Source organism: Croceivirga sp. ABH4_376 (genome assembly GCF_056160685.1).
This window is the reverse complement of the sequence record NZ_JBSWXQ010000007.1, coordinates 1-57,671: the sequence shown is the minus strand read 5'-3', so window position 1 is coordinate 57,671 and position 57,671 is coordinate 1. Positions and strand designations below refer to the sequence as shown.

Here is a 57,671-nt window from a genome sequence, read left to right as displayed (position 1 = left end):
CTTGGCCCAAGCCTAGCGTATTAAAATTGTACGAAATTAAACCTGCGCAGTAATTAATTTTTGGCTTTTGCAAATAACGCCAATTTAGCCTCTAGATCATCGAACATTAGACGCACGTCTAATTGGGTATATACCCTGATAATTCTTCCATTTTCATTGGGTTCGTAATTGCCATTAGTGTTAATGGTAGGTGCCGGTACCAGTTTGTAAGTACTAGAAGAAGGGTCTGCTTCCCAAGAAGATTGTAAAGCTGTAAGCAACGTAAGTGGGTTATCACCTAAGGCATATGCTTCGCCTAATTTTTTGCCAGACTTTTCAAATAAATGTTTCATTTTGTCAACCAAAAATTCACCCATAATTCCTTTATTTCCAAATCGGTAAAGCAATTCAGCATGAGATATTAAGGTTAATCTATACGCATTACGCGGTACTTGCCAAATTGGGATGGTACTAAGGTTAAATACAATTTGTGCGGCTAGCTTATCTATACCAAGATTATACTCTGTTTTCATGGCATTAGGTGGGGGATAGGCCAAATCTGGATATTCTTCGCCGCCAATCCAAACCAAGATTATTTTATCCGCTATTTTAGGTTCTATCAGATAAGCACTTGCAAGGTTTGTTAAACCGGCTCCACAAACAATATATAATGGTAATTTAGTATCTGTACGCATAGCTTCGTCCACAATAAGTTGGGCAGCATTCGTTTTTTGTGGTGTATCCAAAGCTGCCAACCCCTTGTTACTGCCTGCTAGAACGGCATATTTATCTTCCAAACCCATAGTGTCCAATACCTGTCGTGCAAGTAGGGCAGAAAAGTCTGCGGTGCCCGGATTGTCATAAAAACCTGCGGGGTAATGCTGCGATCCAATTATACCATTAATTTCAACACTAGGACTCAATAAATGGTGTACTAATTGAAAGAGTCCGTCTGGATCTCCGCCAAAATCATTATCAATGATTACACGCACCCTGGGCATTACATTTTCATAAACTTCTGGAATAGGGTTTTGGCCAAATAGTAGTGCGGGTAAAATAAACAATATGCATATTGTTTGGTTTTGCAGTAGCTTCATCGTTGTGGTTTATAACCTAAAATACAAAAGAAACGGTCTTGTATTAAATTAAAAGATAAGCGAAACGTTTTAGGGATTTTTCGTTGAAATTATCTAGATAGATCCATGGCCATTCTCAAATAAAGTACCTTTTGGATTACTGAATAAAAACTTAAACATGAAGTTAAAACCAAAGACGGTACTTAATTTAATTGTACTATTTGTTTTAGTATTTTCCCAAACGTTGGTTATTGCCCAGGATGAGGTTAAACCTAGGATTTTCGTATTAACAGATATAGAAGCTGATCCAGATGATACGCAATCTTTGGTAAGGTTACTACTATATTCAAATCAGCTAGAAATTAGAGGGTTGGTGGCCACTACGTCTTGCTGGCATAAAAATGAGGTAAATCCAGAATCGATTAGAAAGGTGCTAGACGCTTATGATAAGGTAAGGGACAACCTTTTAAAACATGAAAAAGGTTATCCTACCAAGATGGATTTAGTGGCGAGGGTTAAAACGGGGCCTGCAAAATATGGTATGCTGGGAGTAGGTAAGAATAAAGCTAGTTCTGGCTCTCGGTTATTGGTAGAAGAACTAAAAAAGAAAGATGAAAGGCCCTTGTGGGTTTCGGTCTGGGGTGGTGTTAACGTCTTGGCGCAAGCGTTACATGATTTAAAAGCGACTACACCTGAAAATCAACTTAGAAAAATAGTAGATAAAATACGAGTTTATACCATTTCTGATCAAGACGACTCTGGTGTATGGATTCGAAAGAATTTTCCAGATTTGTTTTATGTGGTAAGTCCTGGAGACAATTATAGTTCTGCTACCTGGACCGGAATTAATGCGGTAGTAAAAAACTGGGACAATACTACTATAAGTAATACATGGCTGGCCAATAATATACAGCAAAACCATGGCCCACTGGGTGCGGTTTATCCAGATGTTAGCTGGGGTGTAGAAGGAGATACCCCAGCATTTTTAGGGCTAATACCAAATGGATTAAACCACCCTGAAAGGCCAGATTTTGGTGGCTGGGGAGGTAGGTATACCTTTTATAAACCAAAATTTGAAGGGCGTAAAAGGGGGAGTTCAGGAGTGCCTTTTGAGCCGGAAACTAGAAAAATTTGGACAGATACGGTGGATACGTATAAACCATATTTGTTTTCTAATTACGGTAGAAACGTAAAACCGGATTCTACTAAGTATAAAGGAGGTAAGGTTTCCATTTGGCGATGGCGAGACGAGATACAAAGCGATTTTGCTGCGCGCATGGATTGGACTATAAACTCCTTTGCCGAAGCAAATCACCCACCGGTGCCGGTTTTGAACCATCCTACGGAGCTTATTGTAAAATCTGGACAGGGATTTGGTTTGGATGCAAGTAAATCCTATGACCCGGACGGAGATAGCCTAAGTTATTTATGGTTTGCTTATAAAGAGGCTGGTAGTTTTGGTGGCGAATTTAAAATTGGCGAACCGGGTAATTCCCACACAGCATATGTGGTTGCACCTAAGGTTAAGCAAGAGGTGACCATTCATATCATCCTCAAATTAACAGATAAAGGAACGCCAGCTTTAACCAGGTATAAAAGAATTATAGTTACGGTTGTGCCCTAAATAAAAATTACGGAGCTAAAACAGCTTCACGGTGATTAATACCCCAAGTAACCAGTTGGTCCAATACGGTTACAATTTTATTTATATCTTTTTGGTATTGTGTTTTTAGAAATAGGACTATTTTAATAGTAAGCTAAGTCCAACTTAAGAAGTCGTGCTTTTTTTGTTGGCAATCGTAAAATACCCTTAATTATGGTTAGCTAATGTTTTTAAAGAATTAAATTAGCAAGGACCATAAAAAAGGAGATTACTATTGTTCCGAAACAGATTTATACTTAAGCTAGTTAAAACGTTATTGTTTTCTTTAATTGTTACGTTGGTTCTGGTTTTTATAGCCAATTTTTCTATTGAAAAAAATGCTGACGGTAAAACTTATGATACTATAGAAAACTTGCCTGCCAACCACGTTGGTTTGGTTTTGGGTACTTCTAAATACTTAAAAGCAGGTGGTGTAAATCCATATTTCAAATTTAGAGTAGCTGCTGCGGTTAGACTATATAAAGCAGGTAAAATAGCATACGTTTTGGTAAGTGGTGATAATGGTAGTAAATACTATAATGAACCTTCGGAATTTAAAAAAGAATTGATAAAAGGAGGCGTTCCTGAAGACAGGATTATATTAGATTATGCCGGGTTTAGAACTTTAGATTCCGTAGTTAGGGCAAAAGAGGTTTTTGGGCAAGAGCGTATAACTATAATTTCTCAGGCTTTTCATAACGAAAGAGCAATTTACTTGGCAGAGAAGAATGGTTTACAGGCAATTGGGTATAATGCAAAAGATGTAAGCGTTGCAGCCGGACTTAAAACACAGGTAAGGGAGTATTTTGCACGTACCAAGGTTTTTATTGATATCTTATTTGGTGTAAAGCCCAAATTTCTTGGTAAACAAGAAGCTATTCCTGATTCTTCCAATTCCAATTAAATTAAAAATTTCCTAATTATTCCTGTGATTTTACCATATTAATCGTAATATTGCAATATAACAATCAAACAATGGGTTTAGCCAAAACAGAGATATTTACCGAAGAGCAAAATAAGATAGCCTTATTTGCAAAAGTTTTTGGACACCCAGCTAGGGTAGCCATTTTACAACATCTATTTAAAATAAACGCTTGTGTTTGTGGCGATTTAGTAGATGAAATAGGTTTGGCACAACCTACCATATCACAACATTTAAAGGAGCTTAAAAATCTTGGGCTTATAAAAGGAAATGTTGAGGGTACCAGTGTTTGCTATTGCATAGATGAAACCAATTGGAAACATATGAAAATGTTGATGAACGAATTTTTAAATCAAGATTTACAGACAAATAGTTGTTGCTAAAAAAATTTAATCACATTAATCGTAATAATACAATAAAAGTAGAAGTATATGACACTAAAAGAAGTTAAAACGGCATTACAGGGTTTAGAAACCACTGCTTTTGAATTGCCTAACGGAAACTTGGTTCCGAGGCATTTTCATGTTACCGAAATAGGTAAAGTTAGTAAGCACTTTATTGATTGTGGCGGTACGGTAAGAACGGAAGAAATGGTGAACTTTCAATTATGGAACGCAGACGATTATGATCACAGACTGCATCCAGAAAAGTTGATTCATATTATTGAGCTTTCCGAAAAAACCTTGGGCTTGGCCGATTTAGAAGTTGAGGTGGAATTTCAGGGTACAACTATTGAAAAGTATAGCTTGGAATTCAACGGAAAACACTTTCTATTAACCAGCAAGTTCACAGATTGTTTGGCAAAAGACAATTGCGGTATTCCAGAAAGTAAACCTAAAGTTAAATTATCAGAAGTACAAGCAACGGGCGGTTGTAACCCTAATTCCGGTTGTTGTTAAATCCCTAATTAAGTGTATCGAAACCATGTTATTATTCAACACATTACAAAATTTTGTAGCGCAATTAGCTACAACTGATATTTCGCCAGAACGTAAAGAAGTATTGCAACCTTTAATTAGTTACATACAAGCTAATAAAGATGCTAACAAGCCTATTCGTTTAAATCTAATTTGTACCCACAACTCTCGTAGAAGTCATCTATCTCAAATTTGGGCCCAAACTATGGCGTACTATTATAGTGTAGCCAATGTTTATTGTTATTCTGGTGGTACCGAGGCAACAGCCATGTATCCTAAAATAGGAGAAACCCTTGTTTTTAATGGTTTTACGGTTAACAAATTATCTACGGATGATAATCCTGTATATGCTATAAAGTATGCCCAAAATGAGCCAGCGGTAATTGCATTTTCTAAAAGAATGGATCATGAGTTTAATCCAACCGCGGAGTTTGCGGCTATCATGACCTGCTCACAGGCGGATCAAGGTTGCCCTTTTGTGCCGGGAGCCGAAAAACGGATCCCCATAACCTATGAAGACCCAAAAGCTTTTGACGGAACCCCAGAACAAGATAAAATGTACAAAGAGCGTAGCAAACAAATTGCAACGGAGATGAAGTACGTATTTTCTCAAATTCAATAAAATGGTGCAGAAAAAACTAAGTTTTTTAGACAAGAATCTCACCTTATGGATTTTTGTAGCTATGGCAATTGGTGTGGGTATAGGTTATTTTGTGCCTACATTTCCATCGGTCATAAATTCCTTTAGTAAAGGAACTACAAATATTCCAATTGCAATTGGCCTAATATTAATGATGTATCCACCCCTGGCAAAGGTTAAATATGCTTTGTTGCCAAAAGTATTTAAGAACACCAAGGTTTTAACGGTATCATTAGTGCTTAATTGGATAGTTGGCCCTGTTTTAATGTTTGCGTTAGCGCTAATTTTTTTAAAGGATTACCCAGAGTACATGGTAGGGTTAATCTTAATTGGCTTAGCTAGATGTATTGCCATGGTGTTGGTCTGGAACGATCTGGCGGATGGTAGCAGCGAATATGGAGCCGGGCTAGTAGCGTTAAATAGTATTTTTCAAGTATTTGCCTATAGTTTTTACGCTTGGTTGTTCATTACAATTTTACCACCATATTTTGGTTTTAACGGGGCAATCGTGGATATTTCTATTGCTACCATTGCGGAAAGTGTAGCTATTTATTTAGGAATTCCTTTTTTAATGGGGATTCTTAGCAGGGTAATTTTGGTAAAAGCAAAAGGGGAACAATGGTATGAAGAAGCATTCTTACCTAAAATAGCCCCGTTAACCTTAATTTCCTTGTTATTTACTATAGTTATTATGTTTTCTTTAAAAGGAGAATTAATAGTGCAAATTCCAATGGATGTAGTGCTTATAGCAATACCCCTGTTAATTTATTTTACCTTAATGTTTATCATTGGTTTTTTTGTAACCAAAGGTATGGGGGCTTCCTATGATAAAACAGCTGCGGTAGCCTTTACTGCTGCTGGCAATAATTTTGAGTTGGCCATTGCGGTAGCTATTGCTGTTTTTGGCTTAAACTCTGGTCAAGCTTTTGCTGGGGTCATTGGGCCTTTGGTAGAAGTGCCAGCCTTAATTCTTTTGGTAAAAGTAGCCTATTGGTTTAGAGGTAAGTATTACAATAGCGCAGCAACCTAAAATTAATTCTTTTTTAGTAACTTAAAAACCAGAAGAAAAGCGCATACGTCCATACACATGGGCGTATTCGTGTTTTTGGACACCAACTAAAAACCAACGTTCTAATGACTCAAGAGGAGTTAAATAAGCTAAAAATTGAACTATCCGTTAAGGCCAAGAACGGATTGGATTTTATTTTATCCGCAACAGTGATATGGTGTGCCATTACAATTATTTGGACGTTAGATTTTACAAGTTATTCTAAAAGTGTTTTTACGTTAATGCTTAGTGGAATAATGCTGCCTCTTGCTTTTGGTTTTTCTAAACTAAGTAAGACCCAATGGAGAGTTCCTAATAATCCGTTACAACCATTAGGTTTGTGGTTAAACCTAGCACAACTGTTATATTTTCCATTATTGATTTTAATTCTAACCACTATTCCAGATTATTTTTTATTTGGCTATGTGGTAATAACAGGTGCCCATTTTTTCCCCTACGCTTGGTATTATCAGGAGAATGGGTATGCCATCTTGGGAGGTGTTATCTCTTTTGGTAGCTTATTTCTATCATTTTATTTAGCACCGGAAAACCAATATTGGATTGGCGTTTACATGGTTTTTTGCTTATTAATCTTGGCTTTAGGGTTGTACACTTCTTACCAAAAGCGAAAAAAGTATTGAAATTTACCGGCAGAACTATCTAAGTGGTTGATATTTAATTATTTTTATAGATAAACCACTGATTTATAAGACCATGACCTTTAATAAATTAAACTTACTTACTCTTTGGATACTTTTACTTAACTACGGTTTTTTACAAGCCCAAACCAGTTCTAACTTTGAGTTGAATACTAATGAATTGTATTATGCGGAGGTATATGACAATATCTTTAGGGGGCATTTTGAGCATGTGGAAATAGCCCCGGAAAGTTCTGAGTTTACGTCTATTTTTCATCTATACCTAAATACTTTTGGTAAACAATGCCCTTCTTATTTGCCAGAAGATAAAGTGAAAATTATGAAAAAAGTATGCGCAGAAGAGCGTGTAGAAACTAATGTTTATGGCATGGAACTATCCAGAAACTGTATACGGTGGGAGTGGGTTTGGACGGGATTGTATGCCAAGCCAGATTTATATGCAGCTAAGGTGGATTTAGAAAATAGAATGCGCGGAAAAAGTTTGGAACTCTTACATGACATGATCATGGATGACAACAAAATGGGTAACACTGTAGATATGGCGCATAAAGCAAAGGGTTTAGCCTTGGATATGGCCACATTCTTTACACAAAATGAATGCAATAGTAAAGCGGTCATCAGATTTGAAGAAAATATGAAAAGGTATGCCCTAGGGCAGAAAAGTATACGAATGAAAGAAGTTAGCAAATACACGCTAGCAAAAGAAAAGGGCGGGCCAACGGGGACACAGGATTTTGCCAAGTTGTTGGATGATTTGATTAAAGATCAAGCCAAAACCTGGATGATGAACAAATACATAGGTGGTAGCGTAACCAATGTAAAAGTGCCTGCTAAAGATGCCAATGGAAAACCTCTGGAAGTTTCTGCAAACTATAAATATAGCGGGTGGGGAAATGGAAATGGCGCTGTGCGGGTTACTTTTGTAAACGGGTTGCCTAATTGTATTTATTTTGCAGACTTTCCACAAAATTGTAAGAAGCCAAATGCCACAATTTTAGCAACATACACGCAAGGAAAATATGCCGAGTAAACTTATTCTATTTTAAAAACAGCAGCTGTTTTTAAGTTATTCGCTTTTGGGTAGGTTATTTCTAATCCTTGCTCCGTTTGCTGCCATTTAATAGTTTTTTTATAACCCAACAGGCTCACGTTTGTAATTTTTTTGTGCATTGCTTTATCAGATTTAGTACCCAGTGCTTTGATTAGGACTTTTTCATTTGCTTGCGGTATGGACATGGTAAAAGCAAACAAGGCACCTTCCTTACCCTTTGTAAATCTAATATCTTGTGGGGTAAAATTAAATTCAGCGTGTTGTTTGCCCAATTTTCCTCCAGGAAGCATTTTTAATTTTCCGTTTACAATTTCACCTTCTCCTGGAATCTTCCATGCATGACTGCCATAAACGGCTTCTCCGTTTATTTTCATCCATTTGCCTACTTCTTTAAGCATATTGGTACTTCCTTGGTCTAAAGAACCATCCGGTAGAGGAGAAATACAAACCGCTGCGTTGCCATCTCTAGCAATGGCCTCAATTATATAATGAATCATCATACCAGAATCATATGTAAAATCTGGTGCATAGTACCAATCGCCAACAGGTACCTCTGCAATCCAAGGTTCATGGTCTTTTGTTTTTTCAGGAACACCAAATTCTTCTGTAGTTACCGTGCCATTGGTTTTATTTCTAAACTTTACTACGCTAAATTTATCTAGATACCCGTGTTTTTGTAAGGATTGGTTGTAGTAGTAAGCAATTACTCGTTGCATGGCATCTGCTTTAATTCCTGTTCCCGTACCACTACCACTAAACGGTTTTTGGTCAGTACCATCGGTATAAATAAAATCGGGATCATATTTATCTATGGCATCCATCATACGTAATGCCCATTGGGTGGTGAACCATTTGGCATAGGGTATATGGTTGCTATAAATACCAGGTTTTGGAGGAGACCAAGCAGAATAGGCCGCATCGGTTACCCCTTTATATTCCCTTAAGCTTATTCCATACAATTGTCTTGGGTCTAGGCCATCCCACCAAAGTCCTTTACCATCTTCCGGTTTTAAATTACCATCATAGGGTACCCCTTTAAAAGCACCCGTTCTATCACTGCCAAAAGCAGTTTGCCACCACCACCAAGTATACTCATGCTGAAAGGTAATACCATAGCGCATATCCAATGCCTTACAAGCCTTTGCCCATTCTCCAATAAGGTCTCTTTTGGGACCCATTTTAACAGAATTCCAAGGGTGGTAATAAGAGTCCCATAAATCAAAATTATCATGGTGTACCCCTTGCAGTATTAAAAATCTAGCACCAGCATCCTTATAGATTTGGGTGAGTTTTTTAGGGTCTAGTTTTTCTGGGTTCCAATCTTTTAAAACGTCTTTATAACCATTTTTAGATGGGTGACCATGATTTTTTAAATGGTTTTTGTGGGCTAGGGTACCGTCTACATAAAGTTTACGTGCGTACCAATCGCCGCTAGCACCAGAAGCTTGTGGCCCAAAATGAACCCAAATACCAAATTTGGCATCTCTTAGCCATTTTGGTTCTCCTGGATAATTTTCTTCAATAGAACTCCAAGTTGGCTTAAACGGACCATTACCCACCGGAACCTTATTTAGTTTTAATTCTTCAAATTGGTCAATGGCCCCCATGAATACGGAGTTTTCGGTTTTAGGTGCGGTTATTTGAGGAATTGGAGGTAAAGAATCTGGTAAATATTTTGAACGTGTTTGCGCTTGGGAAAAAGCTAATGTAAAAATAATAGCCAATAGCAATATTTTGTTTGTTTTCATATCGTAAATAAAGCAATAAAAATATATGTGTCAATATAACACTTTATATTTGAAATTTACAATTGTAGGTTTATTTTGCTAACGGGATGGCCGTATTGTTTAAGTAAGTACGTATAAGTATCTGGTTCGAAAACCTTTTTGCCTTTACCAACTAAAACAATCTAGATAGGTTTACCGTTATTTGTTAGATTGAAAAGACACTTTAGTTTAAACAAACCGGATTAGTACATGGCTTTTGCAATTAAATGGTTCAATTCTGGGGTTTATGTAAACCATTATGGTAAGGTTTTTGTATCGGATATCCATAAAACGGATAACTTATTATATAGTGATGAACGTTTCAATTCTATTGCGTTCCAAATTTATGATATGACCGGGCTAACCGAAGTTTTAGAAGGCGAAAAAGAAATAAAAACTATTGTGGGTTTTGACATGGGGGCCACTTTTTGGAAAAATAAAATGAAGGTTGCAGTAGTTTCAGATAGTAATCCTATGGTAGAAGAATTGTACTATGTGTATAAAGAGGGTATGGCCCATACCTCATGGGAAATTAACTTATTTAAAACATTAGAAGAGGCCAAAAATTGGTGTGGTTTACTTCAAGAAAACTTTTTGGACCAATAGCAAATAGCATAGTATCTTGTAGGTCTATTTAAATCTAAATAGATTAAATAAACAAGACTCTAAAAAGATACCAAATGCGACCAAAACCAACCCAAACAGTATTCTTATTTAAATGGAATACAACACTAATCTTATTACTTTACTTAACAGGTCTTTTTATTACGGCTACCACATATTCACAAAAGCCTAAAGAGAATATAACCCATATAGATAAAATGCAATGGTTCAAAGATGCCAAATTAGGTATTTTTATACATTGGGGTTTATATGCAGTAAACGGTATAGATGAATCTTGGTCTTTTTATAACGGCTATATTTCGCATCAAGATTATCTTAAACAAAAAGAAGGGTTTACGGCCCGTAATTACAATCCACAGGCTTGGGCAAAATTAATAAAGGATAGTGGTGCCAAATACGCGGTAATAACGGCCAAACATCATGACGGTTTTGCGTTATGGGATTCTAAACATAGTACTTTTAATGCCAAACAAGCTTCTGCTGCTAAAAAAGATGTATTATCACCATTTGCCAACGCACTCAAAAAACAAGGTGTTAAACTGGGAATCTATTATTCTTTACCAGATTGGTCTTTTAAAGACTACACACATTTTACTAGGGATAGTATTAGGTACACAATACAATCTAACCCTAAAAGGTGGCAAAATTTTCTGGATTTATATCAAGGCCAACTTAAAGAATTGGCTACCATATACAATCCAAGCCTATGGTGGTTTGATGGGGATTGGGAACATACAGCAGAAGAATGGCAGGCTAAAAAAGTGCAACAATTGTTGCTAAATGCCAACCCCAAAACCATTATTAATAGTAGACTTAAAGGATATGGTGATTATGCCACGCCAGAACAAGGAATGCCAATTGCCAAACCAAAGGATAATTATTGGGAACTTTGTATGACAACCAACAATTCTTGGGGATATCAAAAAAATGATAATGATTATAAGACCACCCAACAACTAATAGGAATTTTTACGGACGTAATTAGTACAGGAGGTAATTTGCTTTTAGATATAGGCCCAAAAGCAGATGGAACAATACCAAAAGAGCAAGAAGCTCTTTTAAAGGAATTTGGTAGATGGACTGCAAAACACAAAGAAGCTATCTATGGAACCAAGGCGGGCATACCTAAAGAACATTTTTACGGACCTACCACTTTATCCAAAGACGAAAACATTTTGTATTTGTTTGTAAAGGGTAATCCTGGGGGTGAGGTAGTTTTACGCGGCCTAAAAAGTAAGATTAACAGAATCTGGGTAGTAGGTGAGGGCACCAAGCTTCAACATAAAGTGGTTAGCAAACAATATTGGAGCCAATATCCAGGTATAAAATATATTCAAGTTCCAGATTATGTTTTAGACGCTGAGTTTACCGTTCTGGCAGTTCTTTTAGATGGAAAAGTTGATTTGTATAGGGAAGAAGGTTCTGTAATAGAAAGTAACTAATGCTGTAAACAATTTTCTTATAAATTATGGTAAATACTTTTATTCTTAAGGGTTAAGAATCTTAGATGTTAATTAAGCGTTAAAAAAAATTCTCCGGTTTATCGAAAATTTACTCATAATTGGTTAAAATAGAGTATCTTGCCATGCTCCCCCGGCAAATTGAATTTATAAAAGACCTTAATCAATCTTTTGAACTGATTATTTAGTGACCAATGGCCGTTGTATTTAACCCCGAAACCAATGCTATAGAGATAGAAGATAAAGAACGTACCCAATATTTTCTTATCATCGGTCTAATGCTTATTAATTTATTTAACGCTACTGTAAATCTGTATAACACAAAAGACAGATTAGGAGTCCTCTCTTTTATTTGGGTTTCCTTATTACTTATATCTATAGGTGTTTTATTGTTCTACGTGTTTAAGAAAACAACGGTAAATAGTATTCCACTAGATCGTATAAAAAGGCTAAGACAACGTAGCCTACTTGGCAAAACTTGGTATAGCCTAGAATTAAAGAACGGTAAATGTAGGGATTTACAAGAACTGCATTCTAAAGTAGAGCTTTTTCAAGTAAGAAAAATGTTATTAGGTTTGGGGGTTAGTGAATAGTTTTATTGGTTAAATAAAACAATAATAATTGATTTACCGTCCTTAGCAAACAAGCATTTTCTACGTTACATTTTTATAGTTCTTTAACTTTACCATAAACCATTAACAATTCTAAAATGTTACCAGAAAAAAACCAACTACCAGTTGGTAAAGATTCATGTATAAGCTGTGGCGAAATACATAATACACCCTATTGCCCAACTTGTGGGGAAAAAAAAGAAGTTTCTAAAATAACCTTGAATAGTATAACGGAAGAGGCCATTTCATCTTTTATAGAAATGGATCGCGGCTTTCTATACAACATCAAAACCATGTTATTTTCTCCAAAAACTTTGGTTAACGACTATTTAAGAGGTAAACGTAAAGGTGTTTTTAATCCAATAACTTTTTTAGTAGTATGTATTACAATTTATTTAATCATAGAAAGTAGCATTCCCAGTATTTTTAATTTTTATGAACCAAATCCTAATGGTTACAAAGAACAATCAGCTTATAAATTTGGAGTGCAAATAGGAATATTCATCAGAAATAATTTCAAATTTATATTTGTGCTTTGTATGTTTCCATTGGCCTTAGCAACAAAAACCATTTTTTCAAAATATAATTATTGGGAAAATATAGCAATAGCGGCATTTATTCTTGGGCAAAGCATTTTAATATCTGGTTTGGTGTATTTACTAACCGGATTTGTGTTGCTGTTTAACCCTTTTCTCTATTTGTCCATTGCTTGGTATACTTATGTAATTTTTAAAACAGAGCATAACCAAAAAGACATGTGGATTCTAACCTTCACCTCTTCTTTTTTATTTGGTGTTTTGATAATTGCCGGCCTCGGTATTATAGGGATGATACTCTCGATTTTTAACTAAAAAAAAGACGAACATAACTGTTCGCCTTTTCCAATTTTGAGTTAGCATGGTTTATGGCATAACCACGGTATCTATAGCATGTATAACACCATTTGCAGCAGCAACATCTGTCATTATTATTGTAGATGTACCACCTTTGGCATCGGTCAAGATTACGTTTTCACCATCCATGGAAGCGGTAAGGGTTGCACCTTGTACGGTAGTAATGGTAAAACTTCCATTATTATCCTTAATAGCTTTTACAACATCTGCAGCTTTATAATTACCTGCTACTACATGGTAGGTAAGTATGGCTGTTAAAGTGTCTTTGTTTTCTGGCTTTAACAAATCAGAAACCGTGTTTTCTGGCAGCTTTTCAAAAGCTGCATTGGTTGGGGCAAACACCGTAAACGGTCCATCACCATTTAACGTTTCTACCAATTCTGCAGCTTTAACCGCAGCTACTAAGGCGCTAAAGTTTTCGTTACCAGCAGCTACCCCAACAATAGTAGGCGCATCTTTGCTCGTAATCACCTTTTCTGCCTCTACCTTGGCTTCAACAGTGTTGTTTTCCTTTTTTTCTTTTTCTGTACAAGCTTGTACACTTAAAACTCCTCCAAGAAGAAGCGCAGTAAATAATAACTTTTTCATTTTCATTTTTTTTATTATTCAAGATTACAACAAATAGGAATTCAAAATGTTTAATAAAAACATAAAAAATTTAAACAAAATTAATTTTAACAGTTTTGTTGGAGTAAACCTTAATTAAATATTAAATAAATGAGTTCATTTTTTTGTTTCTAAACAAGTGTTTAGTTTTGTTTGTAGATATGGCTAGAAAAAAACAATACAGTAAAGATGAGGTCACTGAAAAAGCCATGCAGCTTTTTTGGAGAAATGGTTATGAACGTACCTCTATGCAACAATTAGAAAGCGAAATGGGAATAAACAAGTTTTCTATATACGCTGCATTTGGTAGTAAGGATGGTGTTTTTTTGGCAAGTTTGGAATTATATCAGAAAAAATTAAACAAGTTGCTAGACCAATTAGCAAATGGACCGCAGACCGTTAAAGCCATAGAAAATTACTTTTATAATTTCATAACCTTTAGTAAGGATAAAAACTTTTGTAAAGGGTGTTTAATAACCAATACGGCGAACGAATTTAGGGAAGATGCTAACCAAGCTATATTAAATGAACTAAACCGTTTTGTAAATAAAGTACGTAACCTTTTTTACAACATTTTAAAAGTTGAGGAAAAAGATCTAGCGTGGACCAATGAAAAGGCAGACTATTTAATTGTAGCCATGTTTGGGTTATCATCTGCTAGTAGGGTTTTTAATGCTAAACAATTAGATACGTATATCAAAAACATCTTTAAGAATATCTAAAAAATTTTTAATTTAAACTAAACGAACGTTTAGAAATATAAATCATAAATACAAGTAAGATGCAAACAGTAGAAAAAGAAAAAACATTTACCATTTACTCCTTAGAGACCGCTCCAGAAGCCAGCAAGGATTTGTTAGACGATTCTAAACAGGCCTATGGTTACGTGCCAAATTTACATGGCGTTTTAGCGGAGTCTCCAGGATTGTTGGAGGCTTATAAAAATATCCACACCTTATTTGAAAATTCCTCTTTTAATAAAGAAGAACTAACAGTGGTGTGGCAAACAATTAATGTTGAGCACAAATGTCATTACTGTGTACCTGCCCATACCGCTATAGCAAAAGCTATGCAAGTAGATGAGGCTATAATTGAAGCGTTGCGAAATAAAACGACACTAGCAGATTCTAAGCTAGAGGTATTGCGTGATACTACCTTGGAGATTGTTAGAAATAGAGGAGAACTATCGCAAGAAGTACTAAACAACTTTTTTGAAGCCGGTTATAACCAGAGACATTTATTGGATATTATTTTGGGTGTATCCCAGAAAGTAATAAGTAACTATGTAAATCACATAGCAGAGACACCTTTGGATAAAGGTTTTCAAAAATATGATTGGAAGGCAGAATAACCTGCTAAACTTCAATCTTAAAACAAGTTAGCTTGTAATTTTGAATGAGGGGCAACTCAGTCTTGATACAACTGGGTTGCCTTATTAAAAAACAAACCATGGAAAATAAAATTGCCATACCCAAGGTGCTCTTTTTTGATGTAAACGAGACGCTGTTAGATTTAACTCCTATCAAAACCAAAATCACATCCTTATTTAATGGAGATACGGATAAGGTATCACACTGGTTTTCTTCGTTATTACATTATTCTTTAGTGGTTTCTGCAACCGGAGATTATCACCATTTTGGGAAAATTGGCGCTGTAACCTTAAAAATGCTGGCAACAGAGCAAGGAATTCCACTTGCTTTAGAAGATGCAAAGTTAATTGTAACCCAAGGTTTTAAACAGTTACCAGCTCATGAGGAGGTTACAAGTGCTTTATCTTTATTAAAAAGTAGCGGATATACGTTGGTTGCGCTATCCAATTCTGATGCGGATACGTTAGAGGGGCAATTACAATATGCACAATTAACTAATTATTTTGATGCGCAATTGAGTGTAGAAAAAATAGGCTTGTTTAAACCGCATAGTAAGGTTTATGGTTGGGCTGCCTTACAAATGGGAGTAGACCCTAAAGATACCTTATTATTAGCGGCACATGGTTGGGATGTTGCAGGTGCCATACAGGCCAATATGCGCGCTATATTTATAGCCCGTAAGGGCAAACATGAGTTTCCACTGGCACCAAAGACAGAAAAAACGGTACAAAATTTAACCGAAGCTGCAGCTTATTTAATTGAATTAAAATAAAATTTAAGTATTTCTTTATCTCCTAATTCTTCCGTTGAAATAGTTTTTTATAGAAAATACTCCACTATTCCTCTAATTTTTTACGGATTTTACTTACATTCGGTATTCTTTGTTAATACTTTGGTAGTCAAACATTAAAAACCAGACCAAATCATTAGACACTCATGCAGAATACTAAAATGAACTACTTATTGCTCTTTTTAGCAATGTTATTAAATACCTTAAGTTTTGATTTTGCTACGTTTAGTTTTAGTTCTTTTAAAACGTGGTTATTTTTAATTGCGTTTGTTCTATTGCTTTTTTGCACGTACAGATTGGTAATTGATGATACCAAAACCCGATGAAACCATTTATAAGCCTTACGGTATTGTTTGCTGTGGTGTTGTTAGCATGCAATAGAAAAGTAAATACACCAACCTATTTAAAAAAGGAAAAGGTAAGAACATATTTTAAAGGTTTTAATTCAAAAAATTATAATCTAATAAATCCGTTATTTAAAGATAGTATATCTATTACCGAAGGGGTTGAGGCTAAATTTACCACGGCTTCGTTTTATGAGCATTTTAAATGGGATTCGGTTTTTAACACCCAGTATACAATTAAAAATTTATCCGTAACAGATAGCGTAATAATAGCAAGAATTGCAGCCAAATCTGAACGTAATGCCTTTTTAGAAAATAACCCACTTAGTTGCGATTGGTCCTTTTATTTTAAGGACAGTTTAATCTATAATATAACCATTGGCGATTGCCCAGATGCTAATTGGTCTAAATGGGAACAGAAAAGAGATTCTTTGGTAGTTTGGACAGCAGCTAATTATCCGGAGTTGGACAATTTTATTAACGACTTATCTGAGAAAGGGGCACAAAAATATGTGCAGGCCATGCGTCTTTACAAGGAAGATAAAAACCAGAATTAGCGGATGTTTAATAAATCACTAGCAACATTAAATAAAAAAATAAGTGCTGCTTTTATGATACTTTATACATAAACTAACCTGTTGTGGCCAGCTTCAAAATAAGTAAAACTACTTAATATTACAGTCCATAGTTATTTAAATAAGAACTAACTTGGATAAGTAAAAGTTTATGCTATGGCCGTAAAATTCAAAGAGCAACAAAAGTTTACCCAGTGGTGGTTATGGGTATTGCTCATTGGCATAGGAATAAGAATTGCATATGGCGTATACCAACAATTGGTATTAAAAACAGATTTTGGTAATAACCCTATGTCTAATGACGGCCTTATTATTTTTGCTGTCTTATACGGATTATTGCTCTTGTTTTTTTATAGGTTAAAGCTAACGGTTACAGTATCCAATTTATATTTAACCATACGTTTTTTTCCGCTTATCAAACGTCAGATATCCATTTCAGAAATTCAAGAAGCAAAAGCCAAAAAGTATGGGTTTGTTGGGGGTTGGGGAATTAGGTATTGGACTAAATACGGCACAGTGTATAACGTTAAGGGTAATAATGGGGTAGCCCTTAAACTTAAAAATGGCGACCGCTACTTAATTGGGTCGCAACGAGCAAAAGAGTTGGAACACCAACTCTTAAAGCTGGGTGTACCAACAACATCGTAATCTAAGAACGTTCTACTTCAGATTCGCTTTTAAGTACTTTATCGCCATCTTCTTGTTCAATAAAAAGTGCCTTATCATTTTCAGAACCTTTACGGGTTACTTTGTTACCGTTAATGGTCTTAGAAACGTCTTTGGTGTATGTTTCTATAACTTTTCCGGTGGCTGTTCCATTTCCCCATTTCCATTTTACCTTGGTACCTTCTCTTATCATAATTTTTTTATTCTAAAGTAAATTATTACTTCCGGGTTGGGGTGCCCATTTGTGATAAAATAGAATGCAAAAGCTTAAATACGAGTTGGAAGGTGTCTTTAAAAAAAAACATTTAACATATCAAACACCTTAAAAATTTTGATAGTACATAAATATTCCTATTTTTGGTAAACCAAACTGGTAAACCAATTTAAGATGAATAACACTAAACTGCTGCAACATTTAGTTATTCTTCTAGTTTTGGCTGTATTTACGGCTTGTAAACAAGAAGATTCCCCAAAAAACTTAGTCCATTCCGTAGAAGAATTTAATAAAGCCGTAGCCCAAGCTAAGCCGGGCACGGTTATTACCTTAGCTAATGGAGTATGGCAAAATGCGGAATTGCTTTTAGAAGGTAATGGTACCCAAGAAAATCCTATAACTTTAACCGTAGAAGAAAAAGGCAAAGTAACGTTAGAAGGGCAATCTAATTTAAGAATGGCCGGTACCTATTTACATGTAGAAGGCTTGGTATTTAAAAATGGCTATACCCCAACTACCGAAGTAATTTCGTTTAAAAAGGATAAAAATAATCTAGCACATTATTCTAGATTAACCGAATGTGTAATTGATACTTACAATAATCCTGAACGGCATGAGCCGGATACATGGGTGGCTATTTATGGTAAGCATAATAGAATAGACCACAACCATTTACTTGGTAAGCGCAACCGTGGCGTAACCATGATCGTTAGGTTAAATACAGAAGAGAGTCAACAGAACGAAAATCAAATAGACCACAACTATTTTGGACCAAGACAAAATTTAGGTTCAAATGGAGGTGAAACTCTACGTATAGGTACTAGTCATTATTCATTAACGGATTCTAAAACCGTGGTTGCTTCTAATTATTTTGATAGGTGCAATGGCGAGCATGAAATAATATCCAATAAATCCGGAAAAAATATATACAAAGACAACGTTTTCTATGAATGTACGGGTACGCTAACCATGCGTCATGGTAGCGGAACGCAAGTACTAGGTAATGTTTTTATTGGTAACAATAAGCCAAGTACAGGTGGTATACGTGTAATAAATGGTCAACAAACCGTGAAAAACAATTATGGGGTTGGTTTAACAGGTTACCGTTTTAGAGGTGCTTTTGTTATTATGAACGGTGTTCCTAACAGTCCTATAAACAGATACCACCAAGTAGAAGATGCAACTGTAACCAATAATACGTTTATAGATTGTGATCATATTCAGTTGTGTGCGGGTAGTGATGCCGAGCGTAGTGCGGTGCCGGTAAATTCGGTAATGCAGAACAATGTTTTTTATACTACGGACAAGAAAAATCTTTTTACGGTATATGATGATATAAATGGCATTACGTTTAAAAACAATATCATAAGCCCCAATACAACACCAATAACAGAAAACGGATTTGTTCAGAAAGAATTGGAGCTTAAGGCCAATTCAAACGGATTATTAATGCCTGTTGAATTACCAGAAGGAGTTGGTGCTAGCTTAAGCGAAGATTTAGCTACTAAAGAAAATACGGGTGTTAGCTGGTATGCCAAAAATGAACTTGATGTTGCACTTAATTCTGGTAAGACCCTAACTGTTGCTCCTGGCCTAAACAGTTTGGTAGAAGCGGTAAATACTGCTAATGCCGGAGATGTTTTACAACTAGAGGCAGGAGGTGCGTATCCAAACACAAAAACCATAATAGTAGATAAACCTATAACCATTATAGGCGCTAAGGACAACAAGCCAAAGCTTTATTTTGAAAAGAAATCGCTATTACAAATAGATAATGGTGGTAGCCTTTCCTTATCCCATTTGGTGTTTAATGGAGCGGATTCTCCGGATAGAACAGGTAATTCCGTAATTACAACAAGCAAGTACAGTATGAACAAAAATTACAAGTTGTTCATAGCGGGTTGTGAATTTGTGAATCTAGATGTAAACCATTCTTATGATGCTATTAGGGTGTACAAGAATACATTTGCAGATACCATAAGTATTAAAGATTCTAGCTTTAAAAATGTAACGGGTCATATTATGGCCTTAGACCGCGAAACGGACGATATTGGTATTTACAACGCAGAATACGTTATTTTAAAGAACAATTCTTTCACGGATATAGGAGGTGCCGCTCTTCGTTTGCACAGAGGGGGTAAGGACGAAAGTACTTTTGGTCCATTTTTAGAAATGGAACACAATGTGTTGGATAATGTAGGGTATGATAAAAGAAACAAATATGAGGCTGCGGTTTCGTTATATGGAGTACAGGTTATAACTATTGCCAACAACATATTTACTAAAACTAAAGGAATTAATACGCATTTGGTAGTTGGGGAGCCAATTGTAAATGTTGTTAATAACGCCTTCTATGCATCGGACAAGTTAACCGTTACAGGAGATCAAAACTATAACGCGGCAAATTTATGGGAGTTAGCTCCTCGCTTTAAAGATAAAACCTATAGTTTGGAGTCAAATTCTCCCTTAAAAGGAAAAGGGACAGATGGTAACGATTTAGGTTTATTAAAATAAAAGGTAGCAATCCATGATTATTTTGTCCAGTTTAAAAGTTCGTCTCCTATCTTTTTTATTCATAACCGTTATATCGTTAGCTGCTCAGGAACATCCTAAATTGATACTCACCAAAGCTGGCGTAGAAAAGATTAAAAGCCAATTAGGTAAAGTGCCATTGATGGACCAAGCTATTGCAGCTGTCAAAGCTGAGGTAGATGCTGCAATAAATCAACCTATAAACTTACCAGTTCCTAAAGATTACTCAGGGGGGTATTCTCATGAAATGCACAAGTTAAATTATAGGCTTATGCAAAAAGCAGGTGTGTTGTACCAAATTCTAGAAGACGATTCTTATGCTATTTACGTACGAGACATGCTAAAGGCATATGCCTCACTTTATCCCACTTTGCCTGTGCATCCTAAAGAACGTTCCTATGCTAGGGGAAAGTTATTTTGGCAGTGCTTAAACGATTCTAATTGGTTGGTATATACCAGTCAAGCTTATGATTGTATCTATGAATTCTTAAGTAAAAAAGAGCGTAAACATTTGGAGAAACAATTGTTTAAACCTTTTGCAGATTTTATTTCTGTGGAAAATCCTCAATTTTTTAATCGTGTTCATAACCATAGTACTTGGGGTAACGTAGCCGTTGGTATGATTGCTTTAGTTATGGAAGACGAACAACTGCTACAGCGCGCATTATACGGAATTAAGGATGTAAGTTTAACCAAAGGTTTAAAAGATGATGATGGCGGTTTTATTTTGGAGCCTGGGAAAAAAGCAGGTTTTTTTGCCAATTTAGATGAGCCTTTTTCGCCAGATGGATATTATACGGAAGGGCCTTATTATCAGCGCTATGCCATGTATCCTTTTTTAGTTTTTGCTCAGGCTTTACAAAACGTAAAACCAGAATTAAAAATTTTTGAATACAAAGACGGACTTCTAGTTAAGAGTGTATATGCCCTATTGCAATTATCGGATATGGACGGAGATTTTTTTCCCATAAACGACGGTCAAAAAGGTATGTCCTATTACAGTGGATCTTTGGTAAACGCTGTAGATATAGCATACTATTATGGTAATAAAGACCCAGAATTACTTGCCATTGCAGAAAAGCAAAATACGGTAGTTTTAAACGATGCAGGTTTAGCGGTAGCCCAAGGCATTGCACAGAACAAGGGTATATCTTTTATAAAAAGAAGTATTGATTTAAAAGATGGGCCCAACGGAGAACAGGGAGGTATTGCTGTACTTAGGCAGGATGGAATAGAGGTAGTTTTTAAATATACCGCACAAGGCCTTAGCCATGGCCATTACGATAAACTATCATTTTCTATGTATGAAAATGGGGAAGAAGTAATACAAGATTATGGCCTTGCACGTTTTGTAAATATTGAACAAAAAGGTGGAGGTAATTATCTAAAAGAAAACAGTACTTGGGCCAAACAAACCATTGCACATAATACTTTGGTGCAAGATGGTGCCGCTCATTTTAATGGAAAGTATGAAGTGGGTAGTAAAAACCATTCCAATCATTATTTGTTCAGTAGCAAGGATTCAACCGCACAGGTAGTCAGTGCAGTAGAGCAAAATGCTTATCCGGGCACCTATATGCAAAGAACTATGGTTATGTTAAAAGACAGTAGTTGGCAAAAACCAATGGTTTTAGATGTTATGGAAGTTAAATCAGATAGTACGCATACTTATGAACTACCATTTTATTACTTAGGTCAATTAATGACGTTAAATCAGCCGTATAAAACGGAAGCCCAATTGAAACCGTTAGGAACAAAAAATGGTTACCAACATTTGTTCAAAGAAGCGGCTAGCCCGGTAGCGGAAGAAAATGTAAAATTCTCATGGCTGGCTAACAATAAATTTTACACACTAACCACAGTGGCATCTGCTACAGATAGTCTCATTCTGGCCAGAATAGGGGCTAACGACCCTAATTTTAACCTTAGAAGAGACCCAACACTTATCCTAAAAAAGCAAAACGTAGCAGATGCATTTTTTGCCAGTGTATTAGAATCCCACGGTAGTTACAGTCCGGTTAGTGAGTTGGCAGTAAACGCAACCACTTCGGTAAAGCAAATAACGCTACTTTACAGAGATCAAGATTATTGGGTAATAAAATTAGAGCTAAAAGAAGATGAAGATAAAATTGTGGCTTTTTCTTCTGGTAACGCAAATAAGAATACAAAGCATAAATTAAATGTAAAAGGTAGTGCCATAAGCTGGCAAGGACCTTTTGCAATAATCAATCTAAAATAACAAAGGATGAAGTCATTTGGAGCAAGTAAAGAATTTTTATTGGATAAAGACCAAGAGTGGGAAACGGTTGGGGAAGGCGTAAAACGTAAGATTATGGGTTACGACGATAAAATTATGCTGGTAAAAGTACATTTTGATGAAGGAGGTATTGGGTACGAACACGAGCATTATCATTCCCAAACAACTTACGTTGCTAGTGGAGAGTTTGATTTTACCATAGGCGGGGTTAAACAAACCGTAAAAGAAGGAGATAGCGTATACATTCCGCCAAACGTGTTGCATGGGGCCGTATGCACTAAAACCGGAATTTTAATAGATGTTTTTAGCCCTATTCGAGAAGATTTTATGGAGTAGGGAAGTAGACTTTTAAAATTTTATCAAATCAAGAAATTTTAAAGCATAATTTGTTAAATAGTCATTTTTAATTAAAAAAATTATAAAAATGATTTTTAGTTAACATATCAATAACTTATATTTGGTAAACCAAATTGGTAAACCAGTTTGGGTCACCAATTAAAAATCAACCTATGATGATAAGTTAATAGCATAAAAAAAGGATAGGTGCACGCCTATCCTTTTGGAATATCACTTCTTTCGGAGGGAAGTAATACGACAGAGTACATCGCTGTAACCCTGAATTACAAAACTAAACAATTCATTTGGAATTTTAACTGCAAAAAGGGTCATGGTGGATTTGAACAACTAACTGCTAATGCACAAAGCAGTAACACTATTGAAGATTAAATAGAAACTAACTGTACAAATGAATTTTAAACTAAAACTAATGCTCTCGATAGCTTTCCTTGCTGGTTTGCTATCTTATGCTCAGGATACCTATACCCTAACCGGTACGGTTTCTGATGCCAGTAACATTCCAATTCCTGGTGCCACAATTATTGTAGCCAATACAACAAGGGGTGCTGCTACCGATTTTGATGGAAATTTTAGCATTCAAGTTGCTAAAGGAGATGTCTTAAATATTTCTTATTTGGGTTATAAGCCCCAATCCATAACCATTGCTAATCAACAATCTTTAGACATTGTGATGCAAGAAGATACCAATCAGCTAGATGAGGTGGTAATTGTAGGTTATGGTTCCCGTAAAAAAGTACACTTAACCGGAGCGGTATCGCAAGTGGTTAATGAAGATTTGGACCAAATTGCCGTTGCAAGGGTAGACGATGCTCTAGTTGGGCAAATAGCAGGTGTAAATATTTCGGCTACTGAAGGTGAAGCTGGATCCGCCCCAACTATTAGAATTAGGGGTGTTGGCTCTTTAAATGGCGATTCTGCGCCTTTGGTAGTGGTAGATGGTCTGCCGGTAGATAGCGATTTTCTTGGTAATCTTGATATGAACGAAGTACAAAGCTTTGATGTTTTAAAAGATGCTGCTTCTTCTGCAATCTACGGATCTAGAGGTGCAAATGGGGTAATCTTAATTACAACCAAACAAGGTAAAGAAGGTAAGACTAAATTTAGCTATAACGGTTATACCGGTTTTAAAGAAGCTAAGCAAAGTGATGCCTATTACTTTTCTATAGCAGAGACTGCTGCTGCAGAACAAGCTGCAACAGGCGGATTGTCAGATAGAACTAGATATAAGCAATTAATTGGTATTGATCGCGATTGGCAAGATGTGATTTTTGACGGAGGTAAAATAGAAAGTCATTCTTTAAGTGCAAGAGGAGGAAGCGAAAACACTAAGTTTAGTGCCTCTCTTGGGTATTTGCATGACGAGGGTGTTTTGCTTACAGACGATTACAAACGTTATAATATGCGTTTAAAAGTAGATACCAATATTGGGGACAATGTAAAGTTAGGTGCCAATATAGCTCCTTCTTATTCTAGAAGAAGACGCTTTGATGGTTCTACCCACGATATTTTAAGGCAAACACCATGGTTGCCAGTTTATCATGATAACAATACCATCCAATACGTGGATAGAGATGTATATCCAGATGTTCAAGTTGGGGATTATGCTTTGCAACGCCACTTTGATAATTATGATTTGTATGGTGATGGTAGTACCTTGGTAGACATTTCTAATACTTCTAATACAAACCCAGCGGCAAAAGTTTTAGAAAGAGACCGTAACGATTATAAATTCAAGATTGCCGGTAGTGTTTATGGACAATTTAAATTAGCTGATGGTCTTAATTTTAGGGCTGTATTATCTGGTGATTATCAGAACACTTTTAGGGATAGATGGCAGGGGGTAGAATCCAATAGAAATGGGGCTTCTGCTGCAAGTTATAATGTTAGTAATGAAAATAGATTTCATATAGTTTCTGAAAATTATTTTACCTATGATAAGGTACTAGGTAAGCATGATATCTCTGCAATAGCCGGTCTTTCTGGCGAAAAGTGGGAATGGCAGGGAGATAGTTCCGCAGGTACGGGGTATACATCAGATTTATTAAGAACCCTAAGTGCCGCAACAGTTTTATCCTCCATTGGGTCATTTAAATTAGACGAAAGATTTCAATCTTATTTTGGCAGGGTAAACTATGCTTTTGATAATAAGTATCTAGCTTCTGTAAGTTATAGAAGAGATGGTAGTTCCATTTTTGGGGTAGACAAGAAATTTGGCGATTTCCCGGCTGCTTCTTTAGGATGGCGGGTATCAGAAGAAAATTTCTTAAACAGCAGCTCATTGATCAGTAACTTAAAGTTACGTGTTAGTTACGGGTTTACTGGTAATAAGGACATAGATACCGGTAGTGATGTTATAGATCTTTATCCTTCTATTCCTTTATTAGGTACGGGGGTATACAATTCACAAGCAGCTTTTGTGGCATTAAATATTCAGAATCCAACCTTACAGTGGGAACGCTTGGAAGAATTTAACCCTGGAGTAGATTTTGGATTTTTTAATGGAGTAATTTCTGGTTCTGTAGATTATTACGAACGTAAATCGGACAAACTACTATTGTATAATCCGGTTTCTTCAACTACAGGATTTAGCAGTGCCTTGGTAAACCTGGGTCAAGTTAAAAATAGTGGTTGGGAACTAGAGTTGCGTTCCAGAAACGTATCAACGCAAAATTTTAGATGGTCTACTACTGTTTTGGCTTCTATGAACGAAAACGAGCTAACAGACTTTGCAGATGCCAACGGTCAAATCTTAAACGTAGATAGTAAGCGTGCCGCAGAGTGGATAAATTTGGTAGGTAACCCAATTTCATCCTATTATGGATGGGTGGTAGACCGTGATATTCCATTAGAATATTTAAACAACCCATATCACCCAGTTGGTGGCGAGGCACAAGATGTGTATGTAAAAGACCTTAATGGAGATGGTCTTATAGATGATGATGATAAAACCATTCTAGGTAATCCGTACCCAGACTTAATCTGGAGTGTTACCAATGATTTTAAAATTGGTAGCGTAGATGTAAGCTTCCTTTTCCAAGGTAGCCATGGGGCAGAAATCAGGAATATGGGAGATCAGTATATCTTCAACCACTTTAATAGTGCTCAAGATTTTGATCCTGCCATAACACCAGATCAAGGTTTTATTAAGGAGAAAATCTTTACCAATGATATTATTCAAGATGCTTCTTATATCGCTTTAAGAAACGTAAATATCGGGTATAACTTTCCTAAGGATTTAACAGACAAATTGGGCCTTAGTAGCTTTAGATTATACGCAACAGGGCAGAACTTAATGTACTTAACGGCAGATGATTATACTGGTTTTAATCCAGAATCCATCAACGATACAAGTCCAACTACCTATGGTTACCAACGTGCAGGGTCTCCTGTGTTTAGAACAATTTCTATTGGTACCAATATTGAATTTTAAGGTTTAACTAGAAAGAAAATATTAAAATGAGATTTATATATAAATATTTAGGCTTGGCAATGGTTCTTGGAACTTTGGTGGCCTGTGAGAGTGAATTTCTAGAACCCGTTCCAGAATCTGCTATAAGTAGTTTAGGTTATTTTAGTAATGATGACGAGATAGAAACCGGAGTTATTGGCATGTACGATGCCATTCAGGGTATTAACTCTACTAATTTAGATGACAACAGAGGGGTGCAATTAGAGTATTATCTTACCGAAATGCGTAGTGATAATACACGAACCAAAAGTCAGGAGGGCGAAGCAGCTCAATTTGAAGAATTTACGGTTTCTACTGCAAATGGTATTGTAAACAATTATTACAAAAGCTTCTATAATATAATTTACAGGGCAAATTTGGTATTGGCAAATTTGGGTAATGCTTCAGATGCCAAAGCGGCACAATTTGAAGGTGAAGCAAAATTTGTAAGGGCTTATGCCTATTTTAATCTAGTTAGATTGTATGGTGATATTCCATTAGTAGACGGTTTAATAGGTCCTTTGGACAATGAAACGGCATTTACCCGCGTAGCTACCGCTTCAATATATGAGCTAATTGTTTCAGATTTAGAATTTGCCGCAAATAGTTTAAGTAATGGCGAAAAGTTTAGAGCATCAAAAGCGGCTGCGGAAGCCTTGTTGGCCAAGGTACATTTAACATTAGGTAATTATACCGATGCACAGGTTTTATGTGAAAACGTTATGAGTTATGGTTTTACTTTAGAACCTAATTTCAATGATATTTTTTACAATGAAGGCAACAATGAAATAATTTTTGCTATTGCCTACAACCCAGGTATTGAGTCTGATAGTCAGGATTTTTCTGCAGAGTTTATGAACGGTGTGGGTAGAACGGTTGGTGTAAATTATGTTACGGACGAAGCTATTGCTGCCTTAGACGAATTTGGTGGCGATAGAACACAATATTCATATCGCGTGGATCCTTCGCAACCCACCCAAACACAAGTGGTTAAATACTTGCCTAATGGTGAAGACGGGGGTGCAGATGGTAAAACTTTTAGTACGGATGCTACTTTATCTGGTAATGACTGGATCGTAATTAGATATGCAGATGTTTTGTTAATGCACGCGGAAGCTATTTTGGCGGGTGGTCAAGAAACAAGTGCTGCTGCCGCCTTAACTTCTTTTCAGCAAGTTAGGGATAGAGCTGGGCTAACTACTCCGGTAACTTCTATCACAAAAACAGATTTGTTGACCGAAAGAAGGGTAGAGTTGGCTTTTGAAAACCATCGCCTTTTCGATTTAATCCGATTTGGAGTGGCACAAGATGTACTTTCTGCATTTTCTACGGCTAATGGCTATGGGTTTACCGCAACAGATTTATTGTTGCCTATTCCGCAGAACGAGATTAACCTTAGCAAAGGTTTAATGAGTCAAAATCCTGGTTACTAAAATTGAATTTGAAATGAGAAATTTTAAAAATAACATCAAAAATTATATGCTTGCTGGTTTAGCCCTTCTTGGGCTAACGGCCTGCGATTTTGAATACGATATTGCAGAAGAGGGTTCTTTGGCAGATTTAACACCGCCTAGTGCTAGTTTTTCCGCATCGCAAAGCGAAGTAGATTTTCTACAATACAGTTTTGCAAACCAATCTAACAGTGCAACTACCTATGCTTGGGATTTTGGAGATGGCAACACTTCTTCAGAAGTGGATCCTATCAACATTTTTCCGTCAGAAGGAACGTTTACGGTAAGTTTAACCGCGTCTGATGCCTTAGGTGCAACCAGCACTTTTAGTATGGATGTAACGGTGGTAGAACCAGAAGAGCCAGAAGCCATAACACCAGTAGTGCTAGAGGCAGATTTTGAAGATTTGAGTTTGCCAGATGGTACGGGAGACGGTAGGGATTCTTGGCGAAATGATTTTGGTGGGGTTATCCAAATTACCAGTAGCCCTGTTCAATCCGGTAGCCAAGCAGCAAAATTTCCTTCTGCTGGTGATCGTATTGCGTACCAAGCAGATATTGCGGTAACACCAAATACAGATTATGTAATAACATACTATTATACGCTTAAAACTAGTAACCCTGGTACCATTACACTATCTGTTATTGGTGGCGGTATTTCAGATTTATCAGAATTGGACGGAGCCAAATTGGCAGACTTTGTTGGGGATGATCAAACCAGTGCAAATGACTATGTAAAAGTGGATTTACCCTTTAATACAGGCGCCAATGCTAGCATAGCCATTTTAATTACCAACCAAGGAGAAGAGGCTAGGTTAGATAACATTTCCATAGAACCAGTAGCGAATTAATTAGTTAGTTTTTCATGAAATTTTCGGCATTCATACTTAGTCTTTTTTCTTTTACGCTTTGTCAATTGGGTACAGCTCAAGACAATAGTATGGTTTCCAACAATCGCTTAGTCAAGGAAATAAAAAAAGATAAAAAGAAGAAAAGGTATCGTTTGCCGAAAATTGATTTATCACATTGGAAAGTTACTATTCCTTCAGGTAAACCAGATGAGGTAACCTCGCCAGAAATTAAGGCTTATGATACTATAGCCAAGCTAAAGCCTTTTATGTATACGGACTCTACGGATGGATCTATTGTTTTCCATGCCGTGCCTATGCAAACAACAGCTAATACCAAATACTCAAGGTCAGAATTACGGGAGCAAATGGAACCCGGTAAAAATAATGTGAATTGGACCTTTGCAGAAGGTGGCACTTTAAGTGGTACACTAAAAATGGATGCGGTTTCCAAAGGCTCAGATGGTAAATATCATAAGGTAATCATCATGCAGATACATGGTAGATTAACCAATGAACAAAGAGACAAAATTGGTCAAAAGGATAATAACGCGCCCCCTATTTTAAAAATTTATTGGGATAACGGAAAAATTCGTGTTAAGACCAAAGTATTAAAGATTAAAGGACTTAATGGAGATGCACTTTTACACGAGAGTGTTTGGGGAGACGATGAAGGCCGCAACTTTGAAGAAAAAGTAAATTTTGATAAGTTTAGATTGGAAGTAAACGTCTCCGATGGTAAGATGGTAGTATCCCTAAACCAGAATGAATTTTTTGTGTATGACGATGTCAATATTAGAAAATGGGGAATTTTTGAAAATTACTTCAAGGCAGGCAATTACTTACAAACTAGAGACGATGGGGCTTTTGCCAAGGTTAAATATTACAAGTTAAAAGTTACGCATTAGTATGAAATGGTTTATTACATTTAGGATGCTTATTATACAATCGGTTGTTACTTTTTTACTAGCAAGTGCTTGTGGTAAGGATACGGCAAACACACAGGAAGAAGTTGTAACAACAGATGATGGTTTAGCTGTTAGCAATCCAGAACCTACGGTTGATGAAGCAACTTATAAGCTGCCAAATATTGATTTGAACAATTGGAAGGTTACTTTGCCCGTGGCCAAAGAAAACGGAAAACCATTAGAGGTTGCGCCTCCCGAAATTGTAGATTATGCTATAGATGAACGGCTACTCCCTTTTATGTATAATGATTCTACAGATGGGGCTTTGGTATTCTATACTTTTCCAGGGGCTTCTACCGCAAATAGTTCTTATTCTAGAACCGAGTTGCGAGAACAAATGGAGCCGGGAAGCAATACTACAAATTGGACATTTGCAGAAGGCGGAGAAATGGAAGGAACTTTAGCTGTTCCAGAAATCTCGGAAGATGCAAATGGCAAACCTTACCGTACAATTGTAATGCAAATACATGGTAGGTTAAGCAACGAACAACGCAATTTAATCGGAGAGGATGATAATAATGCCCCTCCAGTATTGAAGATTTATTGGGCAAATGAGAAAATAAGGGTTCACACCAAAATATTAAAAGATACTACGGCATCAGATGAAGCTATTCTCCATATCACCGCTTGGACAGATTCTGTTCGTGAGTTTTCTGAAGTGGTAGGTAAGAATAAGTTCAGTCTAAAAATAAAAGCTACTGAAGCTAGGTTAGAAGTAAGCCTAAATAACTCAGAAACGTTTGTATATCAAGATGTGCATATGCGTAGATGGGGCATATTTGAAAATTACTTTAAAGCTGGTAATTATTTTACTAGCAAAGAAGAGAATACCAGTGCAACCGTTAAGTATTATGCATTGGAGGTAAGGCATTAAAATAGGTTTGAGTTAGTTTAGTTAAGAGAGGTCTTAAGCTGTTGTTTAACAACGTTTTGGACAACAGCTTTTTAAGGCTTTCGGTTAATTAAAAATTAATATGAATTATTGTTTTGTTGCTGTTTTAAAATGTGTAATTTTAACAAACCAATCTGGTTAACCAATTTTAATTCGGATGGCTTATGAGAATGGAAATACTTACAAAAGGGGATAATGAAGGGGTTCAAAAGGATATCATTGAAAAGTTAAGAGACTTAATAGATTATAAGAATTTAGAGCCAGGAGATAAACTTCCTTCTGAACGTATGCTTTCTGAAAAATTTGGTGTTAGCAGGAGTAACGTACGGGAGGCCATACAAAAATTGGAATTCTTTGGAATTTTGAAATCCAAGCCACAAAGTGGCACCTTTATAGCCAATATTGGGCAAATTGCCATGAAAGGCATGTTGGAAGATATTTTGGAATTGGAAGACCCTGGTTTCAAGTCGTTGGTAGAAACACGTATTTTATTAGAGCTAAAGACCGTGAAATTGGCATCTTTAAGAAGAACGGAAGAAGACTTACAGAAGATAAGAGAAACGTTGGATGCTTATAAAGAAAAGGTGTTGAATGGTAAAGATGCGGTACAAGAAGATTTACTATTTCACTTGGCCATTGCCAAAGCCAGTAAAAATAGTACCATGAATACGTTCATGTTAATTATAACCCCTGAGATAATCACCAATTTTGAGAAATATCATGTTTGTGATAGTGATCAATCTTTTATGGGTATACAAGAGCACGAGGATATTTTTGAAGCTATAAAAAAGCAAGATCCACAGTTGGCTAGAGAAAAAATGAAGGTACATTTTAAAACGTTGTACCAATACTGTTACAATACGTAATTAAAGTATGATGTCCATAAGGTTGTATTGCACGCTACAACTTTATAGACTATTAAATAGGAGGGAAGTAAAACTTACTACACATATGAAGGTGCGTTCCAAGCATCGTTAATACGCATATTGTCTAAGTTTTATGTAAAACCGGATGGTTATGACAAATAGTTGTAACATTCTGGACAGACTTTTAATTGTTTAAAAACAAGGAATATGAGATTTAAAGGATTACGGTGGTGGGTGGTAGGATTGGTAGCTTTAGCCGCAATCATAAACTACATAGATAGGCAGGCTTTTGGAGCACTATGGCCAGATATTGCAAAAGAATTATTTCCTGAAATGGATGGGGACGGGCATAAAGCTATTTATGGTTCTATTTCTACGGTATTTATACTATCCTATGCCGCAGGTCAAGGTTTATTTGGTAAAATCTTTGATTGGATTGGCACGCGTTTAGGCTTTGCATTATCCATTGCGGTTTGGTCCATTGCTACTATTTTACACGCGGTAGCACAAGGTTTGTATAGCTTTTCCATTTTTAGGTCTATTCTAGGATTGGCAGAAGCGGGCAATTGGCCAGGGGCAGCTAAAGCAAATGCAGAATGGTTCCCCACTAAAGAGCGTGCTTTTGCCCAGGGAATCTTTAATTCAGGAGCGGCAATTGGGGGGATCGTTGCGTATCCTATCATAGGAATATTGGCAGATTTTTTATCGTGGAAATCTATTTTTATTGTGGTTGGTCTATTAGGTCTTTTATGGTTGTTGCCTTGGTTGTTTATAGTTAAGGGAACCCCTAAAAAGCATCCCTGGCTATCAGAAGAGGAAAAAGAATATATCCTTACGGGACAAAAGAATCAGGATTTGGACGGTGACGGAAATTATGATGAAGGCTATAACCCAACTACGGGAAAACTTTTAAAGCATAAAGAAAGTTGGGGTGTAATTATTGCTTCGGCTGCTATAGACCCCATATGGTGGTTATTTATCGTGTGGATTCCCATCTACCTATCAGAAGTATTTGGACTCAACGTAAAAGAAATCGCTTTCTCTGCCTGGTTACCTTATGTTGGTGCCATGTTAGGTGCATGGGCCGGAGGATTACTAGCACAGAATCGTATAACAGCAGGTTGGTCTGTAGACAAGACCAGGAAAATGGTTATAACGTTAGGGTGTTTAATCATGTTACCTTGTTTCTTTCTATTAAAAGCTCCGGGAACGGCTACCAATGCAGTAATTATTATGGCTGTTTTGTTGTTCGGTTTTCAAGTGGCTATCGGGAACATACAAACACTTCCTAGTGATTTATTTAGCGGTAAAATAGTAGGAACGCTTTCAGGTTTTGCCGGTATGGCGGCCAAATTGGGTGCTGCAGGTCTAACGCTCTTGGTAACCTTTATAACCACTGGTGGTAATTATACGCCAGCTTTTATTATTGGTAGCATCTTAGCACTTGTGGCCCTTGCTGCGGTATGGGGTTTATGCCCAAAAATTGCACCACTAAAACCTAGACAATAAATAGTAATTAGATAATAAAAACAAATACATAAAATGAGCAATTCTAACGGAAAAGTAGCAGTAATAACTGGTGCCACAGGAGGTATCGGTTTTCAAGTAGCCAAAAAGTTAGGCCAAGACGGATACACCGTTATCCTTAATGGTATCGAGGACGAAAAAGGTGCCGAAAGAGTAAAAGAATTAGAGGCAGAGGGTATCAAAGCAGAATATTATGGTTTTGATGTTACCAAAGAAGATGCCGTAAACGAAAATATTAAAGCTATTGGCGATAAGTACGGGAAAATAGATGCACTTATCAACAATGCCGGTGGTCTTGGTGGTCGTTCTAGATTTGAAGAAATGACTACGGATTTCTATCGCTTTGTTATGGCATTGAACTTAGATTCTACCTTCTTTGCTTCTAGAGCAGCAATTCCTTACTTAAAAAAGGGAGAGAATGCTTCTATCATTAATTATACGTCAATCGCAGGTTGGAATGCTGGTGGGCCAGGTGCAGGTATTTATGGAACATCTAAGGCAGGTGTACATGCTATCACTAGAGCGTTGGCCAAAGATTTGGCAGAATATGGTATTCGTGTAAACGCAGTATCTCCAGGTACGATAGATACCCCATTCCACACACAAATAAAATCAACCAAACCAGAAGTATTCGCTTCTTGGAAGAATAATATTTTACTAGGTAGATTAGGACAACCAGAAGATGTAGCTTCTGTAGTTTCTTTCTTAGTGAGTGACAATGCTGCCTTTTTAACGGCAGAGACCATCCAAGTAGGTGGTGGACAAGGATTAGGAATCTAATAAAATTTAAAAATGGGTAAGCTAGAAGGAAAAATTGCAGTGGTAACCGGTGGTTCTAGAGATATTGGTAGGGCTATCGCTATAAAATTAGCCAAAGAAGGCGCTCACGTGGCGGTAAACTACCTTAATTCAGAAAAAGGGGCTAATGAAACCGTTGCAGCGATTAAAGCATTGGGTAAAAAGGCAATTGCCGTAAAAGCAGACGTATCTAAACTAGAAGATATTCAACACCTAAAAGCAGCAGTAACCAAAGCTTTTGGAGAAAAAGTAGATATTTTGGTGAACAATGCTGGCGGATTATTTGCTCGCAAGACTTTACAAGAGTTTGATGAGGAGTTTTACGATTTAGTAATGAACGTCAACTTTAAATCTACGGTATTTGTTTCCCAAGCCTTTGAGCCTTTAATGGAAAAAGGAGCTTCTATCATCAATATTTCTTCGCAAGCAGCCAGAGACGGTGGCGGTGGTGGCTCTGCTTTGTACAGTTCTTCTAAAGGAGCTGTAACAACATTTACCAGAGCTATGGCCAAAGAATTAGGTCCAAAAGGTATTCGCGTAAATGCGCTTTGTCCGGGCTTAATCGGCACTAAATTTCATGACGATTTTACCAAAGATGAAATTCGCTCTAAAGTAGCATCGGTAACGCCTTTACGCAGAGAAGGGCAAGCCACTGAGGTTGCCGATTTAGTAGCTTACTTGGCTACGGACGATGCCACGTTCGTAACCGGAAATAATATAGATATAAACGGAGGTTTGGCATTTAGCTAAGCTTTCTACAAACAACAAAGCATAACAGTCAATAATGAAAAAAGTAGTAACCTTCGGAGAAATTATGCTCCGTTTGGCCCCTCAAGGGTTTTTAAGATTTTCACAAGCCAACAGTTTTGATGTGGTATATGGCGGTGGCGAGAGCAACGTTGCCGTATCCTTAGCCAATTATGGCGTACCCGTAGATTTTGTAACCCGTTTGCCAAAGAATGATATTGGCCAATGCGCCCTTATGGAAATGCGTAAGCGTGGCGTTGGTACCGATAAAATAGTTTACGGCGGTGACCGTTTAGGTATCTATTTCTTAGAAACTGGAGCGGTTTCTAGAGGCAGTAAAGTAGTGTACGACCGTGCACATTCTGCTATGGCAGAGATAGAAAAAGGCATGGTAGACTGGAAATCGGTTTTTGAAGGCGTAGAATGGTTTCATTGGACAGGGATTACTCCGGCCATTTCCCGAGGTGCCGCAGACGCTTGTTTAGAAGCGGTAAAAGCAGCTAGTGATATGGGTGTTACCATCTCTACCGATTTAAATTACAGGGCTAAACTGTGGAAGTATTGTGATGATGCTAAACGCGAAGAAATAATGGCGGAGCTTACATCCTATTGCGATATCGTTTTGGGGAATGAAGAAGATGCAGAAAAGCATTTTGGTATTAAACCAGAAGGTTTAGATATTACTACTCAAGGAGAACATGTAAAGGCCGAAGCATTTTTATCGGTTTGTGAGCAAATGATGAAGCGTTTTCCACGTGCTAAGAAAGTTATTACCACCTTAAGAGGCTCCCTTTCTGCAAGCCATAACACTTGGGCAGGTGTATTGTATGATGGTAAAACCATGTACAAATCTCCAGAATACCAAATTACACACATTGTAGACCGTGTAGGTGGGGGCGATTCTTTTATGGGTGGTTTAATCTACGGATTATTAAAATACCCAGAAGACGACCAAAACGCCTTGAATTTTGCGGTAGCTGCTTCTTGCTTAAAGCACACTATTAAAGGCGATGCTAATTTGGCTACGGTAGATGAAGTAGAAAAATTAATGAGTGGTGATGCATCCGGAAGGGTGGCTAGATAAAAATGGCATGGCACAGTATTCAAGAATTGAAGTAATACAAGCAATGAAGGACACCGGGATGGTGCCTTTATTCTATCACCCAGATGTAGAATTGGGCAAAAAAGTACTAAAAGCCTGTTATGATGGGGGGGCTCGTTTGTTAGAGTTTACCGCTAGAGGTGATTTTGCTTACGAAGTGTTTTTAGAGCTGAACAAATATGCAATTAAAGAACTTCCGGGAATGATTATGGGTGTTGGTTCCATTACAGATGCAGCAGCTGCTAGCTTGTTTATGCAAATGGGAGCCAACTTTATAGTAACACCGTCTTTAAGAGAAGATATTGCCAAGGTTTGTAACCGTAGAAAAGTACTATGGTCTCCGGGTTGCGGTAGCTTAACAGAAATAAATGCTGCAGAAGAGTTGGGGTGCGAGCTAGTAAAGCTATTCCCAGGTTCTACTTATGGTCCTGGCTTTGTAAAAGCCATTAAGGGTCCACAACCGTGGACAAGTGTAATGCCTACTGGCGGGGTAAGCACAGACAAAGACAATCTAAAAGGTTGGTTTGATGCTGGGGTGACTTGCGTAGGTATGGGGTCTAAACTCATCTCTAAAACTATTTTGGAAAATAAAAATTACGATGGGTTACAGCAATTGGTGGCTTCTACTTTAGAAACTATCAAATCTTTACAATAATATCGGTTTAAATTGAACACGCTACCACCCATTTTTAAGAAGATACTTGGCCTGATTTTAAGTTTCGGGCCGGGTATTTTTGCTATTGGGTATACCATTGGTACCGGTAGCGTAACTTCTATGACTGTTGCGGGCAGCACCTACGGCATGCAATTACTTTGGGTTTTGGTCCTTAGTTGTCTCTTTTCAGGAGTTCTTATTTACGCTTATGGCCAATATGCATTGGTCACTGGAGAAACAGGGTTATTCGCGTTTAGAAGGCATTTAAAATATGGTAAACTCATGGCACTTTTAGTGTTGGTGGGTATTTCTTTTGGGCAATGGAATTCGCTCATGGGTATATTGGGTATTAGCGCCAATATTGTTCAGGAGATTCTTGCCATTTATATACCAGCCGTAAAATCTACCAATGTAAACGTGGTGTTTATCATCGCAGCGGCAATTATTATCACCATGTACTTGCTTTTGCTAAAAGGGAAGTATACGTTTTTTGAAAAAATCTTGGTCATTTTTGTGACCATCATGGGGTTTTCCTTTTTATTTTCTTTATTTCTTGTACATCCATTACCCGTAGAAGTAGTACAAGGACTAATACCTTCAATACCCCAGGTAGAAGGTGGTAAGATGATGGTGGCAGCCTTTGTAGGCACCACTATGGCATCTGCTACTTTTTTATCTAGACCACTATTTATAAAGGGAAAAGGGTGGTCCTTAGCAACTAATGGAGTTCAACAAAAAAAAGATGCTATAATTGCTGCAATTTTGGTGTTTGCTATAAGTGCGGCTATCATGGCTGTTGCTTGCGGCGCACTATACCATGATGGTAAGGGTGTTAAAACAGTAATAGATATGGTTGGCGTTTTGGAGCCTGTTGCGGGCAAATTTGCACTTACTTTGTTCTTTTTCGGTACGTTGAGTGCTGGTTTATCTTCTATTTTTCCTTGTCTGTTAATTGCACCTATTCTTTTGGCAGATTATCAATCGGGCGAATTGGATACAAAATCCAAACAGTTTAAGACAATCACGGCCATAGCTTGCTTATTTGCGTTGATAGGGCCTGCCATTGGTGCAAATGCAATAGAGGTACAAATACTATCTCAGGTATTTAATGTATTTGTGCTACCACTTGTTGTTGCTGGTATTTTGTACTTAATGAACTTTACTGCTGTAATGGCTAAACATCGCCCACATTGGGCACTTAATTTAATTATGGGCGCCGCTTTACTATTTGCCTGTGTTATTTCTTATAATGGTATTGTGGCCTTAGCGCAATACTTTTCCATAATCTAGGGAAGATCGTTGGGTTATTTTAACGGAATACCCCGTAGCCGTTCAAAGTCTTTATATACTTTTTTAACTTTCTCTGGAGAAACTGGCTCAAACTCTTTTCCAATAGGGTGATAGTCTATAAAAAAAATAAGCTTTTTACATGGAATTTGCGGGTGTCTTATAATGTGTAAAGTGCGGTTTGGTTAAAGAAGTCCAAATGCGAATACAAACAAAAAAACCTTCCAAAATTTTGGAAGGTTTTTTGTGGTGACCTGACTGGGGCTCGAACCCAGGACCCTCTCCTTAAAAGGGAGATGCTCTACCAACTGAGCTATCAGGTCTTGCTTTTTTTGATGGCTTAGTGCCTTAAAGCGGGTGCAAATATAAGACGTATTATTAATTAATCAAGAAGAAATAGTAATAAATTTGTCTTTTTATGAATTTTAAAATCATTCAAAATTATGAAAGTGGTCCTTTTAGGATATATGGCTAGTGGTAAATCTACTGTAGGTAAGGAACTTGCGTCTAAAAACAACGTCGTGTTCATAGATTTAGACCAAGAAATAGAAAAGCAAGAAAATTTATCGATTGCTGAAATATTTTCAGAAAAAGGCGAGATTTATTTCAGAAAAAAAGAAACAGCGGTACTAAAAAGGTTTTTACAAGAAGATAAATATATGGTTTTGTCCCTTGGAGGAGGAACTCCCTGTTATGGCAATAATATGCAATTGGTAAATGAATCTAACTACAACTCGTTCTACATAAAACTTTCTATACCGGTAATTGTGGGTAGGTTAACCAACGAAAAAACAACCAGGCCTTTGGTGGCGCAAATAGGAGCGGAAGATTTACCTGAATTTGTGGGTAAGCACCTTTTTGAAAGAAATACGTTTTATCAGCAAGCAGAACATACCATAATAGCAGATTCCTTGACCGTTGAAGAAACCGTGGCGAAAATAGAAGAATTGGTTTAATCTAGATAAACCGCTTCTTCTTTTTGGTCAAATTCTACACGTACATGTTCATTTAAAGAAGTAGATAAGGATATACCTTTATAATCTGCTTTTACCGGAAATTTTTTATGGTTACGGTTAACCAATACGGCAGTTTTTAATTGTTTTAAAGGGGTTTTGATAAAATGGTGAACCCCATAGATAAGTGTAGACCCAGAATTAAGTACATCGTCTACCAAAACAACAGATTTGTTGGTGTACTCTTCTAATTTAAGCGATGTGGTTACTCCGCTTTTTAACGGATTGGTTTTATCCATGGAAACCTTACAGAGTATTATTTTACTTTCTGTAATCTTTTTTAGATGGGTAATAATTTTTTTTGCAAAAACAAGTCCGCCACCTTCTATACCAGCAATAATAATTTCTGGCGCATCAATATTAGCTTCTAAAATTTGATAGGCAATACGTTCAATTTTACGTTGAATTTGACGGTGAGATAAAATTCTATTCTCCATACTTAGTTTTGTTTCCGTTTTTCAAAGATAAAGAAGAGCTCCTTATTGGCTCTAGGGCTTATAGAATTATAAGCGGTTTCTAAAACCCTTAAATCAAAAAAATCTTTAAATAATAATTCGTATTCGATTTTACTACCTCCAAAAGGGGGACCTTCTTTTTCAAATTCCACATTAAAAAATAGACCTACCAATTTACCCTTATCTTTAAGTAAATTAGACATTTTTGAGACATACTGACTTCTAAGTTCTGGATTTAGCGCGCAAAAAAATGTCTGTTCTAAAATTAAATCATAATCTTCCTCTACTAAATCAAAGAAATTTCCTTGTTTTAATTGGGTGGGGGGGAAACCAGATTTTTTTAAACGCAGTAAGGGTTGTTCTGCTAAATCTATAACCGTAACGTTCTTAAAGCCTTTATTTAATAAGTAAAGGGCTTCATGCCCGTAACCGGCACCAGGAATTAGAATTTTAAGTTGTTTGTTTTCTAATTGGTCTATATAAGTCTTTAACGGTGTAGATATAGTACCAACATCCCAACCAGTACGTTCTTCCCTATACCTATTTTCCCAAAATTCTTTATTCAGATTCATCTAGATAGTCGTCAATATCCCTACGGTCTTTTTTGGTGGGTCTTCCCAAACCTTTTTTGCGGTAATGGTCTTTTGCGTATTGTAACAACTCATTATGTTCAAACGCTTCTTGCGGTGTGGTATCTTTTCTATAAATATTCACCAATTTGGCGCCAACTCGGCTTTCAGGTAAGTCTAAAACCTGTAATTGATAATCAATTTGGTTTTTGCGTACCACAATATTATCCATAGGATAAACTTCCCTAGATGGTTTAACCGCGCTACCATTAATTTTAATTTGCCCTTTTTTACATGCATTTGTTGCTATGTTACGGGTTTTAAAATAACGTGTACACCATAAATATTTGTCAATCCGCATTTATCCTTAAAGTTTCTTAATGGCAAAGAACAAAAATAACGGAAAATCGTATCTTGCGCAGCCTATAACCAAAACTATTTAAATGAATAGGATATTATTGATTTTAGGGATTGCCTTAACGGTAATTGCCTGTAATAATGATGATGATACAAATGTAATTGCGGTACCTGTTAAAACACTAACAGAGGTAGTTGCGGAAAATGAAGTTGAAATAGCAGATTATTTAGCTACGCACACCTACAATTACGAAGATTTTGAAGGAGGGGCAACAGATGCTACAATTACCATACAGGAACTTACCGGAGATAATGCAGGTAAAACACCACTTGCAGATTTAATGCAAACGGTGAACATAAACGTATCCTCTTCGCATTTTGGCTTAGAAGAAGAGGAGAATGACGTTTCTCATAAACTATATTATTTAGAAGTTGTAGAAGGCGGTGGAGTAAACCCTACCTATGCAGATTCTACTTTATTAAAGTACGAAGGTATGTTGTTGAACGGAACAAAATTTGATGCCTCAAACGAATTTACCTGGCTAGAATTACCATTTACGGTAAGAGGTTTTGCCAATGGTGCCGCACAATTTAAAACCGGTACAACAGACGGTATTGTAGATAATCCGGATGGTACTACCAATATTTCTAATAGTGGAAAAGGAATAGTAATTATGCCAGCTGGTTTGGCTTACTTTTTATCTAACAATACTATTCCCAGTTATGCCCCACTTGTATTTACCTTAGAGATAGGTTTAACTGTGGAAGATACGGATACAGATAGGGATGGTATTCCTAATTTAATGGAAGACCTAAATGGTAATGGTTATATGTTTGATGACAATACGGATGCCGACTTAGAGCAACAAAATTTCACTACTGCTACACCTAACTTTAGGGATTCTGATGATGATGGGGACGGAACCGGTACTAGAGATGAAATAGTTATAGATGCAAATGGAAATATAACCTTGACCGATTCTAATAATGACGGTGTTCCGGATTACTTGGATCCAGATACTTTCTAGACAAAAGGTTTATTTAAAGCTTATATAAATAAAAAGCCCTGCGTTTGCAGGGCTTTTTTAATTCTCTATTCTGTTATTTGTTTAGGTTGAAGCATTACAGCTTTAAACTTAAACTTAAGATAAGTTGATCAGGTCGTGTGTCTACTCTATCATTTTGCAAGGAAGTTAAATTGGTATTTATGAAGTTAACTTCATTTTCCGTAAAACCTCTTTCGTATCTTAAATCAATACCAAGTTTACCAATGTTAACACCAGCGCCAATATTCATGCCCACGGTAAACTCATTTTCAATATCATTAACCGTAACTCCATCGAAATCAGTATCTAAAATATATTGAAAAGATGGGCCAACAAAGGTATGAAGTGGCCCAATAATCTTAAAGCCGACAAGAGCAGGTAAATCTAATTTTTTAATTTTTAAATCACCTTCGTCGTAACCCGATGTTGTGCTGGTATATACTAACTCAGGTCTAAAATATATTCGGTTGCCTAATTTTCCCCAAACACCAAAATGATATCCTGCATTCTTGTCAGGATTTTCATATGCCTGTGCTGCTGAATCAAAATAATCTCCGTTTCCGTTATAATTTAAACCCGCCTTAATTCCAAAGCCAGAACCTGCTTGTGCCATTCCAAAATACCCACATAGGGCAACCGCAATTACTAATAGTGTCTTTTTCATAATGTGTTTTCGTTTATAGATTTACGATGAAAAAGCTAACAAGGATGATACCAAACCCTATTTTCTTTTCAACACATTTAAAACGGCTTGCTCAATAGCTTTATTGTTAAGGCCGTATTTCTCCATTAGTTGTTCTGGTGTGCCACTTTCTCCAAAAGAGTCTTTAACAGCAACAAACTCTTGTGGTGTAGGTAACTGCATGGCTAGGGTTCTAGCAACACTTTCTCCTAATCCGCCTAAATAATTATGCTCTTCTGCAGTAACCACACAACCAGTTTTTTTAACAGATTTTATGATTGCTTCCTCATCTAATGGTTTAATTGTATGTATGTTTATTACTTCGCAAGAAATTCCTTGGTTTTCTAAGTTTTCTGCAGCTATCAATGCTTCCCAAACCAAATGGCCGGTTGCTAAAATGGTAACATCAGAACCTTCGCTCAACATTAGCGCCTTACCAATTTCAAATTTTTGGTCTACTGGGGTAAAGTTAGCAACTTTTGGTCTTCCAAAACGCAGGTATACCGGGCCTTGGTGTTCTGCTATGGCAATAGTAGCTGCTTTGGTTTGGTTAAAATCACATGGATTAATTACCGTCATGCCCGGTAGCATTTTCATTAAACCAATGTCTTCTAAAATTTGGTGGGTTGCGCCGTCTTCTCCTAAAGTTACACCAGCATGACTGGCACATATTTTTACGTTTTTGCCAGAATAAGCTACAGACTGTCTTATTTGATCATAAACCCTACCTGTGGCAAAATTTGCAAAAGAAGTAGCAAATGGAATTTTACCACCAATGGTAAGTCCTGCAGACATACCAATCATATTTGCCTCTGCTATACCTACTTGAAAAAAACGTTCTGGATTTTCTTTAATAAAGGTGTCTATTTTTAAAGAACCTATTAAGTCTGCACAAAGGGTAACTACGTTAGGGTTTGTTCTTCCAAGTTCCGTCATTCCGGCACCAAAACCACTTCTAGTATCTTGTTTGCCTTGATCTGTATATTTTGTCATTGTCTTGTGTTCTATAAATTAATAATCCCCTAAAGTTTCTGGATTTTGCGCTAATGCCGTTGCCAATTGTTCGTCATTTGGAGCTTTACCGTGCCATGCGTGGGTGTGCATCATAAAATCTACACCGTTCCCCATCATTGTATTCATTACAATGCAAACTGGCTTGCCTTTACCGCTTAAGGTTTTAGCTTTTTGTAAACCGGCAATAACTTGTTCTAAATTATTACCATCTTCAATTTCCATAACTTCCCAACCAAATACACGGAATTTTTCACCAATATCTCCTAGCGCCATTACTTCGCTGGTTGGGCCATCTATTTGTTGGCCGTTTCTGTCTATGGTAGCAATTAAGTTGTCTACCTTTTTACTGCCCGCATACATGATTGCTTCCCAGTTCTGGCCTTCTTGTAGTTCACCATCGCCATGTAAACTAAAAACCAATTTATTGTCCCCGTTCAATTTTTTGGCTTCAGCAGCACCAATAGCAACAGACATACCTTGCCCTAATGAGCCAGATGCAATACGAATGCCCGGTAGACCTTCATGAGTTGTAGGGTGTCCTTGCAACCTAGAATTAATTAGTCTAAAAGTACTTAGCTCTTTTACAGGAAAGTATCCTCTTCTAGCTAAAACGCTATAAAAAACAGGAGAAATGTGGCCATTGGATAAGAAGAACAAATCTTCATCTTTACCATCCATATCAAACCCATCTTTTAACTCCATTACCTCGTTGTATAAGGCAACAAAAAATTCCGTACATCCTAGAGAACCTCCGGGGTGGCCAGAGTTTACTTTGTGTACCATTCTTAAGATATCTCTTCTTACTTGGAATACTAAATCCTGTAATTCTTTTGTGTTAGGCATTGTTACATGTTTAAAGTCTTCAAAAATAATTGCATTGCACGGTTAAACCAAGCTTAAGCACTTATAATTGCGAAAGGATTTCGGTTTTAAACTTTATTTTTTTGTTAAGTGAATTCTCTAACAGAGATGGCTATATTTGCCGTTAAATTCAATTAGTTTGAAATTTACCTTAGAGAAAAAGGATAGTCAAAGCAAGGCAAGAGCAGGCACCATAACCTTAGGTCATGGCCCAATACAAACGCCAATTTTTATGCCGGTTGGTACGGTAGCTTCGGTAAAGGGGGTGCATCAGAAAGAACTACGGGAAGAAATTAACCCAGATATTATTTTGGGTAATACGTATCATCTTTATCTAAGACCCGGTACCAAAATTCTAGAACAAGCAGGTGGTTTGCACAAGTTTATGGGCTGGGACCGCAATATTCTAACAGATAGTGGTGGTTACCAAGTATACTCTTTGTCCGCAAATAGAAAAATTAAAGAGGAAGGCGTTAAGTTTAAATCGCACATAGATGGTTCTTACCATTTCTTTTCTCCAGAAAGGGCAATGGAAATACAGCGAAGTATTGGAGCGGATATTATCATGGCGTTTGACGAGTGTACGCCTTACCCGTGTGAATACAACTATGCCAAGCGGTCTATGCATATGACCCATAGATGGTTAGATCGTTGTATAAACCACCTAAAAGAAGTGCCCGAAATGTATGGTTATGAACAAACCCTTTTCCCTATAGTCCAAGGTTCTACCTATACAGATTTAAGAAAGCAATCTGCAGAATATATTGCTAACGCTGGTGCTTTAGGCAACGCAATTGGAGGTCTTTCCGTGGGGGAGCCAGCAGAGGAGATGTATGCCATGACAGACGTAGTTTGTGCCATTTTACCAAAAGATAAACCAAGATATTTAATGGGGGTAGGTACACCTATTAATATTTTAGAAAATATAGCATTGGGGGTAGATATGTTTGATTGTGTTATGCCTACCAGAAATGCCAGAAATGGAATGCTTTTTACGTCTGAAGGAACCATCAACATTAAAAATAAAAAATGGGAAAACGATTTTTCTCCGTTAGATGATTTGGGAGTAACTTTTGTAGATCGAGAATATTCCAAGGCCTATCTAAGGCATTTGTTTGCCGCCAATGAATATTTAGGAAAGCAGATTGCAACCATTCACAATCTTGGTTTTTATTTATGGTTGGTAAGAACTGCAAGAGAAAAAATTATTGAAGGTACCTTTACGGATTGGAAAAATAAGATGGTTAAACAAATGGATAAAAGGCTATAATGCTAACCATATTAGATAAATACATATTAAAAAGGTACTTAGTAACATTCTTGGGGATTATGTTATTATTTATCCCTATTGGAATAATGATTAGCCTAGCGGAAAAAATTGGGAAAATCATTGATAATGAAGCGCCTTTAAGTGAAGTAATCGTTTTTTATGGAAATTTTAGTTTGGTACTCGGTAACCTGTTAATGCCCATTTTACTATTCTTATCCATAATATTTTTTACCTCCAAATTGGCAAGCAACACGGAAATAGTGGCCATGTTAAGCTCTGGTATTTCTTACTGGCGTTTTTTAAGGCCCTATTTTATTGGTGCATCTATCGTGGCAATCCTAATTTTTTTAATGGGCCAGTTTATAGTTCCAAATGCAAGTGTCGGTTTTAATGAGTTTGAATATAAATATTTTAAAAAAGGTAGACAGACAAGGCAAACTACCAATATATTCAATCAATTAAACGAACAAGATTTTATCTACGTGAGTAGTTTTGATCCACAAAGGCAAATAGGTTATAATTTTACCTATGAGCATTTTAACGAGGAAAATCAGTTAGATTACAAAATAAGTGCGGCCAATATTAGATGGATAGAAAAGGATAGTATATACAGGCTTACATCTTACCAAAAGCGAAAAATTAGAGAAGGCAAAGAATTAATAAGATCAGAAAGTAGGTTAGATACCTTATTTTCTTTTCAGATTGATGATTTAACACCTGTTTCTTATGTTGCAGAAACAAAAAACCTATTTGAGCTTAATAAGTTTATAGAGGAGCAACGTAAAAAGGGAGCCGCAAACGTAAACACCTATGTTTTGGCCAAATATAAAAGATGGGCGTTACCAGTAGCAGCATTTATTTTAACCATTATAGCGGTAGCAGTTTCTTCTGTTAAAAGAAGAGGGGGTATGGGGTTAAATTTGCTCATTGGTATTGCCTTGGGAATGGTCTATATTTTCTTTGACCGAATATTTGGTACCATGGCAGAGCAATCTGGGTTTTCTCCTTTATTGGCCGTATTGATTCCTAACTTAATTTTTGGAATCATAGGAGTTTACTTACTGCAAAAAGCTAAAAGATAACAAGTTAGATAAGACATGGTACAGGGGCTTTTTAGAATAGGTTAAATTCATATCTTTGCCCTCACCAACCAACTTTCAAGACACTATTTATGGAATATTTGGAATTTGAACTCCCTATTAAAGAATTAGAAGATCAATTGCAGAAATGCATGGTTATAGGGGAAGAAAGTGAAGTAGATGTCACGGAAACGTGTCAGAAAATTGAAGAAAAGTTAGCAGATACCAAAAAGGATATCTATAAAAACCTTAGTGCGTGGCAGCGTGTACAATTAAGTAGACACCCAAATAGACCCTACACTTTAGATTATATAAACGCTTTGTGTGGAGATAGCTTTTTAGAACTTCATGGGGATCGTACCGTAAAGGATGATAAAGCTATGATTGGTGGTCTAGGTAAAATAGGGGACCAGTCTTTTATGCTAATAGGCCAGCAAAAAGGGTATAACACCAAAACAAGGCAATATAGAAACTTTGGTATGGCCAATCCAGAAGGGTATAGAAAAGCCCTTCGTTTAATGAAGTCTGCAGAGAAGTTTGGGCTACCAATTGTAACCTTTGTAGATACGCCAGGAGCCTATCCAGGAATAGAAGCGGAGGAACGCGGACAAGGAGAAGCTATTGCAAGAAACATATTAGAAATGAGCAGGCTTAAAGTGCCTGTAATTGTAGTTATTATTGGGGAAGGTGCATCTGGTGGTGCATTGGGTATTGGAGTAGGAGATAAGGTGCTCATGTTAGAAAATACATGGTACTCCGTTATTTCTCCAGAATCTTGTAGTTCTATACTTTGGAGAAGTTGGGAGTTTAAAGAACAAGCAGCAGAAGCGTTAAAACTTACTGCTTCCGACATGAAGCGTCAGAAATTAATAGACGAGATTATAAAAGAGCCATTAGGTGGTGCCCATAGAGATAGGGATAAAACGTTTACCACCGTAAAAAACAAAATTATTTCTCATTTTGAAGAGCTTAAAAAGTTATCACCAAAAGAATTGGTGAAACAACGTATGGACAAATATTCAAAGATGGGGGTATACAACGGTTAACCCTGAGTTTTACGTTTTAAATAAAAAAGGTTTCAGAATTTTCTGAGCCTTTTTTTTCGTTATTAACAGAAATATTTAGTTATCAACATTAATTTTGTTGATTACGTGTGAACATAGTTCGCTAAAAATTTAAAGTTAACTAAAGGTTAATTGCATACTTTCGCACTCATGGACAAACCTAGCCCAATTACCGGTCGTAAGATTGATAAATCCACTATTATAAGCTTGGAAAAAGGTAAAATACCACCGCAAGCTGTTGAATTAGAGGAGGTTGTGTTGGGTGCCATGATGATTGATAAAAAGGGTGTAGATGAGGTAATAGATATCTTACATCCTGATGTATTTTATAAAGACGCCCATAAATTTATCTTTGAAGCTATCTTTCAATTGTTTGAAACTTCTGAACCGGTAGACTTATTAACCGTTTCTACCCAATTAAAGAAAGACGGCAAGTTAGAGTTGGTAGGGGGCGATTTTTATTTGATAAAACTTACCCAAAAAGTAGCTTCTTCGGCCCACATAGAATTTCATGCCCGTATAATTCTACAAAAATATATTCAAAGGAGTCTTATTAAGATTTCTAACGAAATAATTGAAGAGTCTTACAGTGAAACAACAGACGTTTTTGATTTGTTAGATACGGCAGAATCTAAACTTTACGAGGTAACACAAGGGAATTTAAAACGTTCAGCAGAGACCGCTCAAAACTTGGTAATACAAGCCAAGAAAAAAATTGAGGAAATCTCTAATAAAGAAGGGTTAAGCGGTATACCTTCAGGGTTCGATAAACTTGATAAACTTACTTCGGGCTGGCAGCCTTCAGATTTAATTATTGTTGCTGCAAGGCCTGGTATGGGTAAAACAGCCCTTACCTTATCCATGGCAAGAAATATTGCCGTAAATTCCAATCATGGGGTAGCCTTCTTTTCTTTGGAGATGTCCTCTGTACAGTTAATAACAAGATTAATTTCATCAGAAACAGGACTTTCTTCAGAAAAGTTGCGTACGGGTAAATTAGAAAAACATGAGTGGGAACAGCTCAATGTTAAAGTAAAAACGTTAGAGAAAGCCCCACTATTTATAGATGATACTCCCTCTTTATCTATTTTTGATTTAAGGGCAAAGGCAAGACGTTTAAAATCCCAACACGATATTCAAATAATTATTATCGATTATTTGCAGTTAATGACTGCCGGAGGTAGCCAAAAAGGAGGAAACCGGGAGCAAGAAATTTCTACCATATCTAGAAACTTAAAGGCTTTGGCCAAAGAACTTAATGTTCCGGTAATTGCGTTATCACAGCTATCGCGTGCGGTAGAAACAAGGGGAGGTAGTAAAAGGCCGTTGCTTTCAGATTTAAGGGAATCTGGAGCTATTGAACAAGATGCGGATATCGTAAGTTTTATTTATAGACCAGAATACTATAAAATTGAAGAATGGGACGATGAGGAGCGCTCTCCAACCCAAGGCCAAGGAGAATTCATAGTAGCAAAGCACCGTAACGGTGGTTTGGAAAATATTAGGTTAAAATTCATTGGTCAGTTAGGTAAATTCGATAATTTAGATGACTTTGACTCACCTTTTGAGTTTCAATCTAAGATGAACGACGATGAGGAAAATCCTTTTTCCACCCAAACTTTACCTAGTGCAGATCAAGCTTTTGGTAGCTCTTTTAATGAGCAGCCAGATGAAGATAACGACATTCCTTTTTAAGTATTTTTTTAAAACCTCAAGGTTTGGAGGTTTGGTTTTAGTTGTTTTTTTTCTTCTCATTTCAGGAAAAACTTCAGCCTCTATGCTATTAATCCCAATGGATGCAGAGGGGCAGAAGAATCATCTAAAAGCATACGGAATAACGTATTGGATACTGCAAAAGCAGCAAAAAGTGCAATGGTTATTAAATTATAGAGGTGGTTCTTTTTTATTACCAGACGGTGATTTGGTTCGTAAAGAGTGCCAGATTAGAGGTGTGTCTTTTGAAGTTTTGTCAGATAATCAAGCGCAAACTATTTTAGCAGATATAAGCAGTCCTTCTCAAAATCAAGAAGCCGTAATATTAGAGAAAGCTCCAAAAATTGCAGTCTACTCCCCAAAAGATAACATGCCTTGGGATGATGCCGTGACTATGGTTTTGACGTATGCAGAAATCCCGTATGTAACGGTGTATGATGAAGAAGTGCTGGAAGATAAATTGGCCTTGTATGATTGGTTGCATTTACACCATGAAGATTTTACGGGCCAATACGGAAAATTTTATGGTTCTTATAGAACGGCATCTTGGTATATAGAGGGAAAACGAATAGCCGAGGAACGTGCAAGAAAATTGGGTTACAATAAAGTTGCGGAACAAAAGAGTGCGGTTGCTGAAAAAATAAGGGCCTACGTTATTGGTGGTGGGTTTATGTTTGCTATGTGTTCTGCTACAGATAGTTTTGACATAGCTTTGGCTGCTAAAGGCGTAGATATTTGTGAGCCTATGTTTGATGGTGATGCCTCATCTCCCAATTATCAATCTAGATTGGATTATACTAGAACTTTTGCTTTTACTGATTTTACGCTAGAGCGAAATCCTTCTCAATACGAATTTTCTTCTATTGATATGACCCGTAAAAGACGTGTGCCTAAGGAATCCGATTATTTTTCCTTAAAAGAATTTTCTGCAAAGTGGGATCCCGTACCTACCATGTTAACCCAAAATCATACTACTTTGGTAAAAGGATTTATGGGACAAACAACAGCTTTTGAGTCTGCAGAAGTTAAACCAACGGTCATGGTGCTAGGAGAATGTAAACTTAATGGCGAGGCTAGATACGTACATGGTATAAAAGGTAAAGGTTTTTTTACGTTTTATGGGGGGCACGATCCAGAAGACTACCAGCATAGAGTAGGAGACCCAAAAACAGAATTGGAATTACATCCAACTTCACCAGGTTATAGATTAATCTTAAATAACGTCTTGTTTCCTGCCGCTAGAAAGAAAAAGCAAAAAACTTAATTACCCAAAAAAGCATATTCGGTTTCATTATCCTCACTAGGGGGTGCTTCTTCATTAAAATGTAAAATCATTGTAGTACCAACGCCCACTTCGCTTTCCACATCAATAGTACCATTCATAGCTTCTACTTGTGTCTTTACCAAGTAAAGTCCAAGCCCTTTGCCTTTGGTTTTGCCGCTAAGCCTACCGTACATGTCAAATATTTTCTTTCTTCTCTCCGGGGTTAATAACATGCCTTGCCCGTTATCTTCAATTTTAACAACAATGGCATTCCTATTTTTAAACACAGAAATTTTTATGGTAAGCGGTGTATCCGGATTATGGTATTTTAAACTGTTTAAAACTAAATTATAGAAGATGTTTACAAAATAACTCTTTACCCCCATTATTTTATCTTGGGTAATTTTAGTGTAGATTTTGGCTTTGGTATCTATTATGTCTTTGTTTAACAAAACCTGTATATCATCTAATATTTCGCAAACGTCTACCTCTGTAAAGTCTTCCTTACTTATTTCTTTTAAAGAGAGCGAAAGATTTAAGTCTTTTATTGTAGTATTTAATGCGACACAACAAGCTTGTATATTGGTCATTATGCCGTCATTGGTTTCATTATCCCCTTCCTCATATAAAGATTGTAAGGCAAGAATATTGGCAATGGGTCTTTTTAAATTATGGGATAAGATATAGATGAAGTTTTGCAACTCCTTATTTTGATTTTCAATTTTCTGGTTTGTAATTATAGTCTTAGTTACATCTTGCGCGGTACCCGCCATTCTATACGCTTTTATGGCGTCATCATCTTTGTAAAAAGCTTTACCTTTTTGATGTATAAACTTTAGTTTTCCACCAACGGTTACCCTATAAATAATGTCATGTGGTTCTTTGTTTTTAATACTACTCGTAACAGAGTTTTCAAAAGCCTCTCGGTCATCTGGATGTATTAAATTAACTAGAAAAGGAAAGGTTAGATATTCTTTTTGATATTCTTTTGGAATTGCAAAGATGTTATTCAAATGTTCAGAAATATAGATTTCATCTTCTTCTATGTTCCAGAACCAGTTTCCAAAATCTGCAATTTGTTGGGCTTCTTTAAGTTTTTCTTCACCATGTTGCAGATCTTGTATGGTTTTATGCAACTGTGTAACATCACATTGCCGTATACAACATCCAATTACTTTTTCATTTTCTGTAATAGGATAAAAATAAAGTTCATAATGGTTAGTGATTCCGTTCTTTATGGTTTTGTAGGTTTTACTAAAAGATTTACCCTCAAAAACATTATTATAATCGTGAATATTTTCCCCAAAATAAAACTTATTTCTTAGGTTACTGCCAATTACAATCGAGGAATCTATTTTACTAGTTTTGGATAAATAGGTTTTATTAGCGGTTAAAAGATTAAAGTTTTTGTCTAAAGACCAGATGGTATCTTCAGTATTATCTATTACTGCTTGGTTTCTAAATTCCTTAGTTCTAGATTCTTTATAATTCTTATTTATTTTCCTTAATAAGGGTAATATAAATATGAAGAGTAATAGATAAATAGCAGCAATGAAAAATAATAAAGTAGCAATTGCAATTGTCTTGAACTTATTCAAGGATTCTTCATGTAGCTTTTGATAATTACTAACAATGGCATCCATGCCATTTAGGTACTTACTCTCTAGGTCGTTAAGAGTGGCTAATTGCGAAGGTTGTAATTTGGATTTCTGCTTTGCTAAACTAATTATTTGCTTCTGGTAATTTCCTAATTGTTGATACGAAAGATTTATCTCCGCTGTATTTTGGATTCCTCCTAGTACTTTTTTATAAGTATCACCACTTAACAATGAATGATTTTCTCGCCAAATATCTAAGCCTACTAAATCTATATTAAAGGTAGAATCTAGTTGCTTGCGATAAACTTGCTTTACAGTGCTTTGACTAAGCATGCGTTGCCTACCAGAAATATTAATTATATAGGCGTTATCGTTTAAATCAGAAAAATATAAACTAACAACATACAAAGTAGCAGTAAAGAATATAAGAATACTTACACCTAAGACAATTAATAGCCTGGTAAAATTACGAACATACCGATCATCTCCCTTGGCTTGTTTCATAAAGGTAATTGGGGTAATTCCAAGAATATTGAAAATCGTTTTCTAAAGCATCTTTAACTAAGATGATTTTGACGAAGAAAACGACTTTTGTAAATAAGCTTCTAGATGCTCTATTTTTAGAGGTTTGGTTATAAATTCTTTTACATACTTGCTGTATTCTTCTGCCTTTTCCCTATCCTCAGGACGCTCAGATGAAGTAACCATTAATACCTCATTAGATACTGGGAAATTTTCTAATGTCATGAATTCTAAAAACTCATATCCTGTCATTTCCGGCATATTAATATCAAGCAAAATCAATGTTCGCTCATCCTGTACCTCCCTAAAGCGCAAATCATCTAATGCTAATTCAGGATTGGTAAATGTTTTTACTTTATCTTCTAAACCTAATTTTCTAAAATGTACGGTGTTAATAGTATTTACTAACTCCTCATCATCCACTAAGTAAATTTGTTGGTACATAGTTATATTTAAATATTATGGTGCAAACTAATTATACTGAACTATTGTAAATAATTTTTGTTGTAAAATAGGAGAATTTATGTGTTAAAATACAAATAATATCTGGTATCCTGTAATTATTTTAAAATGACCAGTATTTTACGGGGTCTGAATGGTAGTTGGTTTAAGTGTGTGATGATCTAGAAATAGGATAACTTTTTAACTTTTGGCCATTACAAGTTTTGATAAAATATGTTCTACTCCCTGTTCTGTATTACTTAAAGTTTGATACTTGGCAATACGTTTTATATTAGGATGAGCGTTAGCCATAGCAAAACTAAAATTAGATAGTTGCATCATCTCCAAATCATTGTTAAAGTCACCAAAGACCATGATTTCATCTGCGTTTATTCCGTGTTCCTCCATAACTTTTTGCAGTGCGTAGCCTTTGTGGGCATTGGGTTCTGAAATATCTAGCCAATTCTCTCCAGAAACTTTTACCTTTAATACATCCTCAAATTGTTTCAATTCTGGATACAAATACTTTTCAGAGCTCTGGTGATGGTAAATCGCAATTTTTAAAATAGTATCACTGACTGCTTTTTGGTTGTCAACCAAAGTAAATTCAGAATAATATTCCTTTAGCATTTCTATAAAATCACCTGAAGATTTGTTGACATATGCAGTATTTGCCGTACATAAAACAGCATGCGCATTTTCCAATCTATCTACTACCTCTAGCACATTTGTAATATAAGTTTGGTCTAGAGAAATGGTCATTAATACATTCTCTTGTTTTTTTACAAAAGCCCCATTCTCGGCTATAAATAAAATATCATTGGCAATTGGTTTTAATTTATCCAACATGCTATAATATTGTCTGCCGCTAGCCGCTACAAATGCAATATTTTGTTTTTTTAAGTCTTCAAAAAGATTGAAAAACTCTGTGCTTACTTCATGCTGATTGTTTAAAAGGGTTCCGTCCATATCAGAAACCACCATTTTAATTTTAGATAAATCCATATACCAATAATAATTTGTAAAGGTACTGCTATCTCTAGGAAAGACGTAAAATTTGTCTTAAATATGTCTTATGAATTGGTTTCAGAGAGAAATTAAATTAAAGCCTTATAAACGAGGATTTCACTTGGTAACAAAAGATATTTTGGATAAAATGCCTGAAATCCGTAAGATTAAATATGGACAATTACAGGTCTTTATAAAACATACGTCTGCTAGTTTAACCATTAACGAAAATGCAGACCCTACGGTAAGGTCAGATTTTGAGAGTCATTTTAATATTATGGTGCCTGAGAATGCGCCATACTATATCCATACGTATGAAGGCCCTGATGATATGCCAGCCCACATTAAAGCATCTTTAATGGGTGCCTCCGTATTAATTCCAATAACAAATGGTAGGTTGAACTTGGGTATTTGGCAAGGTATTTATTTGTGTGAGCATCGAGATTATGCTTCAGGTAGAAACCTTGTTTGTACCCTTATGGGAGAATTAATGGGGTAAAAAATAAAAAACCCATCATTTAAATGATGGGTTTTATAAGCGGGATAATTAAGTTAAATGTTTTATTTCACTTTTTCAACGATAGCTTTAAATGCATCTGGATGGTTCATGGCTAAATCTGCAAGTACTTTACGGTTAAGTTCAATACCACTAGCTTTAGCTTTACCCATAAATTGAGAGTAAGATAATCCATGCATTCTCGCACCAGCGTTAATACGTGTAATCCAAAGTGAACGGAAATTTCTCTTTTTGTTTCTTCTGTCGCGGTAAGCATATTGCATTGCTTTTTCTACCGCATTTTTGGCTACTGTCCAAACGTTTTTTCTACGTCCAAAGTAACCTTTTGCCTGCTTCATCACTTTTTTTCTTCTTGCGCGTGAAGCAACTGAATTTACTGATCTTGGCATACTGTTTTCATTTTTTTGTAGTAGGCGTTCCTATTAAAAGAAATCTTTGATTGTGCCTAACTCCATGGTTAATAATTAATGTACCTAAACTGAACTTTTGCTTATTTTAAACGCAATTGTTCTTTAATGCTATTCTCATCACTTTGGTGTACCAAGGTAGAGTGAGTTAGCTTTAGCTTACGCTTCTTAGATTTTTTTGTCAAAATATGACTCTTAAAAGCGTGCTTTCTTTTGATTTTACCAGTACCGGTAAGCTTAAAACGCTTTTTAGCACTGGATTTAGTTTTCATCTTTGGCATTATTCCTCTTTTTATTTAAACCGAAAACACAAAAGTATAATCGGATCCCGCTTATTTTTTTCCAGTCTTTGGAGCAATGAACATGGTCATTCTTTTACCTTCAAGTTTAGGCATCTGTTCTACTTTACCTAAATCTTCTAGTTCCTGCGCCAATCGTAACAAAAGAATTTCTCCTTGATCCTTATAAACTATGGACCTACCTTTAAAGAAAACATATGCTTTTAACTTGGCACCGTCTTTTAAAAACTTCTCGGCATGACGTTTTTTAAACTCGTAATCGTGGTCATCTGTTTGTGGTCCAAAACGGATTTCTTTAATGACAACTTTTGCCTGTTTTGCTTTTAATGCTTTCTCTCTTTTCTTCTGTTCGTATAAGAATTTCTTATAGTCTATTATCTTACATACGGGAGGGTTTGCATTTGGTGAAATTTCTACCAAATCAAGCTCCTGTTCTTTGGCTATCTCTTTAGCCTTTCTAATAGGGTACACGCCAACTTCCACATTATCGCCAACAAGACGTACTTCTCTTGCTGTAATTTTATCATTGATGTTGTGAGGGTTTTTATTTTCCCTACGTGGTTGTGGCCTAGATCTTCTTCTTATTGCTATGACTTAAAAATTTTAATTAAACTTATTTTTTTAAAACGATTTTAAGGTACTATTTATTTCCTTTTTAATCAAATCGGAAAAGTCCTCAATGGTAATACTTCCCAAATCTTCCCCGCCATGTTTTCTTACAGCTATGGTATTGTCTGCTTCTTCTTGTTCGCCTACAATAATCATAAAAGGAATTTTCTTTAATTCTGCCTCACGGATTTTCTTACCAACCGTTTCGTTCCTGTTATCAATGAGCGCGCGAATTTCGTGATTTTCAAACGAATTCAAAACTTTTTGGGCATAATTTTCATGTTTCTCGCTCACGGGCAGTACTATACACTGTTGCGGCATTAACCAAAGTGGAAAGTTTCCGCCAGTATGTTCTAATAAAATTGCAATAAAGCGCTCCATACTACCAAAGGGCGCTCTGTGGATCATTACGGGTCTATGCAACTCATTATCACTTCCTTTATAAGTAAGGTCAAAACGTTCGGGTAAGTTGTAATCAACCTGTATTGTGCCTAATTGCCATTGCCTTCCCAAAGCATCCTTTACCATAAAGTCTAACTTGGGTCCATAGAAAGCGGCTTCACCACTTTCAATAACGTAATTTAACCCTTTGTCTTTGGCGGCAGTTATTATAGCTTGTTCTGCTTTCTCCCAATTTTCTACCTTACCAATGTATTTGTCGGGATTATTTAAATCCCTTACAGAAACTTGAGCCGTAAAGTTCTCAAAACCTAAGGAACCAAAAACATATAAAACCAAGTCAATAACATTTTTAAACTCTTGATCAAGTTGATCGGGAGTACAAAAAATGTGGGCATCGTCTTGGGTAAAACCTCTTACTCTTGTTAAACCATGCAACTCGCCACTTTGTTCATACCTATATACAGTACCAAATTCCGCATAGCGTATTGGTAAATCTTTATAACTCCATGGACTGTTTTTGTAAACTTCACAGTGATGAGGACAATTCATTGGTTTCAACAAAAACTCTTCATCTTCCTTAGGTGTCTTTATAGGTTGAAAACTATCTTCGCCATATTTTGCATAATGGCCAGAGGTAACATATAATTCTTTTTGACCTATATGTGGGGTAACTACCATTTCGTAACCCGCTTTTTTCTGAGCTTTTTTAAGAAAATCTTCTAGTCGTTCTCTTAAAGCTGCGCCTTTAGGTAACCACAAAGGCAGTCCTTGTCCAACTTTTTGCGAAAAGGTAAATAACTCTAATTCCTTACCTAATTTACGATGATCACGCTTTTTTGCTTCCTCTAAAAGTTCTAAATACGCTTTAAGGTCCTTTTGTTTTGGAAATGAAATGCCATAAACACGAGTTAATTGTGGATTGTTTTCATCGCCACGCCAATAGGCCCCTGCAACACTTAATATCTTAAAAGCCTTTACAATACCTGTGTTTGGTATATGCCCACCTCTACATAAATCAGTGAAAGAACTATGGTCACAGAAGGTAATTTCACCATCGGTGAGATTTTCTATCAGCTCAATCTTGTATTCATTATTCTCCTTTTTGTAATAGGCTAGGGCATCCGCTTTAGAGACATCTCGTAACTTAAAGTCGTGTTTACCTCTGGCAATTTCTAAAGCTTTAGCTTCAATTTTTTCAAAGTCTTTGTCACTTATGGTATGTTCGCCAAAGTCTACGTCATAATAAAAACCATTTTCAATAGCAGGCCCAATAGTTAATTTAATACCAGGATACAGTTCTTCTAAAGCCTGTGCTAGAATGTGAGAAGATGAATGCCAAAAAGCTTTCTTTCCTTCATCGTCATTCCATGTGTATAAGGTTAAAGAGCCATCGGTGGTTAAAGGTGTCGTGGTTTCAACAGTTGCGTCATTAAATTTTGCGGAGATAACATTTCTAGCAAGTCCTTCACTTATACTTTGTGCAACAGCAAAAGGAGTAGTTCCTTTTTCAACTTCTTTTACAGCACCATCCGGTAGCGTAATCTTTATCATGGTCTATACTTCTTAGTTTTATTATAGAGGAGGCAAAGATAATATCTTACCTAGATGTTACAACATTTACACTTATATATATGTATATATTTCTATATAGAAAGAAACGAAGGTTGGTTCCATTGATGCGTTTATAGGAATAATCTAGGGGGTATTTTGTGGTCTCAAAAAAAATTGTATTTTTATCTTCTTGATTTTCAGTTAGCTGAAGATTCCCCAAAAAAAACCTTTAAAAAGTTTGTTGGTTTATTAGGAAATGGTGTTACATTTGCAGCCCGAAAAACAACAAAGGGTTTGTTTTAGGGGATAGTTCTAAAGCTCATTGACATACTGTTTTTTTTAG

General features: G+C 36.4%; 58 protein-coding genes and 1 tRNA gene (1 of these 59 running past the window's edge). 41 read left to right on the top strand and 18 right to left on the bottom strand.

Annotated features, from left to right (window positions below; translation table 11 throughout):
- Positions 1–53: the end of a BNR repeat-containing protein gene (locus ACXAGS_RS13660; protein ID WP_474907524.1), read on the top strand. The gene continues 1,354 nt to the left of window position 1, outside the view; the window shows 53 of its 1,407 coding nt (coding positions 1,355–1,407); its start codon lies off the left edge, out of view; it ends in the stop codon at positions 51–53.
- Here ACXAGS_RS13660 and ACXAGS_RS13655 read toward each other — a convergent pair whose 3' ends face one another.
- The gene (locus ACXAGS_RS13655) at positions 54–1,076 is read right to left on the bottom strand and encodes a nucleoside hydrolase (protein ID WP_474907523.1); all 1,023 of its coding nucleotides are present in this window, start codon (positions 1,074–1,076) and stop codon (positions 54–56) included.
- 157 nt (positions 1,077–1,233) lie between these two features.
- Between ACXAGS_RS13655 and ACXAGS_RS13650 the strand changes: the two genes are divergently transcribed.
- From ACXAGS_RS13650 to ACXAGS_RS13615, 8 genes are all read left to right on the top strand, one after another.
- The gene (locus tag ACXAGS_RS13650; RefSeq protein ID WP_474907521.1) at positions 1,234–2,679 is read left to right on the top strand and encodes a nucleoside hydrolase-like domain-containing protein; all 1,446 of its coding nucleotides are present in this window, start codon (positions 1,234–1,236) and stop codon (positions 2,677–2,679) included.
- Between the two features lie 295 nt (positions 2,680–2,974).
- Positions 2,975–3,601: a SanA/YdcF family protein gene (locus ACXAGS_RS13645; protein ID WP_474907520.1), complete on the top strand. Its 627-nt coding sequence runs from the start codon at positions 2,975–2,977 to the stop codon at positions 3,599–3,601.
- Positions 3,602–3,672: 71 nt separating this feature from the next.
- Complete coding sequence (locus ACXAGS_RS13640; protein WP_474907518.1) at positions 3,673–4,002, top strand: ArsR/SmtB family transcription factor; 330 nt, start codon at positions 3,673–3,675, stop codon at positions 4,000–4,002.
- A 48-nt stretch (positions 4,003–4,050) separates the two neighbouring features.
- Positions 4,051–4,518, top strand: a complete 468-nt coding sequence (locus tag ACXAGS_RS13635) for a DUF6428 family protein (protein ID WP_474907516.1) — start codon at positions 4,051–4,053, stop codon at positions 4,516–4,518.
- A gap of 25 nt (positions 4,519–4,543) precedes the next feature.
- On the top strand, positions 4,544–5,158 hold the full coding sequence (locus tag ACXAGS_RS13630; RefSeq protein WP_474907514.1) for an arsenate-mycothiol transferase ArsC: 615 nt from the start codon (positions 4,544–4,546) through the stop codon (positions 5,156–5,158).
- Position 5,159: 1 nt separating this feature from the next.
- Positions 5,160–6,206 carry an ACR3 family arsenite efflux transporter gene (arsB, locus tag ACXAGS_RS13625; RefSeq protein WP_474907512.1) on the top strand — a complete coding sequence of 349 codons (1,047 nt, stop codon included), beginning with the start codon at positions 5,160–5,162 and terminating at the stop codon, positions 6,204–6,206.
- Positions 6,207–6,310: 104 nt separating this feature from the next.
- Positions 6,311–6,865 (top strand): DUF7010 family protein, encoded by a 555-nt coding sequence (locus ACXAGS_RS13620; RefSeq protein WP_474907510.1) that lies wholly within the window; start codon positions 6,311–6,313, stop codon positions 6,863–6,865.
- A 73-nt stretch (positions 6,866–6,938) separates the two neighbouring features.
- A complete protein-coding gene (locus ACXAGS_RS13615) occupies positions 6,939–7,913 on the top strand; it encodes a hypothetical protein (RefSeq protein WP_474907509.1) in 975 nt (324 codons plus the stop codon).
- A gap of 2 nt (positions 7,914–7,915) precedes the next feature.
- Here ACXAGS_RS13615 and ACXAGS_RS13610 read toward each other — a convergent pair whose 3' ends face one another.
- Positions 7,916–9,682, bottom strand: a complete 1,767-nt coding sequence (locus tag ACXAGS_RS13610) for an alpha-L-fucosidase (RefSeq protein ID WP_474907507.1) — start codon at positions 9,680–9,682, stop codon at positions 7,916–7,918.
- Between the two features lie 228 nt (positions 9,683–9,910).
- On the opposite strand from ACXAGS_RS13610, the gene ACXAGS_RS13605 reads away from it, so the two are divergent.
- From ACXAGS_RS13605 to ACXAGS_RS13590, 4 genes are all read left to right on the top strand, one after another.
- Positions 9,911–10,306 (top strand): hypothetical protein, encoded by a 396-nt coding sequence (locus ACXAGS_RS13605; protein ID WP_474907505.1) that lies wholly within the window; start codon positions 9,911–9,913, stop codon positions 10,304–10,306.
- A 74-nt stretch (positions 10,307–10,380) separates the two neighbouring features.
- Positions 10,381–11,766 carry an alpha-L-fucosidase gene (locus tag ACXAGS_RS13600; protein WP_474907504.1) on the top strand — a complete coding sequence of 462 codons (1,386 nt, stop codon included), beginning with the start codon at positions 10,381–10,383 and terminating at the stop codon, positions 11,764–11,766.
- Positions 11,767–11,978: 212 nt separating this feature from the next.
- Positions 11,979–12,377 carry a hypothetical protein gene (locus tag ACXAGS_RS13595; RefSeq protein ID WP_474907502.1) on the top strand — a complete coding sequence of 133 codons (399 nt, stop codon included), beginning with the start codon at positions 11,979–11,981 and terminating at the stop codon, positions 12,375–12,377.
- A gap of 116 nt (positions 12,378–12,493) precedes the next feature.
- Positions 12,494–13,246, top strand: a complete 753-nt coding sequence (locus ACXAGS_RS13590) for a DUF3667 domain-containing protein (protein ID WP_474907501.1) — start codon at positions 12,494–12,496, stop codon at positions 13,244–13,246.
- A gap of 51 nt (positions 13,247–13,297) precedes the next feature.
- Here the strand turns inward: ACXAGS_RS13590 and ACXAGS_RS13585 are convergent, their stop codons facing one another.
- On the bottom strand, positions 13,298–13,876 hold the full coding sequence (locus ACXAGS_RS13585; RefSeq protein ID WP_474907499.1) for a fasciclin domain-containing protein: 579 nt from the start codon (positions 13,874–13,876) through the stop codon (positions 13,298–13,300).
- 179 nt (positions 13,877–14,055) lie between these two features.
- Here ACXAGS_RS13585 and ACXAGS_RS13580 point away from each other — a divergent pair, with 179 nt between their 5' ends.
- The 5 genes from ACXAGS_RS13580 to ACXAGS_RS13560 all read left to right on the top strand — a co-directional run bounded on the left by ACXAGS_RS13580 (position 14,056) and on the right by ACXAGS_RS13560 (position 17,621).
- Positions 14,056–14,616, top strand: a complete 561-nt coding sequence (locus ACXAGS_RS13580) for a TetR/AcrR family transcriptional regulator (protein WP_474907497.1) — start codon at positions 14,056–14,058, stop codon at positions 14,614–14,616.
- A gap of 59 nt (positions 14,617–14,675) precedes the next feature.
- The gene (locus ACXAGS_RS13575) at positions 14,676–15,245 is read left to right on the top strand and encodes a carboxymuconolactone decarboxylase family protein (RefSeq protein WP_474907496.1); all 570 of its coding nucleotides are present in this window, start codon (positions 14,676–14,678) and stop codon (positions 15,243–15,245) included.
- 98 nt (positions 15,246–15,343) lie between these two features.
- Positions 15,344–16,036 (top strand): haloacid dehalogenase type II, encoded by a 693-nt coding sequence (locus ACXAGS_RS13570; RefSeq protein WP_474907494.1) that lies wholly within the window; start codon positions 15,344–15,346, stop codon positions 16,034–16,036.
- A gap of 340 nt (positions 16,037–16,376) precedes the next feature.
- Positions 16,377–16,955 carry a hypothetical protein gene (locus ACXAGS_RS13565; protein WP_474907493.1) on the top strand — a complete coding sequence of 193 codons (579 nt, stop codon included), beginning with the start codon at positions 16,377–16,379 and terminating at the stop codon, positions 16,953–16,955.
- A gap of 174 nt (positions 16,956–17,129) precedes the next feature.
- Positions 17,130–17,621 (top strand): hypothetical protein, encoded by a 492-nt coding sequence (locus ACXAGS_RS13560; RefSeq protein ID WP_474907492.1) that lies wholly within the window; start codon positions 17,130–17,132, stop codon positions 17,619–17,621.
- Between the two features lies 1 nt (position 17,622).
- Here the strand turns inward: ACXAGS_RS13560 and ACXAGS_RS13555 are convergent, their stop codons facing one another.
- A complete protein-coding gene (locus tag ACXAGS_RS13555; RefSeq protein WP_474907490.1) occupies positions 17,623–17,832 on the bottom strand; it encodes a hypervirulence associated TUDOR domain-containing protein in 210 nt (69 codons plus the stop codon).
- 195 nt (positions 17,833–18,027) lie between these two features.
- Here ACXAGS_RS13555 and ACXAGS_RS13550 point away from each other — a divergent pair, with 195 nt between their 5' ends.
- The 15 genes from ACXAGS_RS13550 to ACXAGS_RS13480 all read left to right on the top strand — a co-directional run bounded on the left by ACXAGS_RS13550 (position 18,028) and on the right by ACXAGS_RS13480 (position 37,590).
- Entirely contained in the window at positions 18,028–20,367 is a 2,340-nt protein-coding gene (locus tag ACXAGS_RS13550; RefSeq protein ID WP_474907489.1) for a polysaccharide lyase 6 family protein, read from the top strand.
- Between the two features lie 13 nt (positions 20,368–20,380).
- Positions 20,381–22,624: an alginate lyase family protein gene (locus ACXAGS_RS13545; RefSeq protein ID WP_474907487.1), complete on the top strand. Its 2,244-nt coding sequence runs from the start codon at positions 20,381–20,383 to the stop codon at positions 22,622–22,624.
- Positions 22,625–22,630: 6 nt separating this feature from the next.
- The gene (locus ACXAGS_RS13540; RefSeq protein ID WP_474907486.1) at positions 22,631–22,978 is read left to right on the top strand and encodes a cupin domain-containing protein; all 348 of its coding nucleotides are present in this window, start codon (positions 22,631–22,633) and stop codon (positions 22,976–22,978) included.
- 409 nt (positions 22,979–23,387) lie between these two features.
- Positions 23,388–26,429: a SusC/RagA family TonB-linked outer membrane protein gene (locus ACXAGS_RS13535; protein ID WP_474907485.1), complete on the top strand. Its 3,042-nt coding sequence runs from the start codon at positions 23,388–23,390 to the stop codon at positions 26,427–26,429.
- A gap of 26 nt (positions 26,430–26,455) precedes the next feature.
- The gene (locus tag ACXAGS_RS13530; RefSeq protein WP_474907483.1) at positions 26,456–27,880 is read left to right on the top strand and encodes a RagB/SusD family nutrient uptake outer membrane protein; all 1,425 of its coding nucleotides are present in this window, start codon (positions 26,456–26,458) and stop codon (positions 27,878–27,880) included.
- Between the two features lie 13 nt (positions 27,881–27,893).
- Positions 27,894–28,748: a PKD domain-containing protein gene (locus ACXAGS_RS13525; protein WP_474907482.1), complete on the top strand. Its 855-nt coding sequence runs from the start codon at positions 27,894–27,896 to the stop codon at positions 28,746–28,748.
- Positions 28,749–28,762: 14 nt separating this feature from the next.
- A complete protein-coding gene (locus tag ACXAGS_RS13520) occupies positions 28,763–29,653 on the top strand; it encodes a polysaccharide lyase family 7 protein (protein WP_474907480.1) in 891 nt (296 codons plus the stop codon).
- A 1-nt stretch (position 29,654) separates the two neighbouring features.
- Positions 29,655–30,587, top strand: a complete 933-nt coding sequence (locus ACXAGS_RS13515; protein WP_474907478.1) for a polysaccharide lyase family 7 protein — start codon at positions 29,655–29,657, stop codon at positions 30,585–30,587.
- A gap of 182 nt (positions 30,588–30,769) precedes the next feature.
- Positions 30,770–31,471 carry a FadR/GntR family transcriptional regulator gene (locus tag ACXAGS_RS13510; protein WP_474907476.1) on the top strand — a complete coding sequence of 234 codons (702 nt, stop codon included), beginning with the start codon at positions 30,770–30,772 and terminating at the stop codon, positions 31,469–31,471.
- Between the two features lie 207 nt (positions 31,472–31,678).
- Entirely contained in the window at positions 31,679–32,980 is a 1,302-nt protein-coding gene (locus ACXAGS_RS13505) for an MFS transporter (protein ID WP_474907475.1), read from the top strand.
- Positions 32,981–33,013: 33 nt separating this feature from the next.
- Positions 33,014–33,778 (top strand): SDR family NAD(P)-dependent oxidoreductase, encoded by a 765-nt coding sequence (locus tag ACXAGS_RS13500; RefSeq protein ID WP_010519995.1) that lies wholly within the window; start codon positions 33,014–33,016, stop codon positions 33,776–33,778.
- A 12-nt stretch (positions 33,779–33,790) separates the two neighbouring features.
- Positions 33,791–34,546: an SDR family NAD(P)-dependent oxidoreductase gene (locus tag ACXAGS_RS13495; RefSeq protein ID WP_474907473.1), complete on the top strand. Its 756-nt coding sequence runs from the start codon at positions 33,791–33,793 to the stop codon at positions 34,544–34,546.
- Positions 34,547–34,580: 34 nt separating this feature from the next.
- A complete protein-coding gene (locus tag ACXAGS_RS13490; RefSeq protein ID WP_474907472.1) occupies positions 34,581–35,627 on the top strand; it encodes a PfkB family carbohydrate kinase in 1,047 nt (348 codons plus the stop codon).
- Positions 35,628–35,634: 7 nt separating this feature from the next.
- Positions 35,635–36,300, top strand: coding sequence for a bifunctional 4-hydroxy-2-oxoglutarate aldolase/2-dehydro-3-deoxy-phosphogluconate aldolase (locus tag ACXAGS_RS13485; RefSeq protein WP_474907470.1), 666 nt, complete (start codon positions 35,635–35,637; stop codon positions 36,298–36,300).
- Between the two features lie 12 nt (positions 36,301–36,312).
- On the top strand, positions 36,313–37,590 hold the full coding sequence (locus ACXAGS_RS13480; protein WP_474907468.1) for an Nramp family divalent metal transporter: 1,278 nt from the start codon (positions 36,313–36,315) through the stop codon (positions 37,588–37,590).
- Between the two features lie 244 nt (positions 37,591–37,834).
- Here ACXAGS_RS13480 and ACXAGS_RS13475 read toward each other — a convergent pair.
- Positions 37,835–37,910: transfer RNA gene (locus ACXAGS_RS13475), tRNA-Lys, on the bottom strand.
- A gap of 120 nt (positions 37,911–38,030) precedes the next feature.
- On the opposite strand from ACXAGS_RS13475, the gene ACXAGS_RS13470 reads away from it, so the two are divergent.
- Positions 38,031–38,543: a shikimate kinase gene (locus ACXAGS_RS13470; protein ID WP_474907466.1), complete on the top strand. Its 513-nt coding sequence runs from the start codon at positions 38,031–38,033 to the stop codon at positions 38,541–38,543.
- Here ACXAGS_RS13470 and ACXAGS_RS13465 read toward each other — a convergent pair.
- From ACXAGS_RS13465 to ACXAGS_RS13455, 3 genes are read right to left on the bottom strand one after another with little or no spacing between them, the layout of a single operon-like run.
- A complete protein-coding gene (locus ACXAGS_RS13465; RefSeq protein ID WP_474907464.1) occupies positions 38,540–39,037 on the bottom strand; it encodes a phosphoribosyltransferase family protein in 498 nt (165 codons plus the stop codon). The genes ACXAGS_RS13470 and ACXAGS_RS13465 overlap by 4 nt on opposite strands.
- A gap of 2 nt (positions 39,038–39,039) precedes the next feature.
- Positions 39,040–39,627 carry a methyltransferase domain-containing protein gene (locus ACXAGS_RS13460; RefSeq protein WP_474907462.1) on the bottom strand — a complete coding sequence of 196 codons (588 nt, stop codon included), beginning with the start codon at positions 39,625–39,627 and terminating at the stop codon, positions 39,040–39,042.
- Complete coding sequence (locus ACXAGS_RS13455; RefSeq protein ID WP_474907461.1) at positions 39,614–39,985, bottom strand: RNA-binding S4 domain-containing protein; 372 nt, start codon at positions 39,983–39,985, stop codon at positions 39,614–39,616. Before ACXAGS_RS13455 ends, ACXAGS_RS13460 begins: the two co-directional genes overlap by 14 nt.
- A gap of 82 nt (positions 39,986–40,067) precedes the next feature.
- Here ACXAGS_RS13455 and ACXAGS_RS13450 point away from each other — a divergent pair, with 82 nt between their 5' ends.
- The gene (locus tag ACXAGS_RS13450; protein ID WP_474907459.1) at positions 40,068–41,009 is read left to right on the top strand and encodes an FKBP-type peptidyl-prolyl cis-trans isomerase; all 942 of its coding nucleotides are present in this window, start codon (positions 40,068–40,070) and stop codon (positions 41,007–41,009) included.
- A gap of 94 nt (positions 41,010–41,103) precedes the next feature.
- Here the strand turns inward: ACXAGS_RS13450 and ACXAGS_RS13445 are convergent, their stop codons facing one another.
- Genes ACXAGS_RS13445 through ACXAGS_RS13435 form a run of 3 tightly spaced genes read right to left on the bottom strand, consistent with a single transcriptional unit; the run spans position 41,104 to position 43,566 of the window.
- A complete protein-coding gene (locus tag ACXAGS_RS13445; RefSeq protein WP_474907458.1) occupies positions 41,104–41,691 on the bottom strand; it encodes an outer membrane beta-barrel protein in 588 nt (195 codons plus the stop codon).
- Positions 41,692–41,748: 57 nt separating this feature from the next.
- Positions 41,749–42,702, bottom strand: coding sequence for a transketolase family protein (locus ACXAGS_RS13440; protein ID WP_474907456.1), 954 nt, complete (start codon positions 42,700–42,702; stop codon positions 41,749–41,751).
- Positions 42,703–42,720: 18 nt separating this feature from the next.
- Positions 42,721–43,566 carry a transketolase gene (locus ACXAGS_RS13435; protein WP_474907454.1) on the bottom strand — a complete coding sequence of 282 codons (846 nt, stop codon included), beginning with the start codon at positions 43,564–43,566 and terminating at the stop codon, positions 42,721–42,723.
- 157 nt (positions 43,567–43,723) lie between these two features.
- Between ACXAGS_RS13435 and tgt the strand changes: the two genes are divergently transcribed.
- The 5 genes from tgt (at position 43,724) to ACXAGS_RS13410 (ending at position 49,974) form a co-directional block, all read left to right on the top strand.
- Positions 43,724–44,854: a tRNA guanosine(34) transglycosylase Tgt gene (tgt, locus tag ACXAGS_RS13430; protein ID WP_474907452.1), complete on the top strand. Its 1,131-nt coding sequence runs from the start codon at positions 43,724–43,726 to the stop codon at positions 44,852–44,854.
- A complete protein-coding gene (locus tag ACXAGS_RS13425; RefSeq protein ID WP_474907450.1) occupies positions 44,854–45,936 on the top strand; it encodes an LptF/LptG family permease in 1,083 nt (360 codons plus the stop codon). The genes tgt and ACXAGS_RS13425 overlap by 1 nt, the downstream gene beginning before the upstream one ends.
- Positions 45,937–46,025: 89 nt before the next feature.
- Positions 46,026–46,979, top strand: a complete 954-nt coding sequence (locus ACXAGS_RS13420) for an acetyl-CoA carboxylase carboxyltransferase subunit alpha (RefSeq protein ID WP_474907449.1) — start codon at positions 46,026–46,028, stop codon at positions 46,977–46,979.
- 168 nt (positions 46,980–47,147) lie between these two features.
- Complete coding sequence (dnaB, locus tag ACXAGS_RS13415; protein ID WP_474907447.1) at positions 47,148–48,692, top strand: replicative DNA helicase; 1,545 nt, start codon at positions 47,148–47,150, stop codon at positions 48,690–48,692.
- Positions 48,693–48,774: 82 nt separating this feature from the next.
- A complete protein-coding gene (locus ACXAGS_RS13410; protein WP_474907446.1) occupies positions 48,775–49,974 on the top strand; it encodes an asparagine synthetase B in 1,200 nt (399 codons plus the stop codon).
- Here ACXAGS_RS13410 and ACXAGS_RS13405 read toward each other — a convergent pair.
- The 3 genes from ACXAGS_RS13405 to ACXAGS_RS13395 form a co-directional block, all read right to left on the bottom strand.
- Positions 49,971–52,076: a sensor histidine kinase gene (locus ACXAGS_RS13405; protein WP_474907444.1), complete on the bottom strand. Its 2,106-nt coding sequence runs from the start codon at positions 52,074–52,076 to the stop codon at positions 49,971–49,973. The two genes, ACXAGS_RS13410 and ACXAGS_RS13405, sit on opposite strands and share 4 nt — an antisense overlap.
- Before the next feature lie 57 nt (positions 52,077–52,133).
- Positions 52,134–52,517: a response regulator gene (locus ACXAGS_RS13400; protein WP_474907443.1), complete on the bottom strand. Its 384-nt coding sequence runs from the start codon at positions 52,515–52,517 to the stop codon at positions 52,134–52,136.
- Between the two features lie 219 nt (positions 52,518–52,736).
- Positions 52,737–53,540, bottom strand: a complete 804-nt coding sequence (locus ACXAGS_RS13395; RefSeq protein ID WP_474907442.1) for an HAD family hydrolase — start codon at positions 53,538–53,540, stop codon at positions 52,737–52,739.
- Positions 53,541–53,610: 70 nt separating this feature from the next.
- On the opposite strand from ACXAGS_RS13395, the gene ACXAGS_RS13390 reads away from it, so the two are divergent.
- Complete coding sequence (locus ACXAGS_RS13390; protein WP_474907440.1) at positions 53,611–54,042, top strand: secondary thiamine-phosphate synthase enzyme YjbQ; 432 nt, start codon at positions 53,611–53,613, stop codon at positions 54,040–54,042.
- A 62-nt stretch (positions 54,043–54,104) separates the two neighbouring features.
- On the opposite strand, the gene rplT is transcribed toward ACXAGS_RS13390, so the two are convergent.
- From rplT to thrS, 4 genes are all read right to left on the bottom strand, one after another.
- Positions 54,105–54,449, bottom strand: coding sequence for a 50S ribosomal protein L20 (gene rplT, locus ACXAGS_RS13385; protein ID WP_010520026.1), 345 nt, complete (start codon positions 54,447–54,449; stop codon positions 54,105–54,107).
- Positions 54,450–54,550: 101 nt separating this feature from the next.
- The gene (gene rpmI, locus ACXAGS_RS13380; RefSeq protein WP_010520027.1) at positions 54,551–54,748 is read right to left on the bottom strand and encodes a 50S ribosomal protein L35; all 198 of its coding nucleotides are present in this window, start codon (positions 54,746–54,748) and stop codon (positions 54,551–54,553) included.
- 51 nt (positions 54,749–54,799) lie between these two features.
- Entirely contained in the window at positions 54,800–55,357 is a 558-nt protein-coding gene (gene infC / locus ACXAGS_RS13375) for a translation initiation factor IF-3 (protein WP_474907626.1), read from the bottom strand.
- A gap of 30 nt (positions 55,358–55,387) precedes the next feature.
- Positions 55,388–57,328: a threonine--tRNA ligase gene (gene thrS, locus ACXAGS_RS13370; protein WP_474907438.1), complete on the bottom strand. Its 1,941-nt coding sequence runs from the start codon at positions 57,326–57,328 to the stop codon at positions 55,388–55,390.
- Between the last annotated feature and the right edge of the window lie 343 nt (positions 57,329–57,671).

What these genes read in the sequence shown, in the direction of transcription:
- ACXAGS_RS13590 (WP_474907501.1), top strand. Translation starts at nt 12,494, where the DNA reads ATGTTACCAGAAAAAAACCAACTACCAGTTGGTAAAGATTCATGTATA.
- ACXAGS_RS13465 (WP_474907464.1), bottom strand. Translation starts at nt 39,037, where the DNA reads ATGGAGAATAGAATTTTATCTCACCGTCAAATTCAACGTAAAATTGAA.
- ACXAGS_RS13460 (WP_474907462.1), bottom strand. Translation starts at nt 39,627, where the DNA reads ATGAATCTGAATAAAGAATTTTGGGAAAATAGGTATAGGGAAGAACGT.
- ACXAGS_RS13650 (WP_474907521.1), top strand. Translation starts at nt 1,234, where the DNA reads ATGAAGTTAAAACCAAAGACGGTACTTAATTTAATTGTACTATTTGTT.
- ACXAGS_RS13390 (WP_474907440.1), top strand. Translation starts at nt 53,611, where the DNA reads ATGAATTGGTTTCAGAGAGAAATTAAATTAAAGCCTTATAAACGAGGA.
- ACXAGS_RS13615 (WP_474907509.1), top strand. Translation starts at nt 6,939, where the DNA reads ATGACCTTTAATAAATTAAACTTACTTACTCTTTGGATACTTTTACTT.
- rplT (WP_010520026.1), bottom strand. Translation starts at nt 54,449, where the DNA reads ATGCCAAGATCAGTAAATTCAGTTGCTTCACGCGCAAGAAGAAAAAAA.
- ACXAGS_RS13600 (WP_474907504.1), top strand. Translation starts at nt 10,381, where the DNA reads ATGCGACCAAAACCAACCCAAACAGTATTCTTATTTAAATGGAATACA.
- ACXAGS_RS13435 (WP_474907454.1), bottom strand. Translation starts at nt 43,566, where the DNA reads ATGCCTAACACAAAAGAATTACAGGATTTAGTATTCCAAGTAAGAAGA.
- ACXAGS_RS13575 (WP_474907496.1), top strand. Translation starts at nt 14,676, where the DNA reads ATGCAAACAGTAGAAAAAGAAAAAACATTTACCATTTACTCCTTAGAG.
- ACXAGS_RS13540 (WP_474907486.1), top strand. Translation starts at nt 22,631, where the DNA reads ATGAAGTCATTTGGAGCAAGTAAAGAATTTTTATTGGATAAAGACCAA.
- ACXAGS_RS13535 (WP_474907485.1), top strand. Translation starts at nt 23,388, where the DNA reads ATGAATTTTAAACTAAAACTAATGCTCTCGATAGCTTTCCTTGCTGGT.
- ACXAGS_RS13410 (WP_474907446.1), top strand. Translation starts at nt 48,775, where the DNA reads ATGCTATTAATCCCAATGGATGCAGAGGGGCAGAAGAATCATCTAAAA.
- ACXAGS_RS13450 (WP_474907459.1), top strand. Translation starts at nt 40,068, where the DNA reads ATGAATAGGATATTATTGATTTTAGGGATTGCCTTAACGGTAATTGCC.
- ACXAGS_RS13635 (WP_474907516.1), top strand. Translation starts at nt 4,051, where the DNA reads ATGACACTAAAAGAAGTTAAAACGGCATTACAGGGTTTAGAAACCACT.
- ACXAGS_RS13595 (WP_474907502.1), top strand. Translation starts at nt 11,979, where the DNA reads ATGGCCGTTGTATTTAACCCCGAAACCAATGCTATAGAGATAGAAGAT.
- ACXAGS_RS13495 (WP_474907473.1), top strand. Translation starts at nt 33,791, where the DNA reads ATGGGTAAGCTAGAAGGAAAAATTGCAGTGGTAACCGGTGGTTCTAGA.
- ACXAGS_RS13545 (WP_474907487.1), top strand. Translation starts at nt 20,381, where the DNA reads ATGATTATTTTGTCCAGTTTAAAAGTTCGTCTCCTATCTTTTTTATTC.
- ACXAGS_RS13530 (WP_474907483.1), top strand. Translation starts at nt 26,456, where the DNA reads ATGAGATTTATATATAAATATTTAGGCTTGGCAATGGTTCTTGGAACT.
- ACXAGS_RS13580 (WP_474907497.1), top strand. Translation starts at nt 14,056, where the DNA reads ATGGCTAGAAAAAAACAATACAGTAAAGATGAGGTCACTGAAAAAGCC.
- ACXAGS_RS13630 (WP_474907514.1), top strand. Translation starts at nt 4,544, where the DNA reads ATGTTATTATTCAACACATTACAAAATTTTGTAGCGCAATTAGCTACA.
- ACXAGS_RS13520 (WP_474907480.1), top strand. Translation starts at nt 28,763, where the DNA reads ATGAAATTTTCGGCATTCATACTTAGTCTTTTTTCTTTTACGCTTTGT.
- ACXAGS_RS13445 (WP_474907458.1), bottom strand. Translation starts at nt 41,691, where the DNA reads ATGAAAAAGACACTATTAGTAATTGCGGTTGCCCTATGTGGGTATTTT.
- thrS (WP_474907438.1), bottom strand. Translation starts at nt 57,328, where the DNA reads ATGATAAAGATTACGCTACCGGATGGTGCTGTAAAAGAAGTTGAAAAA.
- ACXAGS_RS13570 (WP_474907494.1), top strand. Translation starts at nt 15,344, where the DNA reads ATGGAAAATAAAATTGCCATACCCAAGGTGCTCTTTTTTGATGTAAAC.
- ACXAGS_RS13425 (WP_474907450.1), top strand. Translation starts at nt 44,854, where the DNA reads ATGCTAACCATATTAGATAAATACATATTAAAAAGGTACTTAGTAACA.
- ACXAGS_RS13405 (WP_474907444.1), bottom strand. Translation starts at nt 52,076, where the DNA reads ATGAAACAAGCCAAGGGAGATGATCGGTATGTTCGTAATTTTACCAGG.
- ACXAGS_RS13610 (WP_474907507.1), bottom strand. Translation starts at nt 9,682, where the DNA reads ATGAAAACAAACAAAATATTGCTATTGGCTATTATTTTTACATTAGCT.
- ACXAGS_RS13555 (WP_474907490.1), bottom strand. Translation starts at nt 17,832, where the DNA reads ATGATAAGAGAAGGTACCAAGGTAAAATGGAAATGGGGAAATGGAACA.
- ACXAGS_RS13565 (WP_474907493.1), top strand. Translation starts at nt 16,377, where the DNA reads ATGAAACCATTTATAAGCCTTACGGTATTGTTTGCTGTGGTGTTGTTA.
- ACXAGS_RS13585 (WP_474907499.1), bottom strand. Translation starts at nt 13,876, where the DNA reads ATGAAAAAGTTATTATTTACTGCGCTTCTTCTTGGAGGAGTTTTAAGT.
- rpmI (WP_010520027.1), bottom strand. Translation starts at nt 54,748, where the DNA reads ATGCCAAAGATGAAAACTAAATCCAGTGCTAAAAAGCGTTTTAAGCTT.
- ACXAGS_RS13605 (WP_474907505.1), top strand. Translation starts at nt 9,911, where the DNA reads ATGGCTTTTGCAATTAAATGGTTCAATTCTGGGGTTTATGTAAACCAT.
- ACXAGS_RS13485 (WP_474907470.1), top strand. Translation starts at nt 35,635, where the DNA reads ATGGCACAGTATTCAAGAATTGAAGTAATACAAGCAATGAAGGACACC.
- ACXAGS_RS13440 (WP_474907456.1), bottom strand. Translation starts at nt 42,702, where the DNA reads ATGACAAAATATACAGATCAAGGCAAACAAGATACTAGAAGTGGTTTT.
- dnaB (WP_474907447.1), top strand. Translation starts at nt 47,148, where the DNA reads ATGGACAAACCTAGCCCAATTACCGGTCGTAAGATTGATAAATCCACT.
- ACXAGS_RS13515 (WP_474907478.1), top strand. Translation starts at nt 29,655, where the DNA reads ATGAAATGGTTTATTACATTTAGGATGCTTATTATACAATCGGTTGTT.
- ACXAGS_RS13490 (WP_474907472.1), top strand. Translation starts at nt 34,581, where the DNA reads ATGAAAAAAGTAGTAACCTTCGGAGAAATTATGCTCCGTTTGGCCCCT.
- ACXAGS_RS13455 (WP_474907461.1), bottom strand. Translation starts at nt 39,985, where the DNA reads ATGCGGATTGACAAATATTTATGGTGTACACGTTATTTTAAAACCCGT.
- ACXAGS_RS13640 (WP_474907518.1), top strand. Translation starts at nt 3,673, where the DNA reads ATGGGTTTAGCCAAAACAGAGATATTTACCGAAGAGCAAAATAAGATA.
- ACXAGS_RS13470 (WP_474907466.1), top strand. Translation starts at nt 38,031, where the DNA reads ATGAAAGTGGTCCTTTTAGGATATATGGCTAGTGGTAAATCTACTGTA.
- ACXAGS_RS13525 (WP_474907482.1), top strand. Translation starts at nt 27,894, where the DNA reads ATGAGAAATTTTAAAAATAACATCAAAAATTATATGCTTGCTGGTTTA.
- ACXAGS_RS13510 (WP_474907476.1), top strand. Translation starts at nt 30,770, where the DNA reads ATGAGAATGGAAATACTTACAAAAGGGGATAATGAAGGGGTTCAAAAG.
- ACXAGS_RS13620 (WP_474907510.1), top strand. Translation starts at nt 6,311, where the DNA reads ATGACTCAAGAGGAGTTAAATAAGCTAAAAATTGAACTATCCGTTAAG.
- ACXAGS_RS13500 (WP_010519995.1), top strand. Translation starts at nt 33,014, where the DNA reads ATGAGCAATTCTAACGGAAAAGTAGCAGTAATAACTGGTGCCACAGGA.
- arsB (WP_474907512.1), top strand. Translation starts at nt 5,160, where the DNA reads ATGGTGCAGAAAAAACTAAGTTTTTTAGACAAGAATCTCACCTTATGG.
- ACXAGS_RS13560 (WP_474907492.1), top strand. Translation starts at nt 17,130, where the DNA reads ATGGCCGTAAAATTCAAAGAGCAACAAAAGTTTACCCAGTGGTGGTTA.
- ACXAGS_RS13655 (WP_474907523.1), bottom strand. Translation starts at nt 1,076, where the DNA reads ATGAAGCTACTGCAAAACCAAACAATATGCATATTGTTTATTTTACCC.
- ACXAGS_RS13395 (WP_474907442.1), bottom strand. Translation starts at nt 53,540, where the DNA reads ATGGATTTATCTAAAATTAAAATGGTGGTTTCTGATATGGACGGAACC.
- ACXAGS_RS13505 (WP_474907475.1), top strand. Translation starts at nt 31,679, where the DNA reads ATGAGATTTAAAGGATTACGGTGGTGGGTGGTAGGATTGGTAGCTTTA.
- ACXAGS_RS13420 (WP_474907449.1), top strand. Translation starts at nt 46,026, where the DNA reads ATGGAATATTTGGAATTTGAACTCCCTATTAAAGAATTAGAAGATCAA.
- ACXAGS_RS13550 (WP_474907489.1), top strand. Translation starts at nt 18,028, where the DNA reads ATGAATAACACTAAACTGCTGCAACATTTAGTTATTCTTCTAGTTTTG.